We start from the raw sequence: 56,775 nt of genomic DNA on the forward strand, positions 1-56,775 counted from the left end.
GCGCATACGGGCGCTCTCCCGCGCGGCGTCGTCGACCGATTCGGCGAGTCGAAGACAGTCCCGGACGTCCGTGTCCGAGGCGGGGCTGGGATGGACCGGCCCGTTCACCGCACCGTTCAGCGACCGCATCGACCGCTGGCCGCAGAGCCGCGCACGCCCCCTGGGCCCGCGCCGCGGCCTGCGTTGCCATACGCGCATGACGACGGCGCTCACGAGACGCACGACACCGGAGGAGGACCTCGCCCAGGTCCAGCGGGAGCACGGCGGGCCGCTGTTCTCCTTCCTGCTGCGGCTGTGCGACGGGGACCGCCAGCGCGCCGAGGACCTGGTCCAGGAGACGTACGTACGGGCCTGGCAGCACCCGGAGGCGCTGGACCCCGGGTACGAGTCGGTGCGGCCCTGGCTGTTCACGGTGGGGCGGCGGCTGGCCATCGACGCCCGCCGGGCACGGCTCGCCCGGCCCGCCGAGGTGGGCGGCGCGGTGCTGGAGAGCGCGCGGGTCTGCGGCGACCACGCCGAGCGCTCGGCGGCCGCGCTCGACGTGCGGGAGGCGGTGTCGACGCTCAGCCCCGAGCACCGCGCGGTGCTGCTCCAGGTCTACTTCAAGGGCGCCAGTGTGGCGGAGGCCGCACGCGCCCTCGGCATTCCCCCGGGTACCGTGAAGTCCCGCGCGTACTACGCGTTGCGCGCGTTGCGCAGGGTACTTCCTGGCTACGCGCCTGACCTGCGGTGAAACAGGACGTCGGGTCAAGCATCGGCAAAGCGCCTTGCCCAGCGTGCTGTTTCCTCGGTTGAGTAATCCGCTGACCTCCCCGGTGAGTTGGGCGGGCGGGGTCCGGGGGCCGGCGAAGCGCACGGACCGCAGGAAGGCAGGAAGGGATGTCCCACGAGAGCCAGGGCGGCGCCGGTGGCGCCGGCGGCGTTGAACTCGTCGTTCCCATGGCGTGGTTGTACGCCGAGTACATCGCGGACGAACTGTTGCGCACCGGGGATCTGATGCCCCCCACGTCCTTCGAGTTCCGGGCCGGGCGCGACGCGCTCGCCCTGACGATCTTCCTGGCCGACGCGGACGACGAGCTGTCCGGGATCCGGGTGGTGTCGCAGCTGGAGACGTGGTCCTCGCTGACCGCGTACGACCAGCCGTGGCAGGCCTGGGTGCGGGCGCGGTTCGCGGAACTGGAGGAGCGGGAGCGGCGGGCGCGGCCGGGGCGGGTCGCGCGCGGGGCCGGGCGCCGGTCGCCCGATCTGGAGCTGGCCGCCGCCGCGTGGCGGTGGCTGGAGGAGACGGAGCTGCTCGCGCCGGATCTGGACGCCGTGCCCGTGCCGGACGAGGAGGACGGGCCGCAGGTGTGGACCCCGGCGTGGCAACTGGGGCTTCCGCTGGGTCACTTGGCCATCCATCTCTTCTGACGGCGCGCCGCCCGGGCCGTCGCGCCGCGCCTCAGGGCGCGTGGACGCCGGCCCGGTACTTCGGGATGCGGACGGTGATCTTCGTGCCCGCGCCGATGCCCGTCTCGATCACCAGGCCGTAGGCGTCCCCGAAGACCTGCCGCAGCCGTTCGTCGACGTTCGAGAGACCGATGCCGTGCGAGGCGCCGCCCTCGCCCCGCAGGATCGCCCGCAGTCGCGCCGGGTCCATGCCCACGCCGTCGTCCTCGATGACCACCTCTGCCTCGGCGCCCGCGTCGCTCGCCCCGATGGTGATGCGGCTGCGCGCCACGGCGCCCTCCAGGCCGTGCTTGACCGCGTTCTCCACCAGGGGTTGCAGGCACAGGAACGGGAGCGTGACCGGCAGGACCTCCGGTGCGATCTGCAGGGAGACCGAGAGGCGGTCGCCGAAGCGGGCGCGGACCAGGGCCAGGTACTGGTCGATGGAGTGCAGTTCGTCGGCGAGCGTGGTGAACTCGCCGTGCCGGCGGAACGAGTAGCGGGTGAAGTCGGCGAATTCCAGGAGCAGTTCGCGGGCCCGCTCGGGGTCCGTGCGGACGAACGAGGCGATCGCGGCAAGCGAGTTGAAGACGAAGTGGGGCGAGATCTGTGCCCGCAGCGCCTTGATCTCGGCCTCGATGAGCCGGGTGCGGGAGCGGTCGAGTTCGGCGAGTTCGAGCTGGACCGAGACCCAGCGGGCCACCTCGTCGGTGGCCCGCGCCAGGACCGCGGACTCGCGGGGCGCGTAGGCGACGACCGCGCCGAGCACGCGGCCGTCGGCGACCACCGGGGCCGCCACCGCCCAGCGCAGCGGGCAGTCGACGTCGGCGCAGCCGCAGTCGAAGGCGGCCGAGCGGCCTCCGGCCAGGACCGGGACGACCCGGCTCAGGACGTGTGCGGTGTGCTGCTGTGCCGCGGCGCCGTCCCAGGCGAGGACGGCCGAGCGGTTGGTGACGGCCAGGGCGTCCGTGCCGAGGAGCGTGCGCAGGCGGCGGGCGGACTTGCGGGCGGTGTCCTCGGTGAGGCCCGCGCGGAGGGCCGGGGCGGCGAGCGAGGCGGTGTGCAGGGTCTCGAACGTGGCGCGCTCCACCGGGGTGCCCACGTCGCTGCGGCCGGCGGGGTGGGCGGTGCGTCTGCCGATGAGGAAGCCTGCGGCGGCGAGGGCGGGGCAGAGGGCGAGCAGGGTTGCTGTGACGGTGCCGGTCACTCGGGGGTGCCTTTCGCCGTCCGGCGCGGGTCGGTCGTGGTGGGGGGTTCGCGTCGTTCCCCGCGCCTCTGTGCGGTGTCACTCGCCGTGGGTGGCGTGGGCGTCTTGACCGTGGCGGTTCGTGGGGGTTGCTCGCGCAGTTCCCCGCGCCCCTTGAGGGCGCCTGCCGCCGAGGGTGGAGCGGAAGGTGTGCGCGTGCCGGTCGGTGGGGGTTGCTCGCGCAGTTCCCCGCGCCCCTTCGGGGCGCCTGATCGTAGGGATTCTGGGAGGTGGAGGCGGGTCATTGTTGCTGTCGTGTGGGGTGGGATCGCGGACGGGGTCGCCAGGGAGACCAGGATCATGGCGAGGAAACCGACCGGGACCGACCAGAGTGCCGGCCAGGCCAGGAGCGTGTGCAGCCAGCCGTCGGCCGCCGCCCCGGCCACCGTCGACGTCACCGCGACGAACGCCGAGCCGCCGCCCAGGAGGAGCCCGGCCAGGGCGCCGGGCGGGGTGAGGCGGCGCCACCAGATGCCCAGGATGAGCAGCGGGCAGAAGGAGGAGGCCGAGACGGCGAAGGCCATGCCGACGGCGTCCGCCACCGGGACGCCGTCCACCAGGAGCGCCCCGGCCAGCGGCACCGCCATCGCGAGGCCGACCGCGAGCCGGAAGTGGTGCACGCCTCGCGCCGGCAGGACGTCCTGGCTGACCACCCCGGCCACCGCCATCGTCAGCCCGGACGCCGTGGACAGGAACGCCGCGAACGCCCCGCCCGCCACCAGCGCCCCGAGCAGATCGCCGCCCACCCCGCCCACGACGAGGCCGGGTAGCAGCAGGACCGTGGCGTCGGCGTCGTGGCCGGCGGTGAGACCGGGGGCGTAGAGCCGGCCCAGCCAGCCGTAGAGCGGGGGCAGTAGATAGAACGCGCCGATCAGCGCCAGCACCACCACAGTCGTGCGGCGGGCCGCGCGGCCGTTCGGGCTCGTGTAGAAGCGGACCACGACGTGCGGCAGGCCCATCGTGCCGAGGAACGTCGCGACGATCAGGCCGTACGTGGCGTAGAGCGGGTGGTCGGCGCGGCTGGTGGCCAGCGGCTGCCCCGCGCCCGCGCCGGCCGAGGGCAGTTCCGCGGCCGGCAGGTGACCGGGCGGGCCCCCGCTCCCCCGCCACGCCAGGAGCAGGAAAATGGCCGGGACCAGCAGGGCGGTCAGTTTCAGCCAGTACTGGAAGGCCTGGACGAAGGTGATCGAGCGCATGCCGCCCGCCGCGACCGCGAGGACCACGACCGCGGCGACCAGCGCCCCGCCGAACCAGCGCGGCGCCCCGGTGAGGATCTGCAGCGTCAGGCCCGCGCCCTGGAGCTGCGGCACCAGGTAGAGCCAGCCCGCGCCGACGACGAAGAGGCTGACCACGCGGCGGACCTGGCGGGACTCCAGGCGGCCCTCGGCGAAGTCCGGCAGCGTGTACGCGCCCGAGCGGCGCAGCGGGGCCGCGACGAAGACCAGCAGGACGAGGTGGCCGGCCGTGTAGCCGACCGGGTACCACAGCATGTCGGGGCCGTGGACGAGGAGCAGTCCCGCGATGCCGAGGAAGGACGCCGCCGACAGGTACTCGCCGCTGATCGCCGCCGCGTTGAGGCGGGGGCCGACGGTGCGCGAGGCGACGTAGAAGTCGGAGGTCGTGCGGGAGATGCGCAGGCCGAACCCGCCGATGAGGACGGTGGCGAGAACGACGGCGGCGACCGCCGGGATCGCGTACGCCTCGTTCACGGCGTTCCGCTGTCACGGCCGCGGACCAGATCGGCGAAGTCGCGTTCGTTGCGCTCGGCGCGGCGCACGTACCACCAGGCGATCAGGACGAGGAACGGGTAGCAGCACAGCCCCAGGACGAGCCATTGGACGGTGGTGTTGCGCAGGGCGCCGAAGAAGAGCGGGAGCACTGCGACGGGCAGCGCGAGGACCGCGAACGCGGCGATGGCGGCGCGGAGTTGGCCGCGCATGAGGGAGCGGACGTAGGCGGCGCCCAGCGGGGTCTGTTCGTCGATCTCACCCTGGGTGCGCGGTCCGGGTGCGCCGTGCACCGTGCGCGGCTCGCCGGTGACGATCTCGCGCTTGGGAGCGCCCCTGTGCGCGCGCGTTCGGGGGGCCGGGGCTTGTTCGGACACGGGCGGAGTGTAGGCGGGCGGGACCCGTCGCAGGAAGGGGTGGCCTGGTCAGCCGTTGGCCCGCCGCATCAGCAGTTCCCGTACGCGGCTTGCGTGCCGGCGGCTCACCGCGATCTCGGCGGCGCCGACGCGCAGGGTCATTCCGCCTCCGTCCAGGCGGAGTTCGTCGATGCGGTGCAGGGAGACGAGGTGGCTGCGGTGGACGCGGACGAAGCCGAGCGGCTGCCAGCGCTCCTCCAGGGTGGCGAGCGGGATGCGCACGAGGTGGCCGGCGCCGTCCGTGGTGTGCAGCCGGGCGTAGTCGCCCTGGGCCTCGGCGTACGTGATGTCGGAGACGGCCACGAGGCGGGTGACGCCGCCGAGTTCGACCGGGATGCGGTCGGCGACGGTGGCCGGCGGCGGGGCGCTGGCCGCGCGTTCGGCGACGCGGCGGACGGCCTCCGCGAGCCGTTCGCGGCGGACCGGCTTGAGCAGGTAGTCGACGGCCTTCAGGTCGAAGGCCTGGACGGCGAAGTCCTCGTGGGCGGTGACGAAGACGACCAGCGGCGGGCGGGCGAACCCGGCGAGCAGCCGCGCCACGTCGAGCCCGGTCAGGCCCGCCATCTGGACGTCGAGGAAGAGCACGTCGATGGCTCCGTCGCCGCCGGGGCCGTCCGCCAGGGCGCGCCCGATGCGGCGCAGCGCCTCGGTGGCGTCGGTGGCGCCCTCCGCGCTGCGGATGCGCGGGTCGGCGCGCAGGAGGTAGAGGAGTTCGGCGAGGGCGGGTTCCTCGTCGTCGACGGCCAGTACGCGCAGCATGCGGCGGAGTGTAATCGGCCGGTCGCTTGAGCGGATCGGGCGCCGGGTGCGTACCGGTGGGCGAGAGCGGGAGGAACGCATGAGGTCCCTGGAACGGCATCGCGACGCCGGCGCCTACGCGCTGGGGGTCCTGGACGCGGCGGAGCGGTTCCGTTTCGAGGACCATCTGCCGACGTGCGCGGTGTGTACGGCGCGGCTGCGCGAACTCGGCCCGGCGGCCACCGTGTTGGGGGTGTACGCACGGGCGACGCCGCGCCGCGCCGAGGTGTTCGCGTCCCCCGCGCCGCTGCTGGTGGAGCGGGCCGTGGACCGGGCCGGGGCGCTGCACCGCACGGCCCGGCGGCGCCGGTGGGGCACGGCCATCGCGGCGCTGCTGCTGCTCGGCGCTGCCGGTCGCGGCGCCGCGCTCCTCGCCGGTGGCGGCGGCGACGGCGGGGCGGCGCTCACGCTGCGCGGCCGGGACCCGGTGACCGGGGTCGCCGCGACGCTCACCGCGGACGGGCGGGGCTGGGGCACCCGGGTCGCCCTCGACGTCCGCGATCCGGGCGGGCCGCGGGTCTGCGAACTGGTCGCCGTGGACCGGCACGGCGGCGAGCAGACGGTGGCGAGCTGGTCGGTGCGGGGCGGCGCGGGCGGGGGCCGGGTGGAGGTACAGGGGGGCGCGGCGGAGGGGCCGGACGAGATCCGCCGCTTCGAGCTCCGCACGGCGGACGGGGCGCGGTTGCTGGCGCTGCCGACGGGTGACGGGTGAGCGCCGTCCCGACGGAGGGCCGGCACGTCGGCAGTTCCGTCGGTCGACAGCTCCGTCAGCCCTACTTGAGCAGCCGGGACATCCGCCGGTCCGCGAGCGGTTTTCCGCCCGTCTGGCAGGTCGGGCAGTACTGGAGGGAGCTGTCGCTGAAGCTGACCTCGCGGATCGCGCTGCCGCAGACCGGGCACGGCTCACCGGTCCGCCCGTGGACGCGCAGGCCGCTCTTCTTCTCGGCCTTGAGCCGGCCCGCGGCGACTCCGCGCGAGCGTTCCACGGCGTCGGTGAGCGTGCCGCGCAGCGCCTCGTAGAGCGTGTGCACGTCCTCGGGGGTCAGGGTCGCCGTCAGTTTGAACGGGGACATCCGGGCCACGTGCAGGATCTCGTCGCTGTAGGCGTTGCCCACCCCCGCGATCAGCGACTGGTCGCGCAGCGCGCCCTTGATCTGGCGCCGTTCCCCGGCGAGCAGGCGGGTGAGGGCCGCCTCGTCGAACTCCGCCGCGAGCGGGTCGGGGCCCAAGCGCGCGACGCCCGGCACGTCCCCGGGGTCCCGGACGACGTACACCGCGAGCTTCTTCTTCGTGCCAGCCTCGGTGAGTTCGAAGCCCTCGCCGTCCTCCAGCGCGACGCGCAGGGCCAGCGGGCCCTTGCCGGGCTTCGGGGGGCCGTCGGGGAGCCGGTCCTTCCAGTGCAGCCAGCCCGCGCGCGCGAGGTGGGTGACCAGGTGCGGCCCGTCGGTGCCGATGTCGAGGAACTTGCCGTGCCGGGCCACGGAGGTCACCGTGCGGCCTTCCAGCGCGGTGAGCGGCGGGTCGTACGTCTTCAGGACGCTGATCGCGACCGGCAGGACACGGACGATCTCGTGCCCCACCAGGTGCTCGGTGAGGAAGTCCTTCAGGGCTTCGACCTCGGGTAGTTCCGGCATAGCTCCAGGGTGCCACCGGGGGGCGGGTTCGGCGATCTTGCACAGCGCGGCGGGCCCGGCTTCGCAGCCGGGCCCGCCGCACCCACGGGGCAGGGGAGCGTCAGTGACGCGGCCCGTGGCCCGGGCCCGACTTGCCGTCGCGGGGCATGCCCTTGCGGTCGGCCTCGGGGGTGTCGTACTCGATCTTCTCCTTGCGGACGGTGCCGGAGACCTCGTCCGTCTCGGTGACCTTCTCGGTCTCCAGGCGGACCCGCTCCACCGGGACGGTCTCCTTGCTGACGACCGCGCGCTCGGCGTGCAGCGTCACCTCGGTCTCGGCCGCGCCGATCTCCGTGCCCTTGAGCTCGCCCTCGCGGATCGGCTCACGCACGACGCGGACCTCTTCGTGCGAGACGGGGACGGAGGTGGAGACGTTCTCCGTCTCGACCACCTTGCGCAGGTGGGCCTGGCCGACCTCCTGCTCCTCGGTGCCGACCCGCAGCCGCTCCTCGGAGCGGATCATCTCGTCCTTCCCGGTCCCGGCTCCGGAGCGCATCGCGGGCTCGCGGGCGCCGGCACCGGCGGCGTGCCGCCCGTGCGCCTCCTCGCCCATGCCCATCCCGGCGCCGGCCGCCGTGCCGGCGGCCGCGGCGCCGCGGGTGCCCGTGCGCCCGGTCTCGCCGGTGCCGGGGCCCGCCGTCGGCTTCGAGAGGCCGTAGTGCGCGTAGAGCTCCTGCTTCTCGGTCTGGTCCAGGTGCTGGTCGGCATCGACGCGGGGCGCGTCCTTGACCGCCTCCTTGGTGTACGCCACCTTCAGCGAGTCGTCGGCGCCGCGGCTGGCACCGGCCAGCGGTACGAAGCTCTCCTTCATGCCGAAGAGGCCGGTCTTCACCGTGACCCAGTCCGCGCGGCCGGTCGCGTCGTCGAGATAGACCCGCTCAACGCTGCCGATCTTCTCTCCCGTGCGGTCGTACGCCGTGAGTCCCACGAGGGCATCGGGGGTGTTGAAGGTTTCGCCCTGCGTCATGCGTGATCACTCCCTCCGGAACATGGGGGCGAACGGAGGTCGCCGCTTCGACCATGTGCCTCGTACCCATGGCGCGTCCTGGACGTGATCCGTGCAACAAAAGGCTTCACTGCGCGTAGTCGAAAAACCCGGCGCGGTGCTCGTTCGTGGTGCGGCAGAGCCGGTGTGGCCCCATCGAGCCGGTACGCCGATTAGGGCCGTCCGGGTGAACGGTTGCTCTTTACCACCCCCCCGGTGCGGCGGGTCCGGGGGCGCCGCGCGATGCTGGGGAGGTGACCACTCCGCCCGGCAGGTACCACCTGAGCCTCGTCATCGACGGCGAGCCCGTCCTCGACGGGTGGTGGGACGACCCGGACACGGCCGAGCGGAAGTTCGGCGGCGTACGCAAGGAGCACGAGGCGAACGCGGGCGCGCGGCTGCTCCTCACCGAGTGGGACGGCGGCCGGGAGTGGCCGCTGCGGGCCTGGCCGGCCCCGCCCGGCTGACGTCAGCGGGAGCGGGCGGGGGCCGCGAACTCGCACCACACGCACTTGCCGCCGCCGCGCGCCTCCACGCCCCACAGGTCGGCGAGCCGGTCGACGAGGAGCAGGCCGCGCCCGGAGACCCCGGCCTCGCCGGCCTCCCGGTGACGCGGCAGGGCGCTGGAGCCGTCCTCGACGTCGACCCGCAGCCGGCGGTCGGCGCCGGTCAGCACCCGCAGGGTGACGACGGCCGGGCCGTCGGTGTGCAGGAGCGCGTTGGTGATGAGTTCGTCGGCGACGAGTTCGATCTCGTCGGCGCGCTCGCCCGCGCCCCAGGCGCGCACGGCGGCGCGGATCATGTGCCGGGCGGCGGTGAGCGCCTCGGGGTCCCCCGGCGGCACGTGCTCGGTCAGCCGCCCGCCGCCGCGCGCGGCGCCGGCGCCCCGGCGGCGCAGGAGCAGCAGCGCGACGTCGTCCTCGCCGCCGCGCTCGTCCACGGACGCGCAGAGCCGGTCGGCGAGCTGGTCGACGTCGGCCGGGCCGCCGGCGATGAGCGCGGTCAGGGCGTGCAGTCCGTCGTCGAGGTCGGCGCCGGGCTGCTCGACGAGGCCGTCCGTGCAGAGCAACAGGGTCTGTCCCGGGTCGAGTTCGGCGGTCGTCACCGGGTAGTCGAGCCGCCCGAACTCCGCGGAGAGGCCGAGCGGCAGGCCGCCCTCGACGGGCAGCTTGTGGCTGGTGCCGTCGGCGAGGCGCAGCAGCGGGTCGAGGTGCCCGGCGCGCACGATCTGCATGACCCCGGTCGACAGGTCCGCCTGCGCGTACAGGCAGGTCGCGAAGCGGTCGGTGTCGAGTTCGTGGAGGAAGACGGAGGCGCGGGCCATCACCGTGGCCGGGGTGTGGCCCTCGGCGGCGTAGGCGCGCAGCACGATGCGCAGCTGGCCCATGACCGCGGCGGCGTGGGTGTCGTGGCCCTGGACGTCGCCGATCACGGCTCCGACGCGACCGCCGGGCAGCGGGATCACGTCGTACCAGTCGCCGCCGATGTCGCGGGCGAGGGACTGGCCGGAGGCGGCCCGGTAGCGCACGGCGATGTCGGCGCCGGGGACGTCCGGGATGGTGCGCGGCAGCATCGCCTGTTGCAGGTGCTGGGCGAGGTCCTTCTCCTGTTCGTAGAACATGGCGCGCTGCAGGCTCTGCGCGATGCTGCTGCCGAGGGCGACGAGCACGTTGCGCTCGGACTGGGTGAAGCCCTTGCGGTCGTGGTAGAGCAGGCCGACGGCGCCGATGGGCCGGGCCTGCGCGATGAGCGGCAGGTAGGCGGCCGAGCGGATGTGCAGGTGGGTGATGTGCGGCCACAGCAGCGGATAGGACGCGGCGAACTCCTCCGGCGACTCGATGAAGCGGGGCTTGAGGGTGCGCACGACCTCGCCCATCGGGTACGGCTCGTCGACGCGGGTGACGCGGGTGCCGGGCACGAAGCTGCCGACGGGGCCCTCGGCGACCAGGTGGATGCGGCTGCCGCGGACCAGGCCCATGACGAAGCTGGTCGCGCCGAGGTGCTCCACGCCGTGGGTCTCGCGCAGCACGTCGAGGACCTCCCTGACGGTGCGGGCGTGGGCGAGCGCGGCGGTCGTGTTCTGCACGACGCTCGTCTCCCGGCGCCGGACGGCCTCGCGGGCCGCGCGCTCGCGCTGCACGGTGGCGTCGTTCAGTTCGTCGGTGGCGTCGCGCACGATGCCGACGATGCGGCGGGGCCTGCCGTCCTCGTCGCGGCGGATGTAGCCGCGCGTGTGCGTCCAGCGCAGCTCGCCCGCGCGGGTGCGGATGCGGAAGTACGCGCCGTAGTTCTCCTCGCCGCTCTTGAGCGCCTGGGCCACGAGGGCGTCGAGGCGGCTGCCCTCGCCGGGCGGGACGCGCAGGGAGAGGCTCTCGGGGCGGCCGTCGTACTCCTCGGGGCCGATGTCGAAGACGTCGAAGGCGTTGGGGTCCATGTGCATCAGGCCGGAGACGAGGTCCCACTCGAAGCCGCCCATGCGCAGACCGGCCCCGTAGGCCTCCAGGAAGCCGCGCGGGCAGTCCTTCGGGCTCTCCCCCACGGGGGGATCGCCGGGTTCCTCGCCGCCCCCGCTGCCCGCGTCCATAGGCCCCACGCTAGAGCCAGGGTCAGGGGGCCGCATGCGGGCGCGGGCCGCTCCCGCGGTGGTCCGCGCGGCCCCGTGCGCCGGGCGCGTGCCGGGCGGCGCGGGGCACACTGAACGGATGGACCGGTTCGGTGACGGCGACTACTGGCTGAGCCGCCTGCTCTTCCAGCGCGGGCTCGCCGCGGTGTACCTCGTCGCGTTCCTGGGGGCGGCGTTGCAGTTCCGGGCCCTGATCGGGGAGCGCGGGATGCTGCCGGTGCCGCGGTACCTGGCGCGGGTGCCGTGGCGGCGGGCGCCGACCCTGTTCCGGCTGCACTACTCGGACCGGTTCTTCGCGGGGTGCGCGTGGGCCGGGGCCGTCCTCGCCGGGGCGCTGCTCGCGGGCGCGGACGGGCCGCTGCCGCTGTGGGGCGCGATGCTGCTGTGGCTGGCGCCGTGGGCGCTCTATCTGTCGATCGTGAACGTCGGACAGCTCTGGTACGGCTTCGGCTGGGAGTCGCTGCTGCTGGAGACCGGCTTCCTCGCGGTGTTCCTCGGCAATGACGAGGTGGCGCCGCCGGTCCTCGTACTGTTCCTGCTGCGGTGGCTGCTGTTCCGGCTGGAGTTCGGCGCGGGGTTGATCAAATGGCGCGGCGACGCCTGCTGGCGGAAGCTGACCTGCCTCTACTACCACCACGAGACGCAGCCGATGCCGAACCCGCTGAGCTGGTTCTTCCACCATCTGCCGCGGCCCCTGCACCGGGTGGAGGCGGCGGCCAACCACGTGACCCAGCTCGTGGTCCCCTTCCTCCTGTTCACACCGCGGCCGCTCGCCACGGCGGCGGCCGCGCTGATGATCGTCACCCAGCTCTGGCTGATCCTCTCGGGCAACTTCGCCTGGCTGAACTGGCTGACCGTGGTGATCGCGGCTACCGCCCTCGACCTGAGCCCGCTGCACCCGCCCCGCGCCCTGCCCGCCGCCCCGCTCTGGTACGAGATCGCCGTCCTCGCGGTGACGGTCCTGGTGGCGTGCCTCAGCGTGCGACCCGCCCGCAACCTGCTCTCCCGCCGCCAGTCGATGAACCGCTCCTACGACTGTCTGCACCTGGTCAACGCGTACGGTGCCTTCGGCACGGTCGGCCGGGTCCGCCAGGAGATCGTGATCGAGGGCACCGCCGACCCGGTCCCAGGGCCCGCCTCCGACTGGCGGGCCTATGAGTTCCGGGGCAAACCGGGCGACCCGCGCCGGCTGCCGCGCCAGTTCGCCCCCTGCCATCTGCGGCTCGACTGGATGATGTGGTTCGCCGCGCTGTCGCCCGCGTACGCCCGGCCGTGGTTCGACGGCTTCGTGGAGCGGCTCCTGACGGGTGACCGGGACACGCTGCGGCTGCTGCGCCACTGCCCCTTCCCGGACGCACCGCCCGCGCACATCCGGGCCCGGGTCTACCGCTACCGGTACACGACGTGGCGCGAACTGCGGGCGACGGGCGCGTGGTGGGAGCGGACCTATGTGCGGGAGATGCTGGGGCCGACCCGGCTGAGGTAGACGCGCCGGGCGGTCCCGGCGAACACGTCCTCGTCCGGGCCGCCCGCCAGTTCCCGTGCGGTGTCGACCACTTGGCCGTAGGAGGCCGCGAGGGTGCATACCGGCCAGTCCGAGCCGAACATGACGCGGCCCGGGCCGAACGCGTCCAGGACCGTCTGGGCGTAGGGCTTCAGCGTCTCGACGGTCCAGGCCGCCGGATCCGCCTCGGTGACCATGCCGGAGAGCTTGGCGACGGTGTTGGGGAGCGCCGCCAGGGCCCGCACATCGGTCCGCCACGGCTCCAGCTCGCCGGAGGCGATCGGCGGTTTACCCAAGTGGTCGAGGACGAAGGTGAGTTCCGGGTGCGCGGCGGCGGCAGTGGCAGCGGCGGGCAGCTGGTGCGGGAGCACGACGAGGTCGTAGACGAGTCCGGCGCGGGCCACCGCCGCCAGGCCCCGGCCGACCTCGGGGCGCAGCAGCCACGCGGGGTCCGCCTCGGCCTGGACCTGGTGCCGGATGCCCACGAGGTGGCGTCCGCCGGGGCGGCCGCGCAGGGCGGCGAGGGTGTCGGCCACGTCGGGGCGGGTCAGGTCGGTCCAGCCGACGACGGCCGCGACGAGGTCGCTCCGTGCGGCGAGGGCGAGGAACTCGGGGGTCTCCTCGGCGATGGTGACGGTCTGCACGAGGACGGTCTGCGCGACCCCGGCCGCCCGCGCGTGCGGGGCGAGGTCGTCGAGGGTGAAGTCTCTGCGCAGAGGGGCGAGTTCGGGCCCGGTGATCCAGTCCTGGTCGCGGACCGACAGGTCCCAGACGTGGTGGTGGGCGTCGACGAGCGCGGGCACACCCGTCACGGCAGCTCCCAGACGACGGGCAGGCCCGCTCCGGCGCCGGCGGCCGAGTAGTCGTGGGCGACGTCGAGCAGGTCGTCCATCCGGGCCTGCCAGGCGATGTTCACCGGGAGCCGCTCCAGCCGTGCCAGCAGCCGGGCGTAGTCCTCGCACTCCAGGAGGTGGAACAGATCGGTGCCGCTGCGCCAGATCGTCCAGCGGGTGGCTCCGGCCGCGCGGATGGCGGCGACCAGTTCGGCGGGGACCTCGCGGTGCGCGGCGTCGTAGGCGGCGACGCGGTCGGCGCGGACCTTGGTGTGCAGGGCGACTCTCACGCGCTCTCCTTCGGCTCGGGGGTGGGCGGTTCGGCGGGGAGCAGGCCGTGAGCGCGGGCGTCGGCCCAGAACGCGGCGGGCACGCGGGCCGCTAACTGTGCGGCGGTGTCCCGGACTTCGGCGGCCGAGCGGGCGCCGACGAGGACGCCGGTGACGGCCGGGTGGCCGAAGGGGAAGGCGAGTGCGGCCGCGCGCAGGGAGGTGCCGTGCCGCTCGGCCAGCTCCTTGAACCGCAGGGCCTTCTCCACGAGGTGGGGCGCGGCGCGGGCGTAGTCGAAGGTGGCGCCCTCCTTCGGGTCGGCCAGCAGCCCGGAGTTGAAGACGCCGCCCACGACGACACGGACGCCGCGCGCGGCCGCCGCGGGCAGCAGCGCGGCCAGGGCGCTCTGGTCGAGCAGGCTGTAGCGGCCGGCACACAGGACGACGTCGATGTCGGTTTCGCGGACGAACCGGGTCAGCATCGCCGCCTGGTTCATGCCCGCGCCGATGGCGCCCACGACGCCTTCGGCGCGCAGCCGCTCCAGTTCGGGGTACGCCTGGGTGAAGGCCGCTTCGGCGTGGTCGTCCGGATCGTGCAGGTAGACCACGTCGATCCGGTCGAGGCCGAGCCGGTGGAGGCTGTCCTCGATCGAGCGGCGCACCCCGGCCGCGCTGAAGTCCCAGACGCGCCGGTGGGTGGCGGGCACGGCGAACCCGTTGTCCAGGTCGTCGCCGGGGCCGTCGGCGGGCTCCAGGAGCCGGCCGGCCTTCGTGGACAAGGTGTACGAACCGGGGGGCCGGCCGCGCAGGTACCCGCCCAGGCGCCGCTCGGACAGGCCGAGGCCGTAGTGCGGGGCCGTGTCGAAGTACCGGATGCCGGCGTCCCAGGCGGCGTCGACGGCCGCGTACGCCTCGTCGTCGCCGACCGGCGTGAACAGGTTGCCGATGCCCGCGGCGCCGAAACCGAGCACGGTGACGGGGACGCCGCTGCGGCCGAGGGTCCGGGTGCGCATCGGCGTCACTGTCCCGCGGGGCGCAGCCGCAGGCCCTGCATGCCGCCGTCGACGGCCAGGGAGGTGCCTGTGGTCGCGCCGGAGAGCGGGCTCGCCAAGTAGGCGACGGCGCCCGCGACTTCGGCGGCGGAGACGAGGCGTCCGGTGGGCTGACGGGTTTCGAGTGCGGCGCGCTCGGCGGCCGGGTCCTCGGCCGTGTCGAGGAGCCGGCCGATCCAGGGGGTGTCGGCGGTGCCGGGGTTGACGCAGTTGACGCGGATGCCTTCGCGGACGTGGTCGGCGGCCATGGCGAGGGTGAGGGAGTACACGGCGCCCTTGGAGGCGGCGTACAGGGCGCGCTGGGGCAGGCCCGCGGTGGCGGCGATGGAGCAGGTGTTGACGATCGCCGCGTGGCCGGAGTCCCGCAGTGCGGGCAGGGCGGCGCGGGCCACGCGCACCATGCCGACGACGTTGACGTCGAGGACCCGGTGCCATTCGGCGTCGTCGTTGTCGGCGACGGTGCCCTGAGCGCCGATCCCCGCGTTGTTGACCAGGATGTCGAGGCCGCCGAGGTCGGTGACGGCGGTGGCCACTGCGGACCGCACGGTCTCGTCGTCGGTGACGTCGGCGGCGTACCCCCGCAGCGGCTTGTCGACGGCCGTGATGTCGCGGTCGAGGACGGCGACGTCCGCGCCGCGGGCGGCGAGCAGGTCGGCGGTGGCGCGGCCGATGCCGGAGGCGCCTCCGGTGACGAGGGCCTTGAGTCCGGCGAAGTCCTGGAGGCGGGCGGTCTCGGTCATGCTGCGGCTCCGTTCGGGTGGGACGGTTCCTGTCCGGCCAGGTCGTTCGTCCAGAACTCCCCGTCGGGATAGGTGAACGCGGCGATGGACTCCGGCCGCATGGCGGCGGAGAAGCCGGGCGCCGTCGGGGCCAGGTAGTGGCCCTCGCGCAGGACGACCGGGTCGAGGAAGTGGTCGTGCAGGTGGTCCACGTACTCGATGACGCGGTCCTCGGTGGTGCCGGTCAGGGCGACGTAGTCGAACATCGACAGGTGCTGGACGAGTTCGCACAGGCCGACGCCGCCCGCGTGCGGGCAGACGGGGACGCCGAACTTGGCGGCGAGCAGCAGGATCGCGAGGTTCTCGTTGACGCCGCCGACGCGGGCCGCGTCGATCTGCAGGATGTCGAGGGCGCCTGCCTGGAGGAGCTGTTTGAAGACGATGCGGTTCTGCACGTGCTCGCCGGTGGCGACCTTGACCGGGCCGACCGCCCGGCGGATCGCGGCGTGGCCGAGGATGTCGTCGGGGCTGGTGGGCTCCTCGACCCAGTACGGGTCGAACGGGGCGAGGGCGCGCGTCCAGCGGATCGCCTCGCCGACGTTCCAGCGCTGGTTGGCGTCGACGGCCAGCCGGACGCCGGGGCCGACGGCCTCGCGGGCGGTGCGGCAGCGGCGGAGGTCGTCGGCGAGGTCCGCGCCGACCTTCAGCTTGATCTGGGTGAAGCCGTCGGCGACGGCCTGCCGGGCGAGCCGGGTGAGTTTCTCGTCGGAGTAGCCGAGCCAGCCGGGCGAGGTGGTGTAGGCGGGGTAGCCGTGCTCCAGGAGGCGGGCGGTGCGCTCGGCGGCGCCCGCGCGCCCGGCGCGCAGCAGGGCGAGGGCCTCGTCGGGGGTGAGCGCGTCCGCGATGTACCGGAAGTCGATCTGCCGGACGAGCCACTCGGGCTCCGCGTCGGCGAGCAGCCGCCACAGCGGCCGGCCGGCCCGCTTGGCGGTGAGGTCCCACGCCGCGTTGACGACCGCGCCGATCGCCATGTGCATCACGCCCTTCTCGGGCCCCAGCCACCGGAGCTGGCTGTCGCCGACCAGGTCGCGGTTGAGGCTGCCCGGATCGGCGCACAGCGCGTCGAGGGGGCGGCCGACGACGTGGTGGCCGAGCGCCCGGACCGCGGCCACCTGGACGTCGTTGCCGCGGCCGATGGTGAACGTGAAGCCGTGCCCCTCGTGTCCGTCGGCGGCGTCCGTGCGCAGCACGACGTACGCGGCCGAGTAGTCGGGGTCGGGGTTCATGGCGTCGGAGCCGTCCAGGTCCCGCGAGGTCGGGAACCGGATGTCGTAGGTGTCGATCGCGGTGACCCGCGGGGTGGTTGCGGACACGAGGTGCCTTTCGGGCAGGGGCCGGTGACGGCCTGGGCGCAGGCGGCGGGGGCGGCGGGTCAGTCCTGGGCGCGGCCGGTGGTGACGCGGGCGATCATCAGGGCGAGCAGGATGATGCCGCCGTAGATGGCCTGGATCCAGAAGGACGGCACCTGGGCGAGGGTGAGCAGGTTCTGGACGACGCCGAGCAGCAGCACACCGGTGAGCGCGCCGAACATGGTGCCTTTGCCGCCGTCGAGGCTGATGCCGCCGATGACCGCCGCGGCGAACACCGTGAAGATCATGTTGTTGCCCTGGTTGGCGCTGATGGCGCCGACGTAGCCGGTCTGCATGATGCCGCCGGCCGAGGCGAGCACGCCGGCCACGACGAAGACGCCGAGCATGACGCGCTCGACGCGGATGCCGGCGGCGCGGGCGGCCTCGGCGTTGCCGCCGATCGCGTAGAGGGCACGGCCCACGCGGTGGTACTTGAGGACGAGCCCGGCGACGGCGAAGCAGACCGCGGCGAGCCACACCGACATGGGGACGCGCAGGAACGTGGTCGTGGCGAGCGAGAAGAACGCGTCGGGCATGCCGAAGAGCGTCTTGCCCTTGGTGGCGCCGACCAGCAGGCCGCGCAGCACGATCAGCATCGCCAGCGTCACGATGAACGCGTTGAGCTTGAAGCGGACGACGAGGAGTCCGTTGAAGGCGCCGACGGCGCCGCCGGTGACGAGGACGGCGAGCAGCGCGAGCCAGGACGGGAACCCGGTGCCCCACCCCGATCCGGTGGCCGGCAGCACCAGCAGGGCGCCCACGGCCGGGGCGATGCCGACGACCGATTCGAGGGACAGGTCGAACTTGCCGGTGATCAGCACCAGGGACTCGGCCAGGACGACCATCGCGAGGGCGGCGGAGGCGCCGAGGACGGAGATCAGGTTGCGTTCGGTGAGGAAGGAGTCGTTGACGACCGCGCCGAGGATCAGGAGCAGGACGAGGGCGGGTACGAGCGCGAGTTCGCGGGCCCGGCGCAGCAGAACGGTCTTGGCGGTGCCGGGTCTCGCGGGGCGCGCGGGCGTCTTGGTGGCGGGGGCCGACGGGGCCCGGGTGTCAGCCATGATGGGCTCCTTCTCCGTCACGGGCCACCCCCTCTATGGAGGCGATGAGGTCATGGTCCGACCAGCCGGCAGCGTGTTCCGCCACCACCCGCCCGTGGAACAGCACCAGCACCCGGTCGCAGCGGCGCAGGTCGTCGAGTTCGTCGGAGACGACGAGGACGGCGGTGCCGTCGTCGCGGGCGCTGTCGACGCGGCGCAGCAGCGACTCCTTGGACTTCACGTCGACGCCGGCGGTGGGGTTGATGAGGACGAGCAGGCGCGGTTCGGAGGCGAGCGCGCGGGCCATCACGACCTTCTGCGCGTTGCCGCCGGAGAGGTCGCGGACGGGCTGCTGCGGGCCTTCGGCGTGGATGTCGAGGCGCTCGATGAGGTCCCGGGCGAGGGACCGCCTGCGCGCGGTGCCGACGAACCCGTACCGGCCGAGACGGTGCAGGACGGTCATCGTGGCGTTGTCCCCGATGGACATCCCGGTGACGAGGCCCTGGTCGTGGCGGTCGCGGGGCACGCAGGCCACGCCCGCCGCCAACGCGGCCGACACGTCGCCGAAAGGCAGCCGGGCGCCGTCGAGGTGCGCGCTGCCGGCTGCCGGGGTGCGCAGGCCGGCCAGCGACTCCGCCAGGGCCGTCTTGCCGCTGCCGCTGGACCCGGCGAGGCCGACGACCTCGCCGCGCCGCACGGTCAGCGTCACGTCCCGGTAGCTGTCGGCGGTCAGTCCTTGGACGTCCAGGACCACGGGGGCGTCCACGCCGTCCTGTTCCACGACGGCCTCGGCCGCGGCGGCGGCCCGCTCGGTGACGGCCTCGCCGGCCATCGCCTCCACCAGTGCGGGGCGCGGGAGCGCGGCGACCGGCGCGGTGGTGATCCAGCGGGCGTCGCGCAGCACGGTGACCGTCCGGCAGACCTCGTAGACCTCTTGGAGGTGGTGCGAGATGAAGAGGAACGTGACGCCGGAGTCCTGGAGCGCCCGCATCCGGTCGAAGAGGCGCTCGATCTCCCGGCTGTCGAGCTGGGCGGTCGGTTCGTCGAGGACGATGAACCGGGCGCCGCCGCTCAACGCCCGGGCGATCTCGACCATTTGGCGGTCCTCGACCGTGAGGTCGGCGGTGCGCGCGTCCGGGTCGACGTGGATGTCCCAGGTGCCGAGGAGGGCGGCCGCCTCGGTGCGCAGCCTGCGCCAGCCGAAGAAGCCGTGCCGGGCGCCGGGCTGGCGGTGGAGGAACAGGTTCTCGGCGACCGTCAACTCCGGTACGACTGTGGGTTTCTGGTAGACGCAGGCGACCTTGGACCGCCACGCCTCGCGGTCGCCGAGCGGTGGCGCGGGCCGCCCGTCGAAGAGCAGGGTGCCCGCGTCCGGCGCCTGGAGGCCGGTGAGGACGGTGACGAGGGTGGACTTGCCCGCGCCGTTGCGGCCGACCAGCGCGTGGGACTCGCCCGCGCGCACGGTCAGCCTGCCGTCGGCGAGGGCGACCGTGGGCCCGTACCGTTTGGCGATGCCGGTGGCTTCCACCAACGGAGCTGTCGTGGCCGTCATTTGACCGTGTTTCCCCACAGCTCGGGGTCGTCGACGTTGTCCTTGGTGACCAGCGGCGCGGGCAGCTGGTCCTCCAGGGTGCCGCCGGGCAGCTCGACGATCTCCGAGCCGTGATCGGTCTTGCCCGGTTTGAACGTCTTCCCCTGCATCGCGGCCTTGATGTAGTACATGCCGTACTTGGCGTAGGTGTCGGCGGGCTGGGAGACGGTGGCGTCGATCTGGCCCTTGCGGATGGCGTCGAACTCCTGCGGGATGCCGTCGTTCGAGACGACCGTGATGTGCCCGGCCGTGCCGGCCGCCTTGAGCAGGCCCTTGGACTTGAGGGTCTGCAGGGTCGGCGCGAGGTAGACACCGCCGGCCTGCAGATAGATCCCCTTGATGTCGGGGTCGGCGTTGAGCAGGGTGTCCAGCTTGGAGGCGGCGGTGTCCGACTCCCACTTGGCGGGGATCTCCAGGACCTTCAGCTTCGGGTACTTGTCCTTGACGCAGTCGCGGAACGCCTGGGAGCGCTCGCGTCCGTTGACGGATGCCAGGTCGCCCATGACCTGTACGACCTTGCCGGAAGTCACCTGCTTGCCGAGGTACGCGCAGGCCTTCTCGCCGTAGGCGACGTTGTCGGCGCGGACGACCATGGCGACCTTGCCCTTCTCGGGCGCGACGTCCACGGCGACGACGGGGACGCCCTTGCGTGCGGCCTGGTCGAGCCCGGCGGCGATGGCGGCGCTGTCGAGCGGCGCCACGACCAGGCCCTTGACGCCCTGGTTGAGCTGGTTGTTGATGTCGGTGATCTGCTGCGAGGGGTCGCTGTTGGAGTTGACCGTCTTCAGCGCGTCCACGTCCTCGGCCGTCGCCATCTTCGGCACGTAGTCGTTGTACGACTGCCAGAACGGCGAGGTCAGCAGGGGCAGGATCACCCCGACCTTGCCGGTCCCGCCGCCGGCCCCGCCGGCCCCCGCCGTGTCGTCCTTGGTACTGCCGCACGCGGTGAGGGCGAGGGCGGCGCACCCCAGGAGCGCCGCCGCGCGCAGCGCTCCCGCTCTCGGACTCGTCGCGCGCTTCGTGGTGCCAGTCATCGGACCGCTCCTCGGCTCCGGACGTCATGGGCTCGCGGCCGGTCCCGGCGTCCTGGTACCGGGCCGCGCCGGAATATTTATCAGACCACTTGTGCCCGCCAACACCCTTCGGCGCCATATTTTCTCGGTTTCATGGTCCTGGAGTCGCTCAGAGGTCGGACCACATTCCTGTTGGTCGGACCATCGCGCTGATTAGACTGCTCGGCATCCGGCAGCGGGACCCGTCATCGGGAGGACGTCATCGTGGAGCAGACCGCCCCCCAGAAGGGCACCGTCACGGCGCGGGCGATCGAGCAGATCAAGGCGATGATCGGCGGGGGCGGCCTGGAGCCCGGCCAGCGCCTGCCGACCGAGCGGGATCTCGCGGTCCAGCTCGGCATCTCCCGCAGTTCGATGCGGGAGGCGATCCGCGCGCTGACCGTGCTCGGGGTGCTGGAGGCGCGGCACGGCTCCGGGATCTACGTCACGCGGCTGGAGGCCGGGGACCTGCTGGAGACGTTCGGGGTCGTCGCGGACCTGTCGCGCGGGCCCCGGCTCGTGGAGCTGCTCGAGGTCCGCCGGATCCTGGAGTCGACCGCCACGGCGCTGGCCGCCGCCCGGATCACCCGGGCGCAACTCGCCGAGGTCGAGGAGCACTTGGCGGCGATGGACGCCACCGACGACCCCGAGGAGATCCTCTCCCACGACCTCGCCTTCCACCGGGCGATCGTGGCGGCGGCCGGGAACGAGACGATGGCGGCGATCCTGGAGGGGCTGTCCTCGCGGACGTTCCGGGCGCGGGTCTGGCGGGGGTACCAGGAGGAAGGCGCCTTCGAGCGGACCCGGCGCGAGCATGCGCGGATCCACCGGGCGCTGGTGGCCCGGGACCCGGAGGCGGCGCGGGTCGCCGCCGCGGTGCATGTGGGTGCGGTGGAGGACTGGTTGCGGTCGCAGCTGGACTGAGTGCGGCGCCGCGCCGCTGGACGGGCGTGTCGGAGGGGGCGGGGCTCAGCCGCGGCTGAGGGTCCAGGTGGTGGGGGTGCGCTGGTCCGGCGGGTACTGCACGAGAGCGCCGCCGGCCGTCGCGTCCAGGGTCATGCGCGTGATGGCGTTGGTGATCCGGTGCCCGCCCCCGTCCGCCGTGAGCTGCCAGCGTTGCAGGGTGTTCGTCGTGTCGCACGGCTCCCAGGTGACGGCGGAGCCGGGCTCCAGCGGCACGTTGAGGGTGAGCTTCCCGGTGCGGGTCTCCAGGCAGGCGCCGGCCGCGTTCGTGAGCGTGGCGTAACCGTCCTGGGTGCGGGTGAGCCGTACCGGGGCCGGGGCGGTGCGGTGGCCGCGGTCGGTGAGCGTGTACGTGCCGTCGGCGAGCGGCAGCCGCGTGAGGTCCCGCACCCCGGGGGCGTGGCCGACGGCGTCGGCGCGAGCGGTGAACCCGGCGTAGTCGGCGTCCGGGTGGGGCGCGCCCCAGGTCGTCTGGGCGATGTGGTTGAGCGGCAGGAAGGCGGCGGCGGCGACCTCGTTCTCCGTCTCGCCGCGTCCGTTGTCGGGCCACAGGCTGATCTTGGCGCCGGTGACCCCCGTGCGGGAGGCGAGCTTCTCGCCTTCGAAGGTACGCGGGTCCCACCGCTCGTCGTAGAGCTTCTCGGTGTCGGAGTGGAAGCCGCCGCGGATGACGTAGAGGGAGTAGGCGGCGTTCATCACCGGGTAGCCCTGGGCGATGAGGTGCGAGGGCTTCACCCGCACGTCCAGCCAGTGCTCGACGGTGGTGCCGGGGGTGACGGGCACGGTGTTGGCGCCGGTGAGGCCGTCGTTCCAGATGCGCAGTTGCCGGCCCTTGCTCGCGGCGTACCGTCCCACGCGGTTGACGAAGTCGATGAAGGCGTCCTGCGCGGTGGCGTCCGCCCCGTACGTGGCGCGCGCGTACTCAAGGATGTGCGGGTACTTGGCGAAGTCCGAGCCGAGCATGTACTCGTCGGCGCCCATGTGCCACCACGCGGCGGGGAACACCTCGGCGTACTCGTCGATGAGGCTCTCGTAGTAGGCGAGGGCCCCGGGGTCGGTGATGTCCAGGCGCGAGGGCTGGGCGTTGCCGTCGGCGTCGACGAGCTGGAGGTCGGTCCGGTCCTGGATCCAGGGGTCCATGTGGCCCGGGGAGTTGATCTCCGGGACGATCGTGACGTGGTACCTCTCGCCGAGGGCGACCAGGCGCCGGATCTCGTCCTTGGTGTAGTAGCCCCAGGAGTTGGCCTCGGGGTGGGCCGCGCTCTTCACCTTGAGTTCGAGGAGGAGCTGGTTGAGCTTGTGGTACGCCATGTCGCGGATCAGGTTCTCCAGCCAGTCGGTGGAGATGTGCACGTAGCAGGCGCAGACGCCGACGCCGCGCTCCTTGTACCGCGGGACGTCCACGGTCCGGCCCGCGGGTATCCGCTCGCTCTGCGCCAGGAGTTGCAGGAGGGTGCGGGTGCCGTAGAAGGCGCCGGCCCCGGCGGCGCCGGTGATCTCCAGCCGCTCGGCGGCGCGCAGTTCGTACCCCTCGGCGCCCAGTTTCCGGTCGCGGGCGTCGACGGCCAGCACGATGTCGCCGGCGCGGGCGGCGCCGCTCGTGACGGGCACCGTCCCCTTGCCCGCGGCGCGCAGGTCGTCGGCGAGGGTACGGGCGACGCGGCGGGCCGCGGCGTCCCGGGCGACGATCCGGGTGCGGCCGGTGAAGGCGTACGTACCCGCCCCGGCCTGCCAGCCGGTGAGGGCGGGGACGGTGCGGGGCACGGCCGGGTCCGGCACGTCGGCGCGGGCGACGGAGACCGGCGCGGCGGTCAGGAACAGGGCGAGGGCGGCGCCGGCGAGGCGGCGGCCACGACGCCCGGAGGGCTCTCGTGTCCGGGTCTGTCGTACCCGGCGTACGTGTGGACGGAGCCGTCGTGCGCAGAACTCGATCACCATGACATCCGATGATTGCCCGGCGCGAGGCGGCAGTCCATGGACAGAACCCGGGGACGCTTGGACATTCTCTGTCAACAGGTCCGAGGACCGCGCGGCGTTATTCGCTGAGGACGCCGTACAGCGCGGCGGACGCGTTCTGGTAGGCGAACTCGAACTCCGCGAGGCTGCGCCCCCAGCGCTGCCATGTCCGCGAGTTCTCGTCCTTGGCGTCCTCAGGACACCGCATCAGGGCCTGGACCGCGGCGTGGACGACCTCCAGTCGCTCACACACCGCGCCGCCCGCGTGCACCAGCTGGACCGGACAGCTCGACCAGACGTCCGCCTGGTAGGAGAGCTTCGCCGCGTCTATGGCCTTCCGTGCCGGGAGGTCCGGGGCCTGGACACCGTCGGTGAGCGCGTGGACCACGTCATGCAGGGCGTGGACGGCCGTGTTCACGTTGTCCTGGAAGTGCCGGAACCGCTCCTGCGTCCCCGCGTGCCGCCGCTGCCGCCGGTCGCTCCGCTCGGTCTCCCGGATGGTCACCAGCGCGGTGCGGCCGGCGAAGGCTGAGCCGAGCGCCGCTCCCAGGGCGCTGGAGAACCCGGCCACGGCCGAAGCCCACACCGCCGCCGCCCCTGGGTCCATGGCAGGATTCTGCCGCACGCCCGCCCCGTCGTCACCCCTCAACTGCCGGGCGGTGGCGCCCCGGCCGGGCCCGCGCACACGTGGGCCCGCACCCCCGGTGCGGGGATGCGGGCGGACGGTCGGGCCGGGGGTGCGGGGTCAGTCGACGCTGGGCAGGATGTGGGGTTCGGCGAGGTCGTCCTCGTAACCGGCGAGCCGGATCGGGGCGGACCGGGCCCAGACGTCGAGGCTGCCGAGCTTCTCCGGCCTGCGGCCGGCTCGCTCCGCACGGTCCTTCGGGCGCTGATCGCGATTGGTCTTCTCTGGTGTCACCGCGCACTCCTTGTGTGTCGGGTAACCCGCTCCGGCGTGACCGGTCCAGCGTCGCGCGGGACACCGGACGCCCGATCGGGCTTGAGTAGAGGGCCAGTTCGGGCGCGGTGGCGCCGGTTGTCGCTGGGGGGATCGGCCGTGGTGACCGGCCTCTCCCCGGACGGCTCCATGGGTACGGGTGGGACCCACGTGCGGTAACCGTCCGGCTACAGAGTAACCAAATGAGCGAGGGTCCGCTCTATGGGGCTGGAACCCGTACGTTCTGTGGGGGTCGCCGGGTGTTCATTCAGCCACGCCGGCGCCCCCGGCGCGACCGGTTTTCCCGGCGCGGGCCCGGCCGGGTGGACCGGCGCCGCTCACGAGGCCGGGGCGGGCCGATAGGTGTCGATCGTGCGGCCCGGTTCGTCCGTCGGCTGGGGGGACGGGCGGGACGTGGCGTCCGGCGAGCCCGTGGGCCGTGCCGGGTCGGGTACCGGCGGCACCCGGCCGTCCGGCGCGGGCGGGCCCGACGGGCTGGCGGTCGCGGTGCCCGCCGCCTCGTGCGCGATGCCGTCGAAGTCCACGTCACCGGTGTTCTCCAGCATGGTGATGTGATCGAGCACCGTCTGGTTGGCGTCGGTCGCCAGTTCGCGGACCAGCGCGTTGCGGGTGGTGTGCCGGACCTGGGCGATGAGCGCGAACACCTTGCCGTGCGAGTCCCGCAGCAGATTGGCGAACTTGCGCTCGTACTCCTTGCCGCTCGCCGCCGTCATCTCGTCCAGCCAGCCCTGTTGCTGCGCGCTCGGCTGATTCGGCAGCTCGACGCCGAGCCGGGCCGCCACCGAGCGCACCCGCTGGTCGAGGTCGGTGTGGCCGACGACGAGGTGGTCCCCCGCGTTCCTGACCGCCTCGGTCGGCGCGCGCTCCATGGCCTGCTGGCCCGCCGGTATCTCCCAGAGCCCGGCGAGCCTGACCTTGACCAGGAAGTCACGGTCCGTCGCCGAGAGCGGACCCCACGGGGTGGCCACCGTGCTCGCGTCGAGATCGGCCTGCCCGGTCCCCGAGCGGTCGGCGTACGACCAGATCGGGAACGCCAGGGCGCCGAGGGTGGCGACCAGGGCGGCGACGATGAGAGTGGTGCCGTTGACGCGACGCAAGCGGTCCTCCCGGTGACCGACGTCAACTCGCCCGTGCGGCGAGCCTTCGGTGGTACGGGAAGATACGGGCGGGGCGCCCGCGGTGTTCAGCGCCGCGCGCGGATGGCCGGGTTCCGTCACGGTGCGTACGGGTCCGGTCCGTTCCGGCGCGCACCACCGCACGGAACGAGCGTTAATGTCCCGTTGACCGGTCCGTCAGGTGCCGGCCCGGTCCCCATGATCTGCTTCCGGACAGGCAGCGCAGAAGCTTCGGGAGGAGTCGTCCATGGAACGCGTCGAGCTGCGCACCGTCGAGGAGTTGATGGCCGCGTTGCGGGCCTGCCGGGGGGCGTGGGACACCCCGGACCGCAGCGGTGACCCGGTCGATCTGCACGACCACGCGCTTCAGACAGCGGCGCTGCTGCGCCGCGGCCACCCCAGCGACAAGGAGTTGCAAGTCGCCGGGTTGGTGCACGATCTGGGCCATCTGCTGTGCCCGGGCGACGACGCCGGGCACGCGGACCGGGCGGCGGACGCGGTGCGCGGGCTGCTCGGCGAGCGGGTGGCCCGGCTGGTACGGCTGCACGTCCCGGCCGAGCGCTACCTCACCGCGGTCGAACCGGGCCGGGGCCTGTCGCCGCAGAGCGCGCTGACGCTGGGCGCGCAGGGCGGCCCGATGACGCCGGACGAGGTCGCCGCGTTCGAGGCCGACCCGCTGGCGGAGGACGCCGTGACGCTGCGGCAGGCCGACGACGCGGGCAAGGTGGTCGGCCTCGACGCCGGGGACCTGGACGACTGGCGCCCGGTGCTCGACCTCGTGGCGGCGGGTTACCGAACGGCGGCCGCACCCAGCCGCTGACACCGTGGCCCCGGGCGTCCCGGAGCGCGGTCAGCGCTCCACCGGCGGCCGCGCTACCACTTGCCGGGTTCGTAGTCCTTCAGGAAGACCCCGTACACGTCCTCGCCGGCCTCGCCGCGCACGACGGGGTCGTAGACGCGGGCGGCACCGTCGATCAGGTCGAGCGGGGCGTGGAAGCCCTCCTCGGCGAGGCGGAGCTTGTCGTAGTGCGGGCGCTCGTCGGTGATCCAGCCGGTGTCGACCGAGGTCATGAGGATGCCGTCCGACTGGAACATCTCCTGGGCGCTGGTCCGCGTCACCATGTTCATCGCGGCCTTCGCGGCGTTCGTGTTCGGGTGGCCCGCGCCCTTGTAGCCGCGGCCGAAGACGCCCTCCATCGCGGAGACGTTCACGACGTACGCCCGGCCGCTCGACGCCTTCTTCGCCGCGTCGGCCATCGCCGGGCGCAGGGCGCTGATCAGGATGAACGGCGACGTGTAGTTGCAGAGCTGGGTCTCCAGGAGCTCCACCGGGGAGATCTGGTCGATGGTCTGCACCCAGGTGTTGGAGTCGACGACGTCGGGGACGAGGCCGCCCGCGTCGATGGCGGTGCCGTCCAGGTGCCGGGCGACGCTGGCGTTGCCCGCGACGAGCGCGAGGTCCGCGACCTGCTGCGCGTCGAGGCCGCTGGTGCCGAGGGGCAGGGCGGCGAGGCCGTCGACCGCGCCGGAGTTGAACGCGCCGATCACCGAGTGCGCCGGCAGCTCGCCCGCGGGCAGCGGCGCGCTCTCGCCCTCGACCAGGGCGGCGTAGGCGGAGGGCAGGCGGCGCACGGTCTGTGTGGCGTTGTTGATGAGGATGTCGAGCGGGCCCTGTGCGGAGAGCCGCTCGGCGAGGGCGACGGACTGCGCGGGGTCGCGCAGGTCGATGCCGACGACCTCCAGGCGGTGCAGCCACTGCGCCGAGTCCTCCATCGCCTTGAAGCGGCGGATGGCGTCCTTGGGGAAGCGGGTGGTGATCGTGGTGTGCGCGCCGTCCCGCAGCAGGCGCAGCGCGATGTACATGCCGATCTTGGCGCGGCCGCCGGTCAGCAGGGCGCGCTTGCCGGTGAGGTCGGCGCGGGCGTCGCGCTTGGAGCGGTTGACGCGGGCGCAGTCCGGACAGAGCTGGTGGTAGAAGTAGTCGACCTCGACGTAGCGCGCCTTGCAGGTGTAGCAGGAGCGGGGGCGCTGGAGTATTCCGGCGAGCCGGCCCTCCTCGGTCCCCGAGGACGGGAGCAGGCCCTCCGTCTCGTCGTCGATGCGCTGCGCGGAGCCGGTCGCGGTCGCCTCGGTGACGGCCTTGTCGTGCGCGGTCTTGGCGGCGCGCCGCTCCTGGCGGCGGCGCTGCTTCACGGTCCGGTAGACACCGGCGGTGGCGCGCCGGACCATGATCGCGTCCGGGTGGTCCACGTCGAGCGTGTCCAGCTCGTCCAGCACGCTGAGGCAGACGGCGAGCCGCTCGGGGTCGATGCCGGGCCCGTGGAGGGCCTCGGAGAGGTCACGGGCCTCCGGGGCCTGGTTGTCGTCTGTCACCGTCATCGCCGCTGCCGTTCCTGAAGGTCTCCCGCGCCGCGCGCGAACCGCGCGGGCTTTCGAAACCGGAATTTTACGGAGCGCCGGGCCCAGTCTCCAAACCCGTCACGGTCATGGAGCGCGGGCGGCCCCACCGGACCCGGGAAAGCCCACGACTCCGCCCCTGTGTGCGGGGCGGAGTCGGCTGTGACGCGGGTGAGCTGTCTAGTACGTCACTTCAGCGCCGGCGGCGCGGCATCGGCCCCGGTCCCCCACTGCGAGGGCGTGCCGCCCACGGTGAAGGAGAGGTTCCGCAGACCGCGCAGGTCGCCGGTGGTCAGGTACGTCTTGCCGTACGCGGCACCGTCCGCGCGGGCCGACTGGATGTACCGGTCGGCGTCGGAGGTCCCGGGCGCCCGCACGGTCAGCTTGCCGTGCGGGTAGTACCGGCGGTCCAGCGTGAGGTCGACGCGCTCGAAGACGGGCGTCGACAGACCCCAGGTGTCGGTGCCGGGCTGCACCGGGAAGATGCCGATGGAGGACAGGACGTTCCAGGCGGACATCGTGCCCAGGTCGTCGTTGCCGGTCATGCCGGTCGGGGCGTCGGTGAACAGGGTCAGCGCGGCGTGCACCACGTCGGTGGTCTTCCACGGCTGCCCGGTGGAGAGGTAGGTGTACGGCGCGATGAGGTCGGGTTCGTTCTGCGGGTTGTACTTGTCCGCGTTGTAGTAGTCGTACGGTCCGTTGACCCAGACCTCGCGGGCGGTCTTCGCGGGGTCGGCGACCAGCTGGTCGTAGGCGAAGAAGGAGTCGAGGCGCTTGTTGGCCGCGTCCTCGCCGCCGATCAGGGAGACCATGCCGGGCAGGTCCTGCGGCACGAGCCACTGGTACTGCCAGGACGTGCCCTCGTGGAAGCCTTCGCTCTGCGCGGGGTCGGCGGGTCCGGTGAAGGCGCCCGAGGCGTCGCGGGCCCGGAAGAACCCGGTCGAGGCATCGAAGATCTTCCGGTAGTTCTGCGCCCGCTCGGCGTAGCGCTTCGCGTCGGCCTTGTGGCCCAGCTCCTTGGCCATCTGGCCGAGCATGGCGTCGGACAGGGCGTACTCCAGCGTGGCCGAGGCCCCGTGGTCGTAGTCGGAGTCGCCGGGCTTCACGTGCGCGCGGTCCTTGATGTAGGGCGCGAACCCGTCGGCCAGGTACTCCTTGTTGGCCTCGCGGCCCACCGGCGCCGAGTCGGCCGGCGGCACGCCGTCGGCGTTCTTCTTCAGCGCGCGGTACGCGTCCTCCTCGTGCCCCTTCAACAGCCCCTGCTGGTAGGCGTTGGTGAGGAACGGGGTGACGGGGTCACCGGTCATGATGTTCGTCTCGACCGTGCCGTAGCCCCACTTGGGCAGCCAGCCGCTGTCCTTGTCGATCTGGATGACCGACAGCGCCATGTCCCGCGACTCGTGCGGCGCGAGCAGCGACAGGAGCTGTGCCTGGGTGCGGTAGGTGTCCCACAGGGACCAGTTCTGGTAGTACGTGAAGTCCTTGGCGCGGTGGGCCTTCTGGTCCCAGCCGGTGTAGCGGCCGTCCACGTCGCTGCCGATGTTCGGCGCGAGGAACGAGCGGTACAGCGAGGAGTAGAAGGTGCGCCGCAGGGTGTCGCTGCCGCCCTGGGCCCGCACGTCGCCGAGCCGGTCCTCCCACGCGGCGGTCGCGGCGCGGTGCACCTGGTCGAAGGAACGGCCGCCCTCCGCCCGGAGGTTGAGGGCCGCGCCCTTGGCGTCGACGTAGGAGAGGGCGGTGGTCGCCTCGACCGTGCGGTCCTTGCTCGTGTCGAACCGCACGTAGGCGCCGTTGCGCTCGGCGTCCGCGTCCGAGGACTTCGAGCCGGCCGTGACCGCGTCGCCCTTCCAGGTGCCGGACGTGGTGAACGGGCGGTCGAACTTGGTCACCGTGTAGACCGTGTACGCCTTGGTGTCCTGGCAGAAGCCGCTGCCGGTGATCGCGGTGCGCACGGTGCGGTTGTCGAGGATCTCGACCTTGGTGTGCAGGGTCTTGTGCAGCGACTGGCCCGCGTTGATCAGGACGTTGGCCTTGTCGGTGGCCGGGAAGGTGTAGCGCTGGACGCCGGTGCGCTTGGTGGCGCTCAGCTCGGCGCCGATGCCCGTCTTCAGGCCCACCTTGTAGTAGCCGGGTGCGGCCGTCTCGTCGTCGTGGCTGAACTCCGCGGCGTACTTCGCGTTGTCGGTGCTGGTTACGTCGCCCGTGGTGGGCAGCACCGGCAGGTCACCACCGAGCCCGCAGCCGACGCCGGAGATGTGGACCGTGGAGAAGCCGCGGATGTGGTTCTCGGAGTAGTCGTAGCCCGTGTTGTGGCCGGTGTCCGGCGAGAACTGCACCATGCCGAACGGAACGGCGGCGCCGGGGTAGGTGTTGCCCTCGTTCTCGGTGCCGATGAACGGGTTGACCAGATCGGTGAGCCGGTCCTTCGCGGGGGCCGACGCCGCCTGCGCCACCGGCGCCGCGAGTCCTGTCCCGAGCAGAACAGCGGCTCCGAGCACGCCCAGCACGCGTCTGCCCGCCGCCGGCCTTCTCGTCGTACGCCTTGTCATCGTGCGCCTTTCGACAACGTTGTCAGAGTGCGCGCCCATTCTTCGTGCGCCCCCGGGGCCCGTCAAGAGGTCAGACGCCACAGATGGTCCTCCGTCCCGTTGTCGGCGAACTGCACCACTTGGGCGCTGTTCGCCGTGGACATCCCGTCGACGCCCAGCACCTTGCCGCTGTGTTCGTTGCGCAGCAGGAACCAGCCGTCGGCCTGCTCGACCCGGGTCCACAGCAGGTCGGCGCGGCCGTCGTCCGCGTGCTGGACGGCGAGTGCGCTGTCGGCGGTGGAACTTCCCTTGATGGCCAGGTACTTGCCGCTCTGGCCGTTGCGGATGCGGTACGTGCCGCCGCCCGCCGCCAGTAGTTGCCAGGCGTGGTCGCCGGTGCCGGAGTTGTCGAACTGCACGACCCGCGCGTCGTCGGCGGTGGACATGGAGTCGACGGCGAGGACCTTGCCGCTGTGCTTGTTCTCCAGGCGCCCGTATGCCGGCTCCGGCGTCCAGGGGTGCCCGTCGGGTGCGGCCGTGGGCAAGGACGTGATCCGCAGCCTCGCCGCGCCCATGGGCACCAGCGTCACCGTCTCCACGGCCGCGCGGCTGCGGGCGGGGCTGGGTTGCAGCGGCGCCACCACGTGTTCCTCGTCCGCGATCCACTCGGGGATGCGGCGGGCCCGCGCGGTCAGCGTGACGGGCGCGGAGTCGAGCGTGAACGGGTTGGCGGGCAGCGGCCCGGGGCTGCGGTGCAGCGTGGGTGACGCGCCGGGCACCAGACCGTAGTTCCAGGTCGACGCGGCGTGCACGTCGTACTCGGGGAAGGTGTCGTCGCCCCCGGTGCGCACGTACTTCTCGGTGATCTTCAGGGAGTAGGTGAGCGGGCCGTGGTCGACGCTGACGCTGTCGTGGTTGCGGTCCCAGGTGCGCAGGGTGGTGCGCTGCGGCAGCCGCAGGGTGACCCGGTCGCCGTCGCGCCAGGTGCGGCGGATCTCGGCGAAGGAGGGGCCCGGATCCGCCTGGACCGTACGGCCGTTGACGGCGAGCCGCGGCTTCGCGCACCAGCCGGGCACGCGCAGTCGCAACGGGAAGTCGACCGGCCGCTCCACGTGCACGGTCAGCGTGATCGTCTCGTCGAACGGATAGTCCGTCTCCTCCCGTACGGTCACGGGCACGGCGTCCGCGCCCACCTCGGCCCGCACCTCGCTGGCGGCGTACAGGGCGGCGGCGAGTCCGCCGTCCGGGGTGGCGAGCCAGAGTTCCTCGGTGAAGTAGGGCCAGCCCATGCCGTAGTTGTGCGGGCAGCAGCGGTACTGGTCGACGCCCGGCTGGAACGCCTGCATGGCGAAGCCGTTCTGGAACTGCCCGTCCGTCTTGCGGGTGTTGTCCAGGTCGACGCTGTTGGCGCTGGTGATGTACTGGATGCCCGTGCCCTGCGGGTCGAGGGAGGCGGGCAGCATGTTGAAGGCGAGGTCCTCGCAGCGGTCGGCCCACACGGGGTCGCCGGTGAGCCGGGTGAGCAGCTCGTGGCTGGCCATGAACTCGACGATGCCGCAGGTCTCGAAGCCCTGGCGGGGGTCGCCGAAGCCGGGCCGGACGTTCTCGTCACCGGCGATGCCGCCGCCCGCGAACTGGCCGTAGTCGGCCAGTACCTGGTCGTACGTGCGGTACGTGGCCCGGACGAGGTCGTCGGCGCCGCTCGTCGCCCACTGGGCGTACTGGGCGGGTTCGCGGAAGCCCTGGGCGATGTTCACGTTGTGCGGGGTGGGCAGCGCGCCGGTCCAGTCGGCGCCGTAGCGGTGCATCTTGTCGACAAGGCTCACCAGGAACGCCTCACCGGTGCGCTCGTACAGCCAGCGCGCGGTGTCGATGCCGTCGCCCCAGCGCACGGAGACCCAGCTGCTGTCGAAGGCCCCCTTGCCCTGCGCCTCCATGTAGCGCAGGAAGCGGGTCAGGAACGGCACGATGCGGGCGTCGTGGGTGTATTCCTCGTAGCTGCGCAGGGCCATGAGGAGCGGCAGGAACGGCCAGAAGTCGGGGCCGCCGTTCAGAGAGGTGCGCAGGGTGCGCGGGCCGAAGAAGCCGTCGGTCTCCTGCGTGGCGAGGACGGCGTCGATCCAGCGCTTGCTGGTGGCCAGCGCGTCGGGGTCGCGCGTGGCGATAGCGAGTGGGACGAATCCCCTTAGCCAGTACGGGAGTTCTTCCCAGCCGCCGAGTTCGGGGTGGACCCAGCCGCTGGTGTCCGTCTTCAGGAAGTGGGACTTCTCGTCGTAGCGGCCGCAGAGCCCGGCGAGCTGGAGCCTGAGCTGTTCGGCGAGCCAGCCGCGGGCGGTGACGCTGCCGACGGGCAGGCGGGTGAAGGCGTCGGGGGCGACGCCTGCCCGGGCGGCGGCCGGGGTCGCGCTCGCGGCCATGGCCGGCACGCCGGCCATCGCGGCGGCGGCGACCGCGGTGCTGGTCCGGAGCACGCCTCGTCGTGTCACGGTCATCAACTTGCTCCCTCATTCAGGTGGAGCCACGGGAAGGGGCGGGCCCGGTGTCCGGGCCCGCCCCGGGGGACGTCAGGGATCAGGCGCAGTTCTGCACGGTCGCCTGGGAGGCGTCCTTGATCAGCGCCTGCTGTGCGTCGTGCACCCGCTTCACGTCCGGCTTGACGACCCTGCGGTCGTAGGTGATGAGCCCGTTCAGCTCGCCTTCCACGTCGGAGATCTGCGTGTAGACGGCGCCGTTGCCGCCCTTGCAGGCCAGCGCGTGCACCTCGGCGAGCTTGGTGAGGTAGTCGTCCGTGTACGTCGCCGGGTCCACGTCGACGTAGGACTGCTGGACCGACCAGGCGTGGCCCGGCACGGCGAGGCCGAGACCGCCGTACTCGCCGGCGACCAGCGCTCTCTTGCCGTCGGGGTTCGGCGGCAGCGCCGGGCTCGGGTAGCCGTGCTCGTCGAGGATGTCGCCGGTGCCGCCGTCGCGGCCCAGGTTGATGCCCGACATCGAGTTGATCAGGCGGGTCGGGTCCCAGGACTTGGCCTGGTCGGCGAGGCGCGCCTCGTCGTACTGGCCCCAGCCCTCGTTCAGGGTGACCCACATGATGACCGACGGGTGGTTGGCGTGCTGGTCGATCATGATCTTCATCTCGCGCTCGAACTCGGCGCGGGCGGCGGTCGACGGGTTGACGCCGGCCGTCATCGCGGGCATGTCCTGCCACACCAGCAGGCCGAGCTTGTCGGCCCAGTAGAACCAGCGGTCGGGCTCGACCTTGATGTGCTTGCGGACGGAGTTGAAGCCCATCTGCTTGTGCATCTTCAGGTCGTAGGCGAGCGCCTCGTCACTGGGGGCGGTGTGCAGGCCGTCCGGCCAGAAGCCCTGGTCGAGGGTGGCCATCATGAAGGTGGGCTTGCCGTTGAGGACGGTGCGCGGGGTGCCGTTCACCTTCTCGACGGCGATGGAGCGCATCCCGAAGTAGCTGCCGACGCGGTCCTTGCCGACGCTCACCTTGAGGTCGTAGAGGAACGGGTCGTCCGGGGTCCACAGGTGCGGCTTGTCGATCTTGAGGGTGAGCGGCTTGCCGGAGACACCGGTGACGGTGCCGACCTTGCGCTTGCCCGCGTACGCCGTGGCCTGGACCGGGAGGCCGGCCTTCACGCCCGTGGTCTCGACGGCGAGGTCGCTGTCCTTGACGTTCGGGGTGAGCTTCAGGTCGGTCACGCTGTCCTTGGCGACCGGCTCCATCCACACCGTCTGCCAGATGCCGGACGAGGGGGTGTACCAGATGCCGCTGGGGTCCAGGCGCTGCTTGCCCATCGGCGGGTTCTCGCCGTTCGCGGCGTCGGTCGGGTCGTAGACGCCGACGATCAGCTCCTGGGTGCGGCCGGGCTTGAGCGCGTCGGTGATGTCGGCGCTGAACTTGTCGTAGCCGCCCTTGTGGTCCGCGACCTTCTTGCCGTTGACGTAGACCTCGGACCGCCAGTCGACGGCGCCGAAGTTCAGCTTCAGGCGCTGGTCCTTGCCGACCTTCCAGTTCTTGGGGACCGTGAAGGTGCGGCGGTACCACATGCGGTCCTCGTGCCGCTCGATCCCGGAGAGCTGGGACTCGACCGGGTAGGGCACGAGGATCTTCTCGCCGAGCTTCTTGCCGGCCGGGACGGGGTCGCCGTCCTTGGCGGCGGCAAACTCCCAGCTGCCGTTCAGGTTCTGCCAGTCGGAGCGGGTCAGCTGCGGCCGCGGGTACTCGCGGTGGGCGTTCTTGGGCGTGACCTGGTCGCCCCACCTGGTGGAGAGCTGGTACGTGGAGTGGTTCGGGCCGCTGGACCAGAACGAGCCGACGGCCGTGCCGTCGCTGCCGGTCAGACCGCCCTTGCCGTCGTAGGTGACGTCGGCGAGGCCGGGCGCGTCGCCGTCCTTGTTGCCGACGACCGGCTCGGTGAGGTTCACGAGCAGGGCCCGCGAGTCCTTCGGGTCGGCCTTGACGCCCTTGAGCGGCCACTTGGCGCCGCCGATGACCGCGGTGAGGTGGTCGTTGACCTCGCCCGGGACGGCACCGAGCTTCTGGGCGAAGTCGAGCTTGAGGGTGCGGCCGTCGCCGAGCACGGTGGTGCCGATGGCGCCGTCGTAGGCCCAGTCGTCGGGGATGCGGAAGGCGGAGGAGGGGATCGCCTCCTTCTGCTCGCCGGGCTCGGTCCAGCGCACGTGCAGGTTGGACCCGCCGTAGTGCTCGAAGTACTCGACCTTGAAGTTCACCGCCTGTCCGGCGGTCAACTGGAGGGCCTGGGAGGTCTGTTCCTTGTCCCAGTCGTCGACCCAGTGGTCGATCACCAGCTTGTCGTCCACCCAGAGGCGGAAGCCGTTGTCGCCGGTGACGGAAAACGTTGTCAGGCCGGTCTTCTCCGGCACCAGTTTCCCGGTCCAGCGGACGTTCGCGTCATCGGCGCTGCCGGTCGCGGACTGGAGCCGGGAGTCCAGGCTGCCGAAGTCCAGCTGGGGGTCGAAGCCGGTGGCCTTCAACTCGTCGAAGTCGAAGGCTCCCGGGGCGGATTGGGTGTAGTACTCGCCCTTGAGCCCATGCGGCACGACCGGTTCGTCCGCGGCCGTGGCGCTGGGCGCCACGGTGAGTGCGGTGAGACCGAGTGCCGCGGTGAGCAGCGGGGCCAGATGGCGGCCATGTCGTCTGAGGGTTCTGGTGCGCACGGATCCTCCAGTGCTGGACGCGTCCGGTGGAACACGTCGAGGAAGGGTGGCGGCTCGCCGCTCTAGTCGGTACAACTCGTCTGTACAACGTTGGAAGGAACGGCAGTTGGCATGACAGCACGCGATCCCGCGTGCTGTCCAGGGGCATGACACGCGCGCCCGGACGAGCGGGCGCGTCGAGCGATAGGAGAATCCGTGCGGGTGAGCCTCAAGGATGTCGCGGAGCGCGCGGGCGTCTCGATCAAGACCGTCTCGAACGTCGTGAACAACTACCAGCACGTCACGCCCGCGATGCGCGCCCGCGTCCAGCTCGCCATCGACGAACTCGGCTACCGCCCCAACCTGACCGCCCGCCACCTGCGCAAAGGGCGTACGGGGATCATCGCGCTCGCCGTCCCGGAGCTGGGCAACCCCTACTTCGCCGAGCTGGCGGGCGCCGTGATCGACGCGGCCGCGGAGCACGACGTGACGGTGCTGCTCGACCACACCCGGGGCGAGCGCGAGCAGGAGGTCCTGGTCAGCCAGGGCTTCCGGGCCCGGGTGATCGACGGGCTGATCCTGAGCCCGCTGGAGCTGGAGGCGGAGGATCTGCGCGGCCGGGACGACGACGTGCCGCTGGTGCTGCTCGGCGAGCGCGAGTACGACCTGCCCTACGACCACATCGCCATCGACAACGTCGCGGCGGCGCGCAGCGCGGTCCGGCATCTGCTCGGCCGGGGCCGCACCCGGATCGCGTATCTGGGCGAGCGCACCGACTCCGCCAACCGGCCCGCGCATCTGCGTCTCGCGGGCTGGCGTGCGGCGCTGACGGAGGCGGGGCTGCCGGCGCCGGAGTCGCAGGTCGGGGCGACGGGCGGCTGGGACCGGGGCGACGGGGCCGAGGCGATGGCGCGGATGCTGGACTCGGGGGTGCGTCCCGACGCGGTCTTCGCCTACAACGACCTGGTCGCGATCGGGGCGATGCGGGTGCTGCACGAGCGGGGGCTTCGGGTGCCGTGGGACGTGGCGGTGGTCGGCTTCGACGACATCGCGGAGGGGCGGTTCGGGGCGGTCACGCTGACCACGATCTCGCCGGACAAGCAGGCCATCGCCCGGCTCGCGGTCCAGTCGCTGCTGCACCGCCTGGAGCGTCCCGAGGAGCGGTCGGGGCGCGAACTGACCGCCGCCTACCGGTTGATCGAGCGGGAGAGCACCCTCGGCCGGCGCTGACCTTCCGGGCGCCCGCGGACCGCGCCCCGGGAGCACGAGTACCTGCGCAGGGTCTGGACAGCATCCTTCCAACGATGTAAAAACCTCCCCTGTACCGCCGTTCCGACTGGTCGAACACATCCACCCCGTAGCCGCGTTCTCGCGCCGGGCCGTGCCGTTTTGGGGATCTCCACATGACGCAGACCGCACGCATTCGCCGTACCACCTCCCAGGCCCTGCTCGCGGCCGGCCTCGTCGCGAGCCTCGCGCTCGCCACCGGATGCGCCAAGTCCGAGGACGACAATTCAGGCTCTGACAAGGGAAGTTCCAGCGCGCAGGACGAGAACGCCGGCCAGGAGGTGGCCTCTCCCGGCACCGGCCAGACCTGTGACGTCTCCACCTACGGCGGCAAGAAGCTCGATCTGAAGGGCGCCACCGTCGGCTTCTCGCAGTCCGAGAAGGAGGCCAACCCCTTCCGTATCGCGGAGACCGCCTCCCTCAAGGCCGAGGCCGGCAAGCGCGGCATCAAGCTGCTCACGGCCAACGCGCAGTCGCAGTTCTCCAAGCAGATCAGCGACGTACAGGACCTCATCTCCAAGGGCGCGGACCTGCTGGTCATCGCGCCGCTGAACTCCGACGGCTGGGAGCCGGTGCTGCGCGCGGCCGGCGCCAAGCACATCCCGATCGTCACCGTCGACCGGAAGATCAACGCGACGGCCTGCAAGGACTACGTCTCCTTCATCGGCTCGGACTTCGTCGAGCAGGGCAAGCGCGCCGCGGACCAGATGATCGAGACGACCGGGGGCAAGGGTACGATCGCGATCCTGCTCGGCGCCGCGGGCAACAACGTGACCACCGAGCGCACCAAGGGCTTCGAGGACCGGCTCAAGGAGAAGGCGCCCGGCCTGAAGGTCGTCTTCAAGCAGACCGGCGAGTTCGCCCGCGAGAAGGGCCAGCAGGTCACCGAGCAGCTCATCCAGTCCAAGCCCGACATCACCGGGATCTACGCCGAGAACGACGAGATGGGCCTGGGCGCGGTGAACGCGCTCAAGAGCGCGGGCAAGAAGGCCGGCGCCGTCAAGATCGTCACGGTGGACGGCACGCGCAACGCGGTGCAGGGCATCGTCGACGGCTGGATCTCGGGCGTCATCGAGTCCAACCCGCGCTTCGGGCCGCTCGCCTTCCAGACCCTGGACTCCTTCACCAAGGGCGACAAGGTCGGCCAGAACATCGTCATCAAGGACAGCGCGTACACCAAGGACAACGCGAAGGCGGACCTGGGCAAGGCGTTCTGACATGTTGTCAGCGAAGAATCTCAGCAAGACGTTCCCCGGCGTGCGCGCGCTGGACAGTGTCGACTTCACCGCGCGCGCCGGGGAGGTGCACGCCCTCATCGGGGAGAACGGGGCGGGCAAGTCCACGCTCATCAAGGTCCTCACCGGCGTGTACCAGCCCGACCCCGCCACCGCGGCGGGCGAGGGGGCGCTCAGCTACGACGGCCACGAGGTCGGCTTCGCCACGCCGCTCGAAGCCCAGCACGCGGGGATCTCCACCATCTACCAGGAGGTCAACCTCGTCCCCCTGATGAGCGTGGCCCGCAATCTGTTCCTGGGCCGCGAGCCGCGCGGCCGCCTCGGCCTCATCGACTTCCGCCGGATGAACCGGGAGGCCGACGCGGCCCTGCGCGAACTCGGGGTCCGGGTGGACGTCCAGCGCCCGCTGCGCGATATGGGCATCGGCGCCCAGCAGATGGTGGCCCTGGCCCGCGCGGTCTCGGTCGACGCGAAGGTCGTCATCATGGACGAGCCCACGTCGTCCCTCGAACCGCGCGAGGTGCGGACGCTCTTCGGCGTGATCCGCATGCTGCGCGAGCGCGGCATCGCCGTCGTCTACGTCAGCCACCGCCTCGACGAGCTGTACGAGGTCTGCGACGCGGTCACCGTGCTGCGGGACGGCAAGGTCGTGCACACGGGCCGGCTCGCCGATCTCGACCGGCTGCGGCTGGTCTCGCTGATGCTGGGCCGCGACATCGGCGACGTACAGGACGAAGGTCTCACCCAGTTCTCCGGCGACCACGACGCCGCGGCCGAACCCGTCCTGCGTGCACAGGAGCTGACGGTTCGCCACCAGTTGCACGGCGTGTCGCTGGACGTCCGGCCCGGGGAGGTCGTCGGCCTCGGCGGTCTCCTCGGGTCGGGCCGCAGCGAGACCGCGAAGGCGATCGCGGGCGCGCTGCCCACCGACAGCGGCAGGGTCACCGTGGCCGGCATCCCGGTGCGCACCGGCTCCACGCCCGCCGCGATCCGGGCCGGCATCAGCCTGCTGCCCGAGGACCGCAAGGCGGAGGGGATCGTGCCCGGCCTGTCGGTGCGCGAGAACATCGCGCTCGCCGCGCTGCCGGGCCTGTCCCGGTTCGGCCTCGTCGACGAGGGCCGCATCGACCGGATCGTCGAGACGTTCGTGCAGCGGTTGCGCATCAAGTCGGCGGGACCGCACCAGAAGGTGGGCGAGCTGTCGGGCGGCAACCAGCAGAAGGTGCTGCTCGCGCGGTGGCTCGCGATGAACCCGAAGGTGCTGCTGCTCGACGAGCCGACGCGCGGCATCGACGTCGGCGCCAAGGCCGAGGTCCAGAAGCTCATCGACGAGCTGGCGGACGACGGACTCGCCGTGCTGCTGATCTCCTCCGACCCGGAGGAGCTGATCGAGGGCTCGGACCGGGTCGTCGTCCTCAAGGACGGCGCCGTGGTCGCGGAGCTCACCGGTGACGCGGTCACGGAGGACCGACTGATGCGCGCCATCGCCGCAACCCCCGCTGGAGGGCCGACCGTTGACTGACCTGTCGCTCGGCAGGGCCGGCGTCGACCGCGCCCGGCTCCTGCGCCTGCTGCAGGAGTACGGCGTCTACGTCGGCGTCGCCGTCCTGCTGGTGGCGAACATCGCCTTCACGCCGCACTTCCTGTCGGCGGAGAACTTCCGCACGCAGGCCGTGCAGGTGGCCCCCGTCCTCATCGTCGCCCTCGGCATGGCGCTCGCCATCGGCACCGAGGGGGTCGACCTGTCGGTCGGCTCGGTGATGGCGCTCGCCACCTCGCTGATCTCGCTCTACCTCGGCTACGGGGTGTGGATCGCGCTGATCGCCGCGCTGGTGGGCGGCGCCGTCGTCGGCGTCGCGAACGGCGCGCTCATCGCCTTCATCGGGGTGCAGCCCATCGTCGCCACCCTGGCCCTGATGGTCGCGGGCCGCGGCCTCGCCCTCGTGCTGCTGCCGCAGCTCAAGGACGTCCGCGACCCGGGCCTGCGCTCGCTCGGCACCGGCGACCTGCTCGGCATCCCCTACCTCGTCCTGATCGCGGCGGCGCTCGCGCTGCTCGTCGCCTTCGTGGTGCGGCGCACCACGTTCGGCCGCCAGCTCCTCGCGATCGGCGACAGCCGCCCGGCGGCCAAGCTCGCGGGGCTTCCGGTGCGCCGGGTCCTGATCCTCGTCTACGTCGTCTCCGGCGTGCTGGCCGCGGTCGCCGGGGTCCTGGCCACCGCCCGCCTCACCGCGAGCGACCCGACCTCGCTCGGCAACCTGATGGAACTCTCCGCGATCACCGCGGTCGTGGTCGGCGGCACCCCGCTCACCGGCGGCCGGGTGCGCATCGGCGGCACGGTCGCCGGCGCGGTCCTCATCCAACTGCTCACGGCCACGCTCATCAAGCACGACCTGCCGCCGTCGTGGACGCAGATCGCCCAGGCCGTGGTGATCGTGCTCGCCGTCTACGCGGCCAGGGAACGGGGGAAGCGATGACGATGACCGATGTCGAAGCGGCGCAGCCGGCCAAGGACGCCCACGAGGAACCGCTCGGCGCGACGCGCGCGGAACGGCTGAGCGCGCTGGCCCAGCAGCACGGCGCGCTCGTGACGCTGGTGATCGCGGTGCTCGTCGCCTCGCTGTCCTTCGACACCTTCCTGACCGGGGACAACCTGGAGAACATGGCGCTGTCCTCCGCGTTTCTCGCGGTCGTGGCCCTCGGGATGACCTTCGTGATCGTGACCGGCGGCATCGACCTCTCGGTCGGTTCGCTGTTCGCGCTCGGCGGCGTGCTGGCCGCGTGGGGCTCGCAGTACGGGACGGTGGTGGCGCTGCTGCTGCCGCTGGCGGTGTGCGGCCTGATCGGCCTGGTCAACGGGTTGCTGATCGCCCGCTCCCGGCTCGCTCCCTTCATCGTGACGCTCGCGGCGATGCTCGGCGCGCGCGGACTGCTGCTCGCGGTCACCGACGAGGGATCGAAGACGTACCTGGTCGACAAGTCGACGGTCTTCGCCTCGCTCGGCCAGGACAAACTGTTCGGCATCGGCCTGCCGGTCTGGATCACGCTGGCCCTGTTCGTGCTCGGCGCGGTGGTGCTGCGCCGCACACGGTTCGGACAGTACGTGTACGCGGTCGGCGGCAACGAGGACGCGGCGGCCCTGATGGGTGCGCCGGTGGCCCGCACGAAGATCGGGGTCTACACGCTCTCCGGCCTCTGCGCGGGCCTGGCCGGCGCGCTGAACGCGGCCTGGCTGGTGTCGGGCGTGACGATCCTCGGCTCGGGCATGGAGCTGGAGGCGATCTCGGCGGTCGTCATCGGCGGCACGCTGCTGACCGGCGGCTCCGGCTTCATCAGCGGTTCGCTGGTGGGCGTGCTCCTCCTCAAGGTCATCCAGAACGTGATCAACCAGATCGGCTCGCTGGACTCCGCGTACCAGCAGGTGGTCAGCGGGGCGTTCCTGGCGGTCGTGGTGATCGCGCAGACGTGGCTGGGACGGCGGCGCCGGGTGCTGTGAGCCCCGGCCCGGCGGGGTCGCCGGGCCGGGGCCCGGCGGGTCAGTGCACCGCCTGGCCCTTCCCCAGGGCGATCACGCCGTTCTTCGACACCGTGTAGAGCTCCGCGTCCCGGACCGGGTTGACGCCGATCGTCGCCCCGGCCGGGACCTCCACGTTCTTGTCGAGCACAGCACCGCGCACCACCGCTCCCCTGCCGATCCGCACGTTGTCGTGGAGTACGGAGCTCTGGACGACCGCGCCGTCCTCGACCGTCACGCCCGGGGAGAGGACGGAGCCGGTGACCTGGCCCCGGATGACGCAGCCGGGGCTGACGATCGACTCGCTCGCGATGCCCGCCGCGCAGAACTTGGCCGGCGGCAGCTGCCCGGAGTGGGTGTAGATGGGCCAGAGCCGGTTGTCCAGGTTGAACATGGGCTCGTCCGAGATGAGGTCCATGTGGGCCTCGTAGTACGTGTCCAGGGTGCCGACGTCGCGCCAGTAGGCGTGGTCCCGCTCGGTCTCGCCGGGCACCCGGTTGTCGTCGAAGTCGTAGACCTGCGCGACGCCGCGCTCGGTGAGCAGCGGCAGGATCGAGCCGCCCATGTCATGGGCCGAGTCACCGTCCTCCGCGTCCTGTTGCAACGCGTCGACCAGGGTCTTGGTGGTGAAGAGGTAGTTGCCCATCGAGGCGAACACCTCGTTGCCGCCGCCCGGCAGCGGCGGCGGGTTCGACGGCTTCTCCAGGAAGGCGTCGATGCGGGTGCTGTCCCGGGCCGGGGTGATGACGCCGAAGGAGGGGGCCTGGGCGCGCGGCACCCGGATGCCCGCGACGGTGACGCCCGCGCCGGACTCGATGTGCTGCGCGAGCATCTGCCGGGGGTCCATCCGGTAGACGTGGTCGGCGCCGAACACCGCGATGAAGTCGGGCTGTTCGTCGTGGACGAGGTTGAGGGACTGCAGGATCGCGTCGGCGCTGCCCGAGTACCAGCGCGGCCCGAGCCGCTGCTGGGCGGGGACGGGCGTGACGTAGTTGCCGAGCAGGCTCGACATCCGCCACGTCGTGGTGACGTGCCGGTCCAGGGAGTGCGACTTGTACTGCGTCAGCACGCAGATGCGCAGGATGTCGGCGTTGACCAGGTTCGACAGGACGAAGTCGACCAGGCGGTAGGTGCCGCCGAAGGTCACCGCGGGCTTCGCCCGGTCCGCGGTCAGCGGCATCAGCCGCTTCCCCTCTCCTCCCGCCAGTACGATCCCGAGCACCGAAGGCCCACCGCGCATGTCCGCCCCCTCCATGTCCTGGCGTCTCAGGCGCCGTTGAGGATCTCCTCGTACACCTGCACCGTGCGCCGGGCCACCGCGGCCCAGCCGAACTCCGCCACGGCCCGCTCCCGGCCGGCCGCCCCCATGCGGCGCGCCGCGCCGGGGTCGCCGACCACCTCGTTCAGGGCGCGCGCCAGGCCCGCCTCGAAGGCCGCCGGGTCCGCCTCCGTGTACGGGACGAGTACGCCGCTCTCCCCGTCGGCCACCACCTCGGGGATGCCGCCGACGCGGGACGCCACGACCGCCGTCCCGCAGGCCATGGCTTCCAGGTTGACGATGCCGAGCGGCTCGTAGACCGACGGGCAGACGAACACCGCCGCATGCGTGAGGAGTTGGACGACCTCGTCGCGCGGCAGCATCGAGGGGATCCAGCAGACTCCGTCGCGGGCCTTCTTCAACTCCGCCACCAGTTCGCGGAACTCGCGCCCGATCTCCGGTGTGTCCGGCGCCCCGGCGCAGAGCACCAGCTGTACGTCCTTGTCCAGTTCGCGTGCCGCGCGCAGCAGGTGCGGCACACCCTTCTGGCGCGTGATGCGGCCGACGAAGACGACGTAGGGGCGGGCCGGGTCGATGCCGAAGCGGCGCAGGACGTCCGTGCCGGGGTCGGCCTGGTAAAGCGTGACGTCGATGCCGTTGTGCACGACGCGCACCCGTCCGGGGTCCAGGCGGGGATAGCAGGCGAGGATGTCGTCGCGCATCGCCCGCGACACGGCGATGACCCCGTCCGCCGCCTCGATCGCGGTGCGTTCGGCCCAGGACGACAGCGCGTAACCGCCACCGAGCTGCTCGGCCTTCCAGGGGCGCAGCGGCTCCAGCGAGTGCGCGGTCAGCACGTGCGGAATGCCGAGGTGGAGGGCGGCCAGGTGGCCCGCGAGGTTGGTGTACCAGGTGTGGGAGTGCACGAGGTCGCGGCCGTCGAGGGCGGCGGCCATGGAGAGGTCGACGGAGAGGGTGCGCAGCGCGTCGTTCGCCCCCTCCAGCGCGGACCAGGCCCGGTGCCGGCGCACCCCGTCGGCCGCCCCTTCGCCCCAGGTGTGCACCTCGAGGTCGACGAGCGGGCGCAACTCCCGTGCCAGGAACTCGACATGGACTCCAGCGCCGCCGTAGACGTCCGGCGGATACTCCCTGCTGAGCACTCCCACTCGCACGCACGGCCCCCACATCCGGTCGTTCCACTCAAGTCAGGTCGGTCGTGCTCGCACCGCGTCTCATGGTCACCCATGAAAGCGCCGCGCGGAAGAGTGCGAACGGTACGAAGCCCTCCGGTCACTGTGGGCACCCGCCCTGGGGATGACTGGGGGCGCGGTGTACTCCATCGGCAGTAGGACTCAATGCGTGCTCAGGTCGGACGACACGAACGCCGTCGCGAGAGATCGTGGAGAGTATGAGAAGCGACCGCGCGCACCACACAGCAGGGGGCACGAGATGAGTGCCCTGGCATTGTCCGTACTGCTCTCCCTGGTCTCCGCGGTCGCCTACGCGGGCGGGGCGATCGTGCAGGAGCGGGTCGCCGAGACCTCACCGGACTCGGCGTACGCGCCACTGCGCAGGCCCGCCTGGTGGGGCGCCGGGTCGCTGAACGGTCTGGGCGCGCTGCTGCACGTCATCGCGCTCGCCTACGGTCCGCTGAGTCTGGTGCAGCCGCTGGGCGCCCTGACGATCGTGCTCGCGCTGCCGATGGCGGCCCTGTTCGTCCGGCGCCGGGCCGGGGCCGCCGCCTGGCGCGGGGCGATCATGGCGACGGTCGGGCTCGCGGGCCTGCTGTCGCTGACCGGTTCGGCCTCCGAGGACTCGCTGGACGGTGCGGAGCGGCTGCTGGTCGGTCTGATCACGGCCGGTGGCGTGCTGGTGCTGATGATGTCGGCGCGGGCCGCGCACCGGCATCCGGTGGTGCGCGCGGTGCTGCTGGCGGTCGCGGCGGGCAGCGCGTTCGGCATGGCGTCGGTCTTCACGAAGTCGGTGGCGGTGGACTGGTCGGGCCGGCCCGTGGAGCAGCTCGGCACGCTGCTGGCGATCGCCGCGCTCGCCACGGCGGGCATGCTGCTCTCACAGGCCTCCTACCGGGGCGCGGGCCTGGCCGCGCCGCTCGCGACGTCGACCGTCGTGAACCCGGTGGCAGCGGCGGCCGTCGGCATCACCCTGTTCGGTGAGACGTTCCGGCACGGCACGATCGGCACGGCGTTGGCGCTGGGCTGCGGCGTGGTGGCCGCGGGCGGCCTGATCCTGCTGACGACGGAGCGCATCGGCCGGGACCGCGGCGCCCGGGTGATCTCCCAGCACACGCCGGAGGTGCCGGACAGCCCGGCCGCCCTGGACGGCATGGCGGACCAGCCGGAGCCGTCCCGCGGCGCTCCGGCTCACCGGAACGTCAGATCCTGACGCCGTGGGCCCGCAGGTACGCGAGCGGGTCGATGTCGCTGCCGAAGCCGGGCCCCGTGCGCACCTCGAAGTGCAGATGCGGGCCCGTGCTGTTGCCGGTGGAGCCCGAGCGGGCGATGCGCTGGCCCTCCACGACGCGCTGGCCGCTCTTCACGGACAGGGCCGACAGGTGCCCGTACTGGCTGTAGTGGCCGTCGGCGTGCCGGATCACCACCTGGTAGCCGTAAGCGCCGCCCCAGCCGGCCGCGACGACCTGGCCCGCGGCGACGGCCTTGACGGAGGTGCCGGTCGGCACGGCGAAGTCCACGCCGGTGTGGTACCCCTTCGACCACGAGGAACCCGCCGCGTGGTACGGCGTGCCGAGGGAGGCGTGGACCGGGGCGACGGCCGCGTGCGAGGCGGCCCGGGGTGCCTCGGTCTTCTTCGTCTCGGTCTTGTGGGCCTGCTTCGGCGCGGCCTTCTTGGGCTCGGTCTTCTTCGGCGCGGCCTTCTTGGGAGGCGCCTTCTGTGCCTTCTTGGGGTGGGTCTTCTGCGGGTGCGGCGCGTGCCGGGGTTCGGCGGTCGTCGTGGACGCGCCGGGCATCGAGAGCCGCTGCCCCGGCAGGATCAGGTCGGGGTCGCCGCCGATGATCTCGCGGTTGGCGGTGTACAGCCGGTGCCAGCCGCCCCGCACCTTGCGGGCGTCCGCGATACCGGAGAGCGTGTCGCCGCCGACGACGGTGTACATCTCGGCGCGGCCCGCGGCCGACTGCGGGGTCACCTCGGGCTTGACGTCCTGGACGGTGCGGGCCGGGGCGGGACGCTCGGCCGTGCGGGTCAGGACCGGGGCGGGCCGCTCGGCCGTGCGGGTCAGGCCCGCCCGCTGCGCGCACACCGGCCAGGCGCCGGGGCCCTGCCCCTTCAGGACCTTCTCGCCGACCGCGATCTGCTGGTCCTTGGTGGCCAGGTCGGCGCGGGACGCGTAGGCCGTGCCGCCGTACGCGGCCCAGGTGGAGCGGGTGAACTGGAGGCCGCCGAAGAAGCCGTTGCCCGTGTTGACGCTCCAGTTGCCGGTCGACTCGCACGCGGCGACCTTGTTCCACGTCTGGACGTCGGCGGCCTGCGCCGCACCGGCCCCGATGAGCGGGATCGCCATGCCGGCGCCGCCGACGGTCACGGTCAGCGACGCCCGGTTGACCCGGCTCGGCTGGTACCGGCGGTGCCGGCCGCGTAACGCCATGGAAGCCCCCTTGGAAACCCGACAGGCACGCAGGAGGCGCAAATTAGCGGCTCCCACGCCGCCGTGACAAGGGCGCCGAGAGCCCCGGTGGCTGTTTTCAGCCCCTCAAGTGGCCCGGAAGCCACCGCAGTTGCACCGCCTGCTGGTAGGGACCGCCGCCCTCGTGGTCGTTGAACGTGTACACCTCCATGGACCGCTCCGTGCCTGCCCAGTGGTTGTGCGCGGCGAACACCGTCGACGGCGGACAGGTCAGGTCCTCCAGGGCCGCCGAGAAGAGGACGGGCGCGGTGGCGCGGGCCGCGAAGTTCATGGCGTCGAAGTAGGAGAGCGTCCGGAAGACCCGCTCGTCCTGCCCGATGTGCGACTTGAGGTAGAGGGCGATCTCGCGGTACGGGTGACGGTCCGTGAGCGTGGCCGCGCGGCCGAAATGGCACAGGAACGGCACGTCGGGGGCGGCCGCCCGGAGGTCCGGCACGAGGGCGGCCACGGCGATCGCGATGCCGCCGCCCTGGCTGGCGCCCACCACGGCGACTCGGCCGGCATCGACGAGCGGGTGCGAGCGGGCGGCCTCCACGGCGCGCACGGCGTCCGTGTGGACGCGCCGGTAGTAGTGGTCGTGCGGGTCCTGGATGCCCCGCGTCAGGAAACCGGGGCTGGCCGGCCCGCTGCCGACCGGGTCCGGGGTGTGGCCGGCGGCGCCGTCGCCGCCCTGGCCGCGCGTGTCCATCACGAAGTGCGCGAAACCGGCGGCCGCCCAGCGCAGGTGTGTGTGGGGCAGGCCCCGCCCGTTGCCGTAGCCGATGTACTCGACGACGGCCGGCAGCGGCTCGGTGGTGCCCGCGGGAAGGACCAGCCAGCCCCGCACGGGATGCCCGCCGAAGCCCGCGTACGTAACGTCGAATACGTCGACCGCGGTGAGCGGGACATCGACCGGGGAGAACCGCGCGTCGAGGTCGTGCTGCCGGGCCTCGGCGAGGGTCTTCTCCCAGAAGGCGTCGAAGTCGTCCAGGGCCGTCAACGCCGGCTTGTAGGCACGCAGTTCCGCGAGCGGCAGATCGAAATGAGGCACGCACGGCTCCAGCATCGTAGAGAGTGCGGACGACGGGGTCCGCGGGGCGGTGGCTCAGGCTACGCCTCCACCTCCGCAAACTGAACAAGACCTACCAAATTCCCAATCCAGGAGCGACAGGCATGAGCACTACAGCCCAGATCGGTGTCAGCGGGCTCGCTGTCATGGGGCGCAATCTCGCCCGCAACTTCGCGCGGAACGGTTACACGGTCGCCCTGCACAACCGCACCGCGTCCCGTACGCGCCAACTGGTCGAGGAGTTCGGCGACGAGGGCACCTTCGTCCCGGCCACCAGCGCGGAGGAGTTCGTGGCCTCGCTAGAACGGCCGCGGCGCCTGGTGATCATGGTGAAGGCGGGCGAGCCGACGGACGCGGTGATCAAGGAGTTCGCGCCGCTGCTCGAACCCGGCGACATGATCGTGGACGGCGGCAACGCGCACTTCGCCGACACCCGGCGCCGCGAGCAGGAGCTGCGTGAGCAGGGCATCCACTTCGTCGGCACCGGCGTCTCCGGCGGCGAGGAGGGCGCGCTGCACGGGCCGAGCATCATGCCGGGCGGCAGCGGGGAGTCGTACGCGTCGCTCGGCCCGATGCTGGAGAAGATCGCGGCGAAGGCGACGGACGGCGCCCCGTGCGTGACGCACGTCGGCCCGGACGGCGCGGGCCACTTCGTCAAGATGGTCCACAACGGCATCGAGTACGCCGATATGCAACTCATCGGCGAGGCCTACCAGTTGTTGCGCGATGTCGCCGGGTACTCCCCCGCGCGGATCGCCGACGTCTTCCGCACGTGGAACACCGGCCGACTGGACTCCTACCTGATCGAGATCACGGCCGAGGTCCTCTCCCATGTGGACGCCGCCACCGGCCGGCCGTTCGTGGACGTCGTCCAGGACCAGGCGGAGCAGAAGGGCACGGGCCGCTGGACGGTGCAGATCGCCCTCGACCTGGGGGTGCCGGTGTCCGGCATCGCCGAGGCGGTGTTCGCGCGCTCGCTGTCGGGCCACGCCGAACTGCGCGCCGCGTCCAAGGAGTTGGCGGGCCCCACCGCCACGGCGCTGAGCGGACCGGCCGCCGCGGCCTTCGCCGACCAGGTCGAACAGGCCCTGTACGCCTCGAAGATCGTCTCCTACACGCAGGGCTTCCACGAGATCGCCGCGGGCAGCCAGGAGTACGACTGGGACATCGACGCGGGGGCGGTGGCCCGCATCTGGCGCGGCGGCTGCATCATCCGGGCCGCGTTCCTGGACCGGATCACCGCCGCCTACGAGGCAGAGCCCGGCCTCGTCTCGCTCCTGTCGGACAAGGGCTTCGCGGACGAGATCGCGGCGGCCCAGGACGACTGGCGCGCCGTCCTGGTCGCCGCGACCACGCAGGGCGTGCCCACACCGGGCTTCGCCGCCGCACTCGCCTATTACGACGCGCTGCGCGCCGAGCGCCTGCCGGCCGCGCTCACGCAGGGCCAGCGGGACTACTTCGGCGCGCACACGTACCGCAGGACCGACCGTGAGGGCTCGTTCCACACGCTGTGGGGCGGGGACCGCTCGGAGACCGGCGCCTAGGACGTCCCGCGGGCGGCCCCCGCCCGGCGGCTCACACGGGTGAGGGCTCGGGCTCCGGCGGCGTGGGGTCGGGGTCCGGCTGCGGGCCCGGCGGCGCCGGGGACGGCGGGGGCTGCGGCACAGGCCCGGGGCCCGGGTTCGGCGCCGGGAAGGGGTCCGGGACGTCGGGGCCCGGGCCGGGGACCGGCGTGGGGTTCGGCGGGACGGGATCGGGTCCCGGCACCGGCTGCGGGCTCGGCGGGACGGGATCGGGGAACGGCTGGGTCATCGCACTGCCTCCATAGGTTCGGAGGGGGGTCGTGTCCACTGTCTCCCGCCCCGCCTGCCCACGCCCGCCGGACTCACGCGTCCGGCCGCGCCGGCTCAGCCGTCGGTGCGGGTCAGACGCACGACGGGGATGTCCCGGCCGGTCTTCTTCTGGTACTCCGCATAGGGGGCGAACAGCTCGACCAGGGAGTCCCAGACCCGGGCCTTCTCCTCGGGCGGCAGGGTCTCGGCGCGGGCGGTGAACCGCTCGGTGCCGACCCGCAACCGGACGTCCGGGTTGGCCTGGAGGTTCAGGTACCAGAGCGGGTGCTGGTCGGCGCCCCCGTAGGAGGCCACGATCAGGTAGTCGTCGCCGTCGCGCCCGTAGATCAGTACGGTGCGCCGCCACTGCCCGGTCTTGCGGCCCTGGTAGTCGAGGAGCAGGCAGGGCACGCCCTGCATGGTGGCACCCCGGGTGCCGCCGGACTCCTCGTAGGTGCGGGCCTGGTCCGCCACCCATCCCGTCGGGCTGATGACGACCTCGCTGTCGCTGGCGCTCATAGCGCTCCTCTCGCTTCGCTCGGTGCACGCGGTCCCGCGCGTCGACGCTGCCCAACCTAGGCCCTTCTGACGACCGCGCACGCGGCGGCCGCGGCGTCCAGGCCGGGGCGCGGGCTGGAGAGCACGGCGAGCGCGGTGCGGGCGCGGTCCGCCGCGCCGGCCATGGAGGCCTGCGCGAGGACGACCACGTCGGCATCGGTGACGGAGTCGACGGCGGCGGCGACCCGGTCGAGGTAGCCGTCCCGGTCCCCGGCGAGGAAACACTCCCAGGCACCGTCGGCGAAGACGGTCCGCACCTCCACGGCGCGCCCGGCCCGGGCCGCCTCCTCCTCGACGAGCGCGAGGGTCGGCGCGAAGGTGCTGTGCACGGTGGCGACCACGGTGATCCGGGGCCCGGTGGCGACGGCCCGCGCGGCCATCGGCCGGTCCACCCGCAGCACGGGCACGCCCAGGCCGGGCGCCAGGTCCTCGGCGACGCCGCCGATGCTGGAGCAGGTGCACAGCACGGCATCCGCGCCGTCGCGCCGCGCCGCCGCCAGGAGCGCCCGCACATCGTCGACGACGGAGCCCGGCCCGCGCTCGCCCGCCCGCACGAGCAGCTCCTCGCGGACGAGGTGGCGCAGCGTGAGGCCCGGGTGCGCGGCGTCGCGCAGGGCGTCAAAGACGGGTATGTGCGCGGGTGAGGTGTGCAGGAGGGCGAGGATCATGCGAGCACCCTAACGACGGGGCCGGGAACCTCAGCCGTGCACTCTGTGGCGGTTCACCACTTGTCGGGATCGGCGGCGAGGGCCGCTTCGGCGGCGGCGAGCAGTTCGGCGGGCGCGGCGGGCGCCTCACCGGGGTGCCGCTCCGCCCAGGCGGCGACGAACGAGCACAGGGGCGCGACGGCGAGCGCCTCGCGCGCGGCCATGGCGTACAGCTCGCGCGCGAGCGAACCCGCGATGCCCTTGCCCTCGTGCGCGGGCTCCACGACGGTGTGCGCCGCGACGAGGGCGGGCGTGGGCTCCGCCAGCACGAAGTACTGGAGGCGTCCGACGGTCTCGCCTGCGGGGCTGCCGGTGGTGCGGGTGCGGGCCGTCAGGAGGCCCCGGTCGCGGTCGTCGTGCAGATCGATGTCGCTCATGGGGCACTCCTGGGGGATCGGGGCGGCGGGCCGACCGCACCGGGCCGCCTGCGGCGGGGTGCGCCCGGCGAGGGCCGCTCAGGCCGGTACGGCTTGCGGGCTCCGCTCGGTGTCACCGCCCGGGACCGGCTCGGACGGGTCCGCGCCGAGGGCCACGATCGCGTTGTCCCGGTCCACGTGCACGACCTTGGGCCGCAGCGAACGCGCCTCGGCGTCGTCGACCTGAGCGTAACTGATGATGATCACCAGATCGCCCGGGTGCACGAGGTGGGCGGCGGCTCCGTTGATCCCGATGACACCGGAGCCGCGCTCGCCCTCGATGACGTAGGTCTCCAACCGGGCGCCGTTGTCGATGTCGACGATGTGCACGAGTTCGCCGGGCAGCAGATCGGCGGCGTCGAGCAGGTCCGCGTCGATGGTGACGGAGCCGACGTAGTGCAGGTCAGCCTGGGTGACGGTGGCTCGGTGGATCTTGGACTTGAACATGGTGCGCAGCATGGGGGCACTCCCACTAGTAGGCTCCCTGCCTGCGTTCTTGCAGGTCAAGGGCTGTGACGACAGCCTACAACGAGTCGCATGTCCAGGCAGCTGTCTCCAGGTTTTCCAAGACTCACGCTGACCACTTGCTGATCTTTCCGACGCCCCGCCAGGTTGCTGAAGGGGGACTTCGCCCGGGGCAAACCACGTACCGCGATGACCGGCTGTGCGAGCGGAGCCGGCGCACGGCGGTCAGCTGGTCGGGAAGTTGTCGGGCGTGCTGATCCGGTTCTTCAGTAGAGTGCCGGACCCGGTCAGCACGCCGCTGCTGCTGTAGTCGGTGCCGTCGCAGGTACCGGGCTTGAACGCCGCGCTGCTCTCGTCGGCGTCGGAGTAGGTCCAGTTCGCGTAGCTGATCTTCAGCCGGTCGAGCAGGTCCAGCCAGGCCGTGGTGCTCGCCTGGTCCATCGCTCCCCCACCGGTGGCGCTCACCGTCCCGAACTCCGTCACGAACAGCGGGAGGGCCGCGGCCGCGCGGCTCACCGTGGTGCGGTAGTTGTCCTTGTGGCTCGCGGCGTAGAAGTGGAACGCGTACATGATGTTGGTGGCGTTGACGGGATTGCTGACGATCTCGCTCTCGTTGGAGCCGTCGGAGACGCCCAGCGAGGACCAGCCGCGGGTGCCGACGACGACGACGGCGTCCGGGTCGGCGGCGCGGATCACCGGGATGACCTGCTCGGCATAGCTCTTGATGGCGCTCCAGCTCACGCCGTTGGGCTCATTGGCGATCTCGTAGATGACGTTCTTCTTGGCGGCGTTGCGGGCGGCGACGGAGGCGAAGAACGTCTTCGCGCGCGAGAGGTTGTAGTTCGGGTCGCCGGGCGTCAGGGTGTGGAAGTCGATCAGCGCGTACATGCCGCGCGCCTCGGCCATGTCGACGAGGTTGTTGACGCGGTTGGTGTAGCCCGCCGGGTCGGTCTCGTACCCGCCCTCCTGCACATACATGGCGGTGCGCAGCAGGTCCGCGTGCCAGTCGTTCGCCAGCGCGTCCAGCGAGGCGGAGTTGTAGCACCCGCTGAACCATTGGAGGCCGTGGGTGCTCATGCCGCGCAGCTGGATGGGCCGGTTGTACTGGTTGCAGAGGTTCGTGCCGCATACGTGCAGCTGCCCGTTGATGTGCACGGGGGTGTCGCCGCCCTGGTCGGGCGGGGTCGGTGGACCGTCGACGGAGCCCGTGCAGGCGACGCCGTTGAGGGTGAACGCCGTGGGCTTCGGATTGGCGCCCGTGAAGGAGCCCACGAACCCGAGGTCGGCCGACGCGCCGGTGGCGAGCGTGCGGTTGTGGTCGGCGTTGCCGGCCGTGACCGTGGTCCCGGACTGTGACCAGGTGGCGTTCCAGCCCTGGACGACCTTCTGTCCCGCGTCGGGCATGGTCGTCTTCAGGGTCCAGCCGCTGACGGAGGCGCCCAGGTTGGTGATGCGCACCGCGGCCTGGAAGCCGCCCTGCCACTGGTTGGTGACCGTGTAGTCGACTTTGCATCCGGTGGCGGCCACCGCCTGGGGACTGAGCAGTGCCGTGAGGCCCAGGACCATCGCGCAGGTCGCGAGTACGGCCAGCAAGCGTTTCAAGGTGCTTCTCCTCGTTCGGAGCGGGGCGGGGGCGGACGGGTCGGTGCCCGGCGGGGGCCGCGGTCGTCCGGCGGCCGCAGCGGCCCCCGCCGGTCGTTCCTGATCCCGTACGGGTGGGGTTACGCGGTGACGCAGCCGATCGAGCCGACGGGATGGTCGTTGCCGGTGGAGGTGGCGGTGAAGCCGAAGGTGGTGCTGGCGTCAGGCGCCACGACGCGGTTGTGATCGGCGTTCTTGACGGTGACCGTGCCGTCGGAGCCGGTCGACAGCGAGCCGTTCCACGCGCTCTCGATCTTCGTGCCGGCGCCGGGCTTCCAAGCCACGGCCCATCCGTCGAGCGGAGCCGTTCCGTGGTTCATGACCTCGACGGACGCCTGGAAGCCGCCCTTCCACGCGTTCACGACGGTGTAGAGGGCCATACACGATCCGGTGTGCGGATCGGTGGGGGTGGGCGTAGGCGTCGGCGTACCGCCGGAACCGCGGATCCCGGTCACCTCGCCGTGGCCACCGTCGAAGACCACGTCGGAACAGGAGAAGAAGTTCTCCTGGCTGTCGGACCGCACCCACTGGATGAAGACCACGGCGTCGCCGGAGCGGCCGGCGGGCAGCTTCAGGTCCCAGTAGTAGTGGCCGCCGTCGGTGCCGGCCGAGCCCTGCTGCTGCGGGTTGGTGACCGTCTGGATGAGGTCCACGTCGTCCCAGCCCAGCTCGGACGTGGGCGACCAGCCGGGCTTGGTCAGGTAGACGCGGAAGTCCCCGGGGTGCGCGGCCCAGTTGCTGTACTGCACCTGCTGGGTCACCCCCGAGGTCAGGTGCGTCCTGGGCCAGTCCGCGCGGGCGGCGTTGTAGGCGGCGAAGTCGTAGGGCGACCGGTTGCCGGCGCTGCACAGCGTGCCGTCCGGCACGTAACCGGCGCCTCGCCCGCCCGCGTTGGAGTCCAGGACGGCGAACCAGTTGTACAGCGCCGACGATCCGGACCGGTCGAGCGCGTCGCGGCAGGCGGGGTTGGTCGGGTCCAGTCCGCCGGTCGGGGTGCGGGCGTCCAGGGAACAGAGGTAGGTGCGTGATCCGGGCATCATCGCCACGCCGTGTGCCTGCGCCCGGTCCTGCCCCAGGAGGGTCAGGCCGAGTGCCGCGAGCAGGGTGGCGAGGGCCATGGTCGCCGTGAGGAGTCTGCTGCGCCGGGCCATGGTGTCTCCTTCCGTACGTGTGCGGGGGGTGCTGGGGTCCGTACGTGTGCGAGGTGTGCTGGGGGCCGTACGTGTGCGGGGCGTGCTGGGGTCGTGATCCGCGCCGGAGCCGGGAGCGGCGGGCGCGGACGGGTGGGAGCGTGGTCGTGGGGCGGTGAGGTCCCTGCCCGCCCGGGGGGACAGTGCCGCCCGCAAGGGCAGGGAAGGCGACGGGGTCGCGTGCGTCAGGCGGGCGGTGCGCCGCAGGCCGGGGCGGCGCCCAGGTAGGCGGGGTTCGTCGGGGAGTCGCTTTACGACGTGGCGGTGCCGCGGCCGTGGTCGCCGGTCTCGGTGAACGCGGACCAGGTGGCGCGGGCGTCACCAGGAGGCGTGCGGGGCGGGCGGCCCCGCGGTCCCGTTCGCCGTACGGCGGACGGAGGCGGTGCCGCCGGGCGGCACGGAGGCAGGGGGAGCCGAGGGTGGTCACGGGGGGGCCGATGGTCATGGGGGCCGATGGAGCGGCGTTGCGGACGGCGGCCCGTTCCTGCGCCGTCCGCAACGGAGCCGCTCCCGAGGTGGCTGGGGGCCGGCCGTTCACCGGCCCCCAGGGGGAGCGGTTCAGGTGCGCGTGCAGGCCGTGCCGTTCAGGCTGAAGCCGGCCGGTTCGGCGAACGTGCCGCTGTACGTGCCCTGGAAGCCGAAGCTCTGGCTCCCGCCGGGTGCGAGCCGCGCGTTGTGCGCCAGGTTGGCCGCCGTGACGGCTCCTGAGGACGGGGAGACGGCGGCGTTCCAGGCGTTGGTGATCCGCTGCCCCGAGGGCAGGGTGAAGGCGACCTTCCAGCCGTCGACCGGTGACGCGCTGGTGTTGCTGACGGTGACGTCCGCGGTGAAGCCGCCCTGCCAGACGCTGTCGGCGTACGTCACCTTGCAGGACATGACTCCGCCGGGGTCACCCGGGCCGGTGCCGCCCGTGTTGACGGTGGAGGAGAACGAGTTCACGGCGAGACCCGCCCCGTTCTGCCACGGCTCGAACCCGGCCTGAACACTCGTCAGGTACCAGCTGTCCTGCGCCATCCCCCGGGCGACGGCCTGCCGGACGAAGTCCATGACGTCGAAGTTCCAGCTGCTGATGGCGGCGGGCGCGACGAAGGACAGCACGTCGTTGGAGCCGTTGTTGCCCGACCACACCTGCCAGGAGCGCCCGGCGACGGTTGCCGTGCCGACCTGGGAGCCCACCGGCTGGATCGGGCCCACCTTGTTGAACCAGATCATGATCTCGGTCCGGTTCACCCCGTCGGTCCGGGGTGTGGGGTCGAGCCAGATGTCGTACGCGGCGTCGTACACCGCGTCGTTGACGTAGCTGTAGGAGATGCCGGTCGGCGCGGAGGTGACAGTGCTGAGGCGCGCCGGGAGTTTCGTGCCGGGTGAGCAGTTGGTGTAGTGGCAGCCGTTGTAGATGGACGGGTACGACTTCGGGGCGCCGTTGGTGGGGACGGAGCCGTCCGCCTGGCTGATCCGGAAGCCGGAGTCGGTGACGTCGACGCACTGGGTGGCGCTGGTGCCCCAGCGGTTGTTCTGGACGACGTAGCGGCCCTGGACGGTGGTCGATCCGAACGCCTCGCAGAGCGTCGTGTCGGCCTGGGCCGCCGGCGCGGCGGTCAGCAGGGCCGCGACACAGGCGAAAGCGGCGAGCAGCGCGCCGGCCATGGCGCGCAGGGGGCGGGAGCGGTGCGGTAACGGTCGCATGCGGGTGCGGTCCTCTCGGGGGGTGGCCGAACCGGGCATGGGAGCGCTCCCAGAACTCGGCGGTTGGGAGCGCTCCCAACTTCTCCTGGCTCGGACTGTAGAGACGGGCGCATGTCCCTGACAAGTCTTCCGACAGGACGGCGTCGCACGACTTACGAAGAGGCAAGTCAGGTGCGAGATCGCGACGGCGCTAGGTTTTGGGAGCGCTCCCGAACGCTCCCGGAACCGAGAGGCCGTCCGTTCCGTACGTCAGGCCGAGCCGCGCAGCACCAGTTCCGTACGGAGGATCACGTGCTGCCAGGCCACCGCCGGTTCGGCTATCTCCGCCATGAGCAGCCGGACCAGGGCGCGGCCGATGTCGTCCACCGGCTGCCGGACCGTGGTCAGCCGCGGGTCCGTGTGCTGGGCCAGCGGGAAGTCGTCGAAGCCGATCACCGCGACGTCCTCGGGCACCCTGCGGCCCGCCGCGCGCAGGGCGGTCAGCGCCCCGGCGGCCGTGGTGTCCGACGCGGCGAACACGCCGTCGAGGTCCGGATGGCGCGCGATGAGTTCGGTCATCGCCCGGCGGCCGCTCTCCTCGGTGAAGTCGCCCTCCACCGCCAGGGACGGCGGGCTCTCGGCGCCCGCGCGGGCCAGGGCTTCCTGGTAGCCGCGCAGCCGGCACCGGGCGGCATACATGTCGAGCGGGCCGGTGATCGTGGCGATCTTCGTCCGGCCGCCGCCGAGCAGGTGGGTGACCGCGTCGCGGGCGCCGCCCACGTTGTCCGCGTCCACGTAGGTGACGCGCTCGTCGTCCGACCGGCGCCCCAGCAGAACGGTGGGCAGCCCCGCC

At 72.4% G+C, this 56,775-nt stretch carries 49 protein-coding genes (1 of these 49 only partly in view); 14 read left to right on the forward strand and 35 right to left on the reverse strand.

From position 1 onward, the window contains the following. Positions 1 to 196: 196 nt before the first annotated feature. Together ABZY33_RS02455 and ABZY33_RS02460 are read left to right on the forward strand one after the other, a co-directional pair. Entirely contained in the window at positions 197 to 733 is a 537-nt protein-coding gene (locus ABZY33_RS02455; RefSeq protein WP_356489578.1) for a sigma-70 family RNA polymerase sigma factor, read from the forward strand. 146 nt (positions 734 to 879) lie between these two features. Next, positions 880 to 1,410 carry a hypothetical protein gene (locus tag ABZY33_RS02460; RefSeq protein ID WP_356489579.1) on the forward strand — a complete coding sequence of 177 codons (531 nt, stop codon included), beginning with the start codon at positions 880 to 882 and terminating at the stop codon, positions 1,408 to 1,410. A 31-nt stretch (positions 1,411 to 1,441) separates the two neighbouring features. On the opposite strand, the gene ABZY33_RS02465 is transcribed toward ABZY33_RS02460, so the two are convergent. From ABZY33_RS02465 to ABZY33_RS02480, 4 genes are all read right to left on the reverse strand, one after another. Beyond that, on the reverse strand, positions 1,442 to 2,635 hold the full coding sequence (locus tag ABZY33_RS02465) for a histidine kinase (protein ID WP_356489580.1): 1,194 nt from the start codon (positions 2,633 to 2,635) through the stop codon (positions 1,442 to 1,444). Further along, a complete protein-coding gene (locus ABZY33_RS02470) occupies positions 2,632 to 4,383 on the reverse strand; it encodes a cation acetate symporter (RefSeq protein WP_356489581.1) in 1,752 nt (583 codons plus the stop codon). The genes ABZY33_RS02465 and ABZY33_RS02470 overlap by 4 nt, the downstream gene beginning before the upstream one ends. Then, positions 4,380 to 4,718, reverse strand: coding sequence for a hypothetical protein (locus ABZY33_RS02475; RefSeq protein ID WP_356489775.1), 339 nt, complete (start codon positions 4,716 to 4,718; stop codon positions 4,380 to 4,382). Before ABZY33_RS02475 ends, ABZY33_RS02470 begins: the two co-directional genes overlap by 4 nt. A 108-nt stretch (positions 4,719 to 4,826) precedes the next feature. Further along, positions 4,827 to 5,576 (reverse strand): LytTR family DNA-binding domain-containing protein, encoded by a 750-nt coding sequence (locus ABZY33_RS02480; protein WP_356489582.1) that lies wholly within the window; start codon positions 5,574 to 5,576, stop codon positions 4,827 to 4,829. A 79-nt stretch (positions 5,577 to 5,655) separates the two neighbouring features. Between ABZY33_RS02480 and ABZY33_RS02485 the strand changes: the two genes are divergently transcribed. Next, the gene (locus ABZY33_RS02485) at positions 5,656 to 6,327 is read left to right on the forward strand and encodes a hypothetical protein (RefSeq protein ID WP_356489583.1); all 672 of its coding nucleotides are present in this window, start codon (positions 5,656 to 5,658) and stop codon (positions 6,325 to 6,327) included. Positions 6,328 to 6,388: 61 nt separating this feature from the next. On the opposite strand, the gene ABZY33_RS02490 is transcribed toward ABZY33_RS02485, so the two are convergent. Both ABZY33_RS02490 and ABZY33_RS02495 read right to left on the reverse strand, forming a co-directional pair. Beyond that, on the reverse strand, positions 6,389 to 7,249 hold the full coding sequence (locus ABZY33_RS02490) for a DNA-formamidopyrimidine glycosylase family protein (protein WP_356489584.1): 861 nt from the start codon (positions 7,247 to 7,249) through the stop codon (positions 6,389 to 6,391). A gap of 100 nt (positions 7,250 to 7,349) precedes the next feature. Then, positions 7,350 to 8,255: a PRC and DUF2382 domain-containing protein gene (locus tag ABZY33_RS02495; RefSeq protein ID WP_356489585.1), complete on the reverse strand. Its 906-nt coding sequence runs from the start codon at positions 8,253 to 8,255 to the stop codon at positions 7,350 to 7,352. Between the two features lie 272 nt (positions 8,256 to 8,527). On the opposite strand from ABZY33_RS02495, the gene ABZY33_RS02500 reads away from it, so the two are divergent. Continuing rightward, complete coding sequence (locus ABZY33_RS02500; RefSeq protein ID WP_356489586.1) at positions 8,528 to 8,740, forward strand: hypothetical protein; 213 nt, start codon at positions 8,528 to 8,530, stop codon at positions 8,738 to 8,740. A gap of 2 nt (positions 8,741 to 8,742) precedes the next feature. Here ABZY33_RS02500 and ABZY33_RS02505 read toward each other — a convergent pair whose 3' ends face one another. After that, a complete protein-coding gene (locus ABZY33_RS02505; protein ID WP_356489587.1) occupies positions 8,743 to 10,857 on the reverse strand; it encodes a SpoIIE family protein phosphatase in 2,115 nt (704 codons plus the stop codon). 118 nt (positions 10,858 to 10,975) lie between these two features. Between ABZY33_RS02505 and ABZY33_RS02510 the strand changes: the two genes are divergently transcribed. Continuing rightward, positions 10,976 to 12,382 (forward strand): lipase maturation factor family protein, encoded by a 1,407-nt coding sequence (locus ABZY33_RS02510; RefSeq protein ID WP_356489588.1) that lies wholly within the window; start codon positions 10,976 to 10,978, stop codon positions 12,380 to 12,382. Here ABZY33_RS02510 and ABZY33_RS02515 read toward each other — a convergent pair. The 8 genes from ABZY33_RS02515 to ABZY33_RS02550 are packed head-to-tail and all read right to left on the reverse strand — an operon-like array spanning position 12,343 to position 20,347. Beyond that, entirely contained in the window at positions 12,343 to 13,212 is an 870-nt protein-coding gene (locus ABZY33_RS02515; protein WP_356489589.1) for an amidohydrolase family protein, read from the reverse strand. The two genes, ABZY33_RS02510 and ABZY33_RS02515, sit on opposite strands and share 40 nt — an antisense overlap. Continuing rightward, on the reverse strand, positions 13,209 to 13,523 hold the full coding sequence (locus ABZY33_RS02520; RefSeq protein ID WP_356489590.1) for an L-rhamnose mutarotase: 315 nt from the start codon (positions 13,521 to 13,523) through the stop codon (positions 13,209 to 13,211). Before ABZY33_RS02520 ends, ABZY33_RS02515 begins: the two co-directional genes overlap by 4 nt. Continuing rightward, entirely contained in the window at positions 13,520 to 14,515 is a 996-nt protein-coding gene (locus tag ABZY33_RS02525; protein ID WP_356489591.1) for an aldo/keto reductase, read from the reverse strand. Before ABZY33_RS02525 ends, ABZY33_RS02520 begins: the two co-directional genes overlap by 4 nt. Before the next feature lie 5 nt (positions 14,516 to 14,520). Beyond that, positions 14,521 to 15,294, reverse strand: a complete 774-nt coding sequence (locus tag ABZY33_RS02530) for an SDR family oxidoreductase (RefSeq protein ID WP_356489592.1) — start codon at positions 15,292 to 15,294, stop codon at positions 14,521 to 14,523. After that, positions 15,291 to 16,646, reverse strand: coding sequence for an L-fuconate dehydratase (locus tag ABZY33_RS02535; RefSeq protein ID WP_356489593.1), 1,356 nt, complete (start codon positions 16,644 to 16,646; stop codon positions 15,291 to 15,293). Before ABZY33_RS02535 ends, ABZY33_RS02530 begins: the two co-directional genes overlap by 4 nt. A gap of 59 nt (positions 16,647 to 16,705) precedes the next feature. After that, complete coding sequence (locus ABZY33_RS02540) at positions 16,706 to 17,743, reverse strand: ABC transporter permease (RefSeq protein WP_356489594.1); 1,038 nt, start codon at positions 17,741 to 17,743, stop codon at positions 16,706 to 16,708. Then, the gene (locus tag ABZY33_RS02545; protein WP_356489595.1) at positions 17,736 to 19,274 is read right to left on the reverse strand and encodes a sugar ABC transporter ATP-binding protein; all 1,539 of its coding nucleotides are present in this window, start codon (positions 19,272 to 19,274) and stop codon (positions 17,736 to 17,738) included. The genes ABZY33_RS02540 and ABZY33_RS02545 overlap by 8 nt, the downstream gene beginning before the upstream one ends. Beyond that, positions 19,271 to 20,347, reverse strand: a complete 1,077-nt coding sequence (locus tag ABZY33_RS02550) for a sugar ABC transporter substrate-binding protein (protein WP_356489596.1) — start codon at positions 20,345 to 20,347, stop codon at positions 19,271 to 19,273. The genes ABZY33_RS02545 and ABZY33_RS02550 overlap by 4 nt, the downstream gene beginning before the upstream one ends. Before the next feature lie 243 nt (positions 20,348 to 20,590). Between ABZY33_RS02550 and ABZY33_RS02555 the strand changes: the two genes are divergently transcribed. Further along, positions 20,591 to 21,289, forward strand: coding sequence for a FadR/GntR family transcriptional regulator (locus ABZY33_RS02555; protein ID WP_356489597.1), 699 nt, complete (start codon positions 20,591 to 20,593; stop codon positions 21,287 to 21,289). Positions 21,290 to 21,334: 45 nt separating this feature from the next. Here the strand turns inward: ABZY33_RS02555 and ABZY33_RS02560 are convergent, their stop codons facing one another. From ABZY33_RS02560 to ABZY33_RS02575, 4 genes are all read right to left on the reverse strand, one after another. After that, on the reverse strand, positions 21,335 to 23,266 hold the full coding sequence (locus ABZY33_RS02560; RefSeq protein WP_356489598.1) for a family 20 glycosylhydrolase: 1,932 nt from the start codon (positions 23,264 to 23,266) through the stop codon (positions 21,335 to 21,337). A 97-nt stretch (positions 23,267 to 23,363) separates the two neighbouring features. Further along, a complete protein-coding gene (locus tag ABZY33_RS02565; RefSeq protein WP_356489599.1) occupies positions 23,364 to 23,891 on the reverse strand; it encodes a hypothetical protein in 528 nt (175 codons plus the stop codon). 138 nt (positions 23,892 to 24,029) lie between these two features. Continuing rightward, entirely contained in the window at positions 24,030 to 24,203 is a 174-nt protein-coding gene (locus ABZY33_RS02570) for a hypothetical protein (protein ID WP_356489600.1), read from the reverse strand. 356 nt (positions 24,204 to 24,559) lie between these two features. Continuing rightward, entirely contained in the window at positions 24,560 to 25,339 is a 780-nt protein-coding gene (locus ABZY33_RS02575) for a DUF4142 domain-containing protein (RefSeq protein WP_356489601.1), read from the reverse strand. 265 nt (positions 25,340 to 25,604) lie between these two features. Between ABZY33_RS02575 and ABZY33_RS02580 the strand changes: the two genes are divergently transcribed. Then, positions 25,605 to 26,177 carry an inositol oxygenase family protein gene (locus ABZY33_RS02580; protein ID WP_356489602.1) on the forward strand — a complete coding sequence of 191 codons (573 nt, stop codon included), beginning with the start codon at positions 25,605 to 25,607 and terminating at the stop codon, positions 26,175 to 26,177. 53 nt (positions 26,178 to 26,230) lie between these two features. On the opposite strand, the gene ABZY33_RS02585 is transcribed toward ABZY33_RS02580, so the two are convergent. From ABZY33_RS02585 to ABZY33_RS02600, 4 genes are all read right to left on the reverse strand, one after another. Beyond that, positions 26,231 to 27,736 (reverse strand): SDR family NAD(P)-dependent oxidoreductase, encoded by a 1,506-nt coding sequence (locus tag ABZY33_RS02585; protein ID WP_356489603.1) that lies wholly within the window; start codon positions 27,734 to 27,736, stop codon positions 26,231 to 26,233. A gap of 206 nt (positions 27,737 to 27,942) precedes the next feature. After that, complete coding sequence (locus ABZY33_RS02590) at positions 27,943 to 30,303, reverse strand: GH92 family glycosyl hydrolase (protein WP_356489604.1); 2,361 nt, start codon at positions 30,301 to 30,303, stop codon at positions 27,943 to 27,945. A 62-nt stretch (positions 30,304 to 30,365) separates the two neighbouring features. Beyond that, the gene (locus ABZY33_RS02595; RefSeq protein ID WP_356489605.1) at positions 30,366 to 32,774 is read right to left on the reverse strand and encodes a beta-L-arabinofuranosidase domain-containing protein; all 2,409 of its coding nucleotides are present in this window, start codon (positions 32,772 to 32,774) and stop codon (positions 30,366 to 30,368) included. 79 nt (positions 32,775 to 32,853) lie between these two features. Next, entirely contained in the window at positions 32,854 to 35,466 is a 2,613-nt protein-coding gene (locus tag ABZY33_RS02600) for a PA14 domain-containing protein (RefSeq protein WP_356489606.1), read from the reverse strand. A gap of 195 nt (positions 35,467 to 35,661) precedes the next feature. Here ABZY33_RS02600 and ABZY33_RS02605 point away from each other — a divergent pair, with 195 nt between their 5' ends. The 5 genes from ABZY33_RS02605 (at position 35,662) to ABZY33_RS02625 (ending at position 41,463) form a co-directional block, all read left to right on the forward strand. After that, complete coding sequence (locus tag ABZY33_RS02605) at positions 35,662 to 36,675, forward strand: LacI family DNA-binding transcriptional regulator (RefSeq protein WP_356489607.1); 1,014 nt, start codon at positions 35,662 to 35,664, stop codon at positions 36,673 to 36,675. Between the two features lie 173 nt (positions 36,676 to 36,848). Further along, a complete protein-coding gene (locus ABZY33_RS02610; RefSeq protein ID WP_356489608.1) occupies positions 36,849 to 37,949 on the forward strand; it encodes an ABC transporter substrate-binding protein in 1,101 nt (366 codons plus the stop codon). Position 37,950: 1 nt separating this feature from the next. Then, positions 37,951 to 39,489, forward strand: a complete 1,539-nt coding sequence (locus ABZY33_RS02615; protein WP_356489609.1) for a sugar ABC transporter ATP-binding protein — start codon at positions 37,951 to 37,953, stop codon at positions 39,487 to 39,489. Then, the gene (locus ABZY33_RS02620; protein WP_356489610.1) at positions 39,482 to 40,444 is read left to right on the forward strand and encodes an ABC transporter permease; all 963 of its coding nucleotides are present in this window, start codon (positions 39,482 to 39,484) and stop codon (positions 40,442 to 40,444) included. The genes ABZY33_RS02615 and ABZY33_RS02620 overlap by 8 nt, the downstream gene beginning before the upstream one ends. Beyond that, positions 40,441 to 41,463 (forward strand): ABC transporter permease, encoded by a 1,023-nt coding sequence (locus tag ABZY33_RS02625; RefSeq protein ID WP_356489611.1) that lies wholly within the window; start codon positions 40,441 to 40,443, stop codon positions 41,461 to 41,463. The genes ABZY33_RS02620 and ABZY33_RS02625 overlap by 4 nt, the downstream gene beginning before the upstream one ends. Positions 41,464 to 41,503: 40 nt before the next feature. Here ABZY33_RS02625 and glgC read toward each other — a convergent pair whose 3' ends face one another. Both glgC and glgA read right to left on the reverse strand, forming a co-directional pair. Continuing rightward, positions 41,504 to 42,721 (reverse strand): glucose-1-phosphate adenylyltransferase, encoded by a 1,218-nt coding sequence (gene glgC, locus ABZY33_RS02630; RefSeq protein ID WP_356489612.1) that lies wholly within the window; start codon positions 42,719 to 42,721, stop codon positions 41,504 to 41,506. 26 nt (positions 42,722 to 42,747) lie between these two features. Then, a complete protein-coding gene (gene glgA, locus ABZY33_RS02635; protein WP_356489613.1) occupies positions 42,748 to 43,911 on the reverse strand; it encodes a glycogen synthase in 1,164 nt (387 codons plus the stop codon). 277 nt (positions 43,912 to 44,188) lie between these two features. Here glgA and ABZY33_RS02640 point away from each other — a divergent pair, with 277 nt between their 5' ends. Continuing rightward, positions 44,189 to 45,142 carry a DMT family transporter gene (locus tag ABZY33_RS02640; protein WP_356489614.1) on the forward strand — a complete coding sequence of 318 codons (954 nt, stop codon included), beginning with the start codon at positions 44,189 to 44,191 and terminating at the stop codon, positions 45,140 to 45,142. Here the strand turns inward: ABZY33_RS02640 and ABZY33_RS02645 are convergent. Continuing rightward, positions 45,132 to 46,361 (reverse strand): peptidoglycan DD-metalloendopeptidase family protein, encoded by a 1,230-nt coding sequence (locus tag ABZY33_RS02645; protein WP_356489615.1) that lies wholly within the window; start codon positions 46,359 to 46,361, stop codon positions 45,132 to 45,134. The two genes, ABZY33_RS02640 and ABZY33_RS02645, sit on opposite strands and share 11 nt — an antisense overlap. Before the next feature lie 97 nt (positions 46,362 to 46,458). After that, the gene (locus ABZY33_RS02650) at positions 46,459 to 47,430 is read right to left on the reverse strand and encodes an acetylxylan esterase (RefSeq protein WP_356489616.1); all 972 of its coding nucleotides are present in this window, start codon (positions 47,428 to 47,430) and stop codon (positions 46,459 to 46,461) included. A 122-nt stretch (positions 47,431 to 47,552) separates the two neighbouring features. Here ABZY33_RS02650 and gndA point away from each other — a divergent pair, with 122 nt between their 5' ends. Continuing rightward, the gene (gene gndA / locus ABZY33_RS02655) at positions 47,553 to 48,992 is read left to right on the forward strand and encodes an NADP-dependent phosphogluconate dehydrogenase (RefSeq protein WP_356489617.1); all 1,440 of its coding nucleotides are present in this window, start codon (positions 47,553 to 47,555) and stop codon (positions 48,990 to 48,992) included. A gap of 363 nt (positions 48,993 to 49,355) precedes the next feature. Here the strand turns inward: gndA and ABZY33_RS02660 are convergent, their stop codons facing one another. From ABZY33_RS02660 to ABZY33_RS02695, 8 genes are all read right to left on the reverse strand, one after another. Continuing rightward, positions 49,356 to 49,799, reverse strand: a complete 444-nt coding sequence (locus ABZY33_RS02660; RefSeq protein ID WP_356489618.1) for a nitroreductase family deazaflavin-dependent oxidoreductase — start codon at positions 49,797 to 49,799, stop codon at positions 49,356 to 49,358. Positions 49,800 to 49,855: 56 nt separating this feature from the next. Continuing rightward, on the reverse strand, positions 49,856 to 50,506 hold the full coding sequence (locus ABZY33_RS02665; RefSeq protein WP_356489619.1) for an aspartate/glutamate racemase family protein: 651 nt from the start codon (positions 50,504 to 50,506) through the stop codon (positions 49,856 to 49,858). Between the two features lie 53 nt (positions 50,507 to 50,559). Next, complete coding sequence (locus ABZY33_RS02670; RefSeq protein ID WP_356489620.1) at positions 50,560 to 50,922, reverse strand: GNAT family N-acetyltransferase; 363 nt, start codon at positions 50,920 to 50,922, stop codon at positions 50,560 to 50,562. Between the two features lie 78 nt (positions 50,923 to 51,000). Then, a complete protein-coding gene (gene panD / locus ABZY33_RS02675) occupies positions 51,001 to 51,420 on the reverse strand; it encodes an aspartate 1-decarboxylase (protein ID WP_356489621.1) in 420 nt (139 codons plus the stop codon). 231 nt (positions 51,421 to 51,651) lie between these two features. Continuing rightward, positions 51,652 to 53,028 carry a cellulase family glycosylhydrolase gene (locus ABZY33_RS02680; RefSeq protein WP_356489622.1) on the reverse strand — a complete coding sequence of 459 codons (1,377 nt, stop codon included), beginning with the start codon at positions 53,026 to 53,028 and terminating at the stop codon, positions 51,652 to 51,654. Between the two features lie 119 nt (positions 53,029 to 53,147). Next, entirely contained in the window at positions 53,148 to 54,218 is a 1,071-nt protein-coding gene (locus tag ABZY33_RS02685) for a lytic polysaccharide monooxygenase (RefSeq protein WP_356489623.1), read from the reverse strand. Positions 54,219 to 54,815: 597 nt separating this feature from the next. Beyond that, positions 54,816 to 55,943 carry a cellulose binding domain-containing protein gene (locus ABZY33_RS02690; protein ID WP_356489624.1) on the reverse strand — a complete coding sequence of 376 codons (1,128 nt, stop codon included), beginning with the start codon at positions 55,941 to 55,943 and terminating at the stop codon, positions 54,816 to 54,818. A 249-nt stretch (positions 55,944 to 56,192) separates the two neighbouring features. Then, positions 56,193 to 56,775, reverse strand: partial view of a LacI family DNA-binding transcriptional regulator gene (locus tag ABZY33_RS02695; protein WP_356489625.1) — the 3' portion only. It continues 440 nt past the right edge of the window; 583 of the gene's 1,023 nt are visible here — the last part of the coding sequence; the start codon falls outside the window, past its right edge; it ends in the stop codon at positions 56,193 to 56,195.

The organism is Streptomyces sp. NPDC006552, from assembly GCF_040611655.1.
In the GTDB taxonomy this organism is placed as follows: Bacteria; Actinomycetota; Actinomycetes; order Streptomycetales; family Streptomycetaceae; genus Streptomyces.

Coding starts and splice junctions, on each gene's coding strand:
- ABZY33_RS02455 (WP_356489578.1), top strand. CDS start 197: ATGACGACGGCGCTCACGAGACGCACGACACCGGAGGAGGACCTCGCC.
- ABZY33_RS02460 (WP_356489579.1), top strand. CDS start 880: ATGTCCCACGAGAGCCAGGGCGGCGCCGGTGGCGCCGGCGGCGTTGAA.
- ABZY33_RS02480 (WP_356489582.1), bottom strand. CDS start 5,576: ATGCTGCGCGTACTGGCCGTCGACGACGAGGAACCCGCCCTCGCCGAA.
- ABZY33_RS02485 (WP_356489583.1), top strand. CDS start 5,656: ATGAGGTCCCTGGAACGGCATCGCGACGCCGGCGCCTACGCGCTGGGG.
- ABZY33_RS02490 (WP_356489584.1), bottom strand. CDS start 7,249: ATGCCGGAACTACCCGAGGTCGAAGCCCTGAAGGACTTCCTCACCGAG.
- ABZY33_RS02495 (WP_356489585.1), bottom strand. CDS start 8,255: ATGACGCAGGGCGAAACCTTCAACACCCCCGATGCCCTCGTGGGACTC.
- ABZY33_RS02505 (WP_356489587.1), bottom strand. CDS start 10,857: ATGGACGCGGGCAGCGGGGGCGGCGAGGAACCCGGCGATCCCCCCGTG.
- ABZY33_RS02510 (WP_356489588.1), top strand. CDS start 10,976: ATGGACCGGTTCGGTGACGGCGACTACTGGCTGAGCCGCCTGCTCTTC.
- ABZY33_RS02525 (WP_356489591.1), bottom strand. CDS start 14,515: ATGCGCACCCGGACCCTCGGCCGCAGCGGCGTCCCCGTCACCGTGCTC.
- ABZY33_RS02530 (WP_356489592.1), bottom strand. CDS start 15,294: ATGACCGAGACCGCCCGCCTCCAGGACTTCGCCGGACTCAAGGCCCTC.
- ABZY33_RS02540 (WP_356489594.1), bottom strand. CDS start 17,743: ATGGCTGACACCCGGGCCCCGTCGGCCCCCGCCACCAAGACGCCCGCG.
- ABZY33_RS02545 (WP_356489595.1), bottom strand. CDS start 19,274: ATGACGGCCACGACAGCTCCGTTGGTGGAAGCCACCGGCATCGCCAAA.
- ABZY33_RS02550 (WP_356489596.1), bottom strand. CDS start 20,347: ATGACTGGCACCACGAAGCGCGCGACGAGTCCGAGAGCGGGAGCGCTG.
- ABZY33_RS02560 (WP_356489598.1), bottom strand. CDS start 23,266: ATGGTGATCGAGTTCTGCGCACGACGGCTCCGTCCACACGTACGCCGG.
- ABZY33_RS02565 (WP_356489599.1), bottom strand. CDS start 23,891: ATGGACCCAGGGGCGGCGGCGGTGTGGGCTTCGGCCGTGGCCGGGTTC.
- ABZY33_RS02580 (WP_356489602.1), top strand. CDS start 25,605: ATGGAACGCGTCGAGCTGCGCACCGTCGAGGAGTTGATGGCCGCGTTG.
- ABZY33_RS02585 (WP_356489603.1), bottom strand. CDS start 27,736: ATGACGGTGACAGACGACAACCAGGCCCCGGAGGCCCGTGACCTCTCC.
- ABZY33_RS02590 (WP_356489604.1), bottom strand. CDS start 30,303: ATGACAAGGCGTACGACGAGAAGGCCGGCGGCGGGCAGACGCGTGCTG.
- ABZY33_RS02595 (WP_356489605.1), bottom strand. CDS start 32,774: ATGACCGTGACACGACGAGGCGTGCTCCGGACCAGCACCGCGGTCGCC.
- ABZY33_RS02610 (WP_356489608.1), top strand. CDS start 36,849: ATGACGCAGACCGCACGCATTCGCCGTACCACCTCCCAGGCCCTGCTC.
- ABZY33_RS02615 (WP_356489609.1), top strand. CDS start 37,951: ATGTTGTCAGCGAAGAATCTCAGCAAGACGTTCCCCGGCGTGCGCGCG.
- ABZY33_RS02625 (WP_356489611.1), top strand. CDS start 40,441: ATGACGATGACCGATGTCGAAGCGGCGCAGCCGGCCAAGGACGCCCAC.
- glgC (WP_356489612.1), bottom strand. CDS start 42,721: ATGCGCGGTGGGCCTTCGGTGCTCGGGATCGTACTGGCGGGAGGAGAG.
- ABZY33_RS02640 (WP_356489614.1), top strand. CDS start 44,189: ATGAGTGCCCTGGCATTGTCCGTACTGCTCTCCCTGGTCTCCGCGGTC.
- ABZY33_RS02645 (WP_356489615.1), bottom strand. CDS start 46,361: ATGGCGTTACGCGGCCGGCACCGCCGGTACCAGCCGAGCCGGGTCAAC.
- gndA (WP_356489617.1), top strand. CDS start 47,553: ATGAGCACTACAGCCCAGATCGGTGTCAGCGGGCTCGCTGTCATGGGG.
- ABZY33_RS02660 (WP_356489618.1), bottom strand. CDS start 49,799: ATGAGCGCCAGCGACAGCGAGGTCGTCATCAGCCCGACGGGATGGGTG.
- ABZY33_RS02665 (WP_356489619.1), bottom strand. CDS start 50,506: ATGATCCTCGCCCTCCTGCACACCTCACCCGCGCACATACCCGTCTTT.
- ABZY33_RS02670 (WP_356489620.1), bottom strand. CDS start 50,922: ATGAGCGACATCGATCTGCACGACGACCGCGACCGGGGCCTCCTGACG.
- panD (WP_356489621.1), bottom strand. CDS start 51,420: ATGCTGCGCACCATGTTCAAGTCCAAGATCCACCGAGCCACCGTCACC.
- ABZY33_RS02685 (WP_356489623.1), bottom strand. CDS start 54,218: ATGGCCCGGCGCAGCAGACTCCTCACGGCGACCATGGCCCTCGCCACC.
- ABZY33_RS02690 (WP_356489624.1), bottom strand. CDS start 55,943: ATGCGACCGTTACCGCACCGCTCCCGCCCCCTGCGCGCCATGGCCGGC.